The 57,671-nt window shown below is 38.0% G+C and carries 47 protein-coding genes, 8 tRNA genes, 3 rRNA genes and 3 pseudogenes (2 of these 61 running past the window's edge); 48 read left to right on the top strand and 13 right to left on the bottom strand.

All coding sequences use genetic code 11. The features are described 5' to 3' along the window. Positions 1-573, top strand: the 3' portion of a protein-coding gene (locus KDN24_RS00935; RefSeq protein WP_491348254.1) for an ABC transporter permease. It extends 144 nt beyond the left edge of the window; only the last 573 of its 717 coding nucleotides appear in the window; the start codon falls outside the window, past its left edge; its stop codon occupies positions 571-573. A 114-nt stretch (positions 574-687) separates the two neighbouring features. Here KDN24_RS00935 and KDN24_RS00940 read toward each other — a convergent pair whose 3' ends face one another. The 5 genes from KDN24_RS00940 to KDN24_RS00960 form a co-directional block, all read right to left on the bottom strand. Continuing rightward, positions 688-1,383 carry an ABC transporter permease gene (locus KDN24_RS00940; protein ID WP_409970806.1) on the bottom strand — a complete coding sequence of 232 codons (696 nt, stop codon included), beginning with the start codon at positions 1,381-1,383 and terminating at the stop codon, positions 688-690. Positions 1,384-1,395: 12 nt separating this feature from the next. Continuing rightward, positions 1,396-2,313 (bottom strand): ABC transporter ATP-binding protein, encoded by a 918-nt coding sequence (locus KDN24_RS00945; RefSeq protein WP_409970805.1) that lies wholly within the window; start codon positions 2,311-2,313, stop codon positions 1,396-1,398. A gap of 324 nt (positions 2,314-2,637) precedes the next feature. Further along, positions 2,638-3,573, bottom strand: coding sequence for a sensor histidine kinase (locus tag KDN24_RS00950; protein WP_409970804.1), 936 nt, complete (start codon positions 3,571-3,573; stop codon positions 2,638-2,640). 1 nt (position 3,574) lies between these two features. Next, positions 3,575-4,270: a response regulator transcription factor gene (locus KDN24_RS00955; protein WP_409970803.1), complete on the bottom strand. Its 696-nt coding sequence runs from the start codon at positions 4,268-4,270 to the stop codon at positions 3,575-3,577. Between the two features lie 39 nt (positions 4,271-4,309). Further along, on the bottom strand, positions 4,310-4,429 hold the full coding sequence (locus tag KDN24_RS00960) for an ATP-binding protein (protein WP_491348455.1): 120 nt from the start codon (positions 4,427-4,429) through the stop codon (positions 4,310-4,312). Positions 4,430-5,401: 972 nt separating this feature from the next. Here KDN24_RS00960 and KDN24_RS00965 point away from each other — a divergent pair. Next, positions 5,402-5,943, top strand: a pseudogene (locus KDN24_RS00965) (GNAT family N-acetyltransferase). Positions 5,944-6,413: 470 nt separating this feature from the next. Here the strand turns inward: KDN24_RS00965 and KDN24_RS00970 are convergent. The 4 genes from KDN24_RS00970 to KDN24_RS00985 all read right to left on the bottom strand — a co-directional run bounded on the left by KDN24_RS00970 (position 6,414) and on the right by KDN24_RS00985 (position 9,449). Beyond that, complete coding sequence (locus KDN24_RS00970; protein WP_409970802.1) at positions 6,414-6,602, bottom strand: hypothetical protein; 189 nt, start codon at positions 6,600-6,602, stop codon at positions 6,414-6,416. Continuing rightward, positions 6,595-7,806, bottom strand: a complete 1,212-nt coding sequence (locus KDN24_RS00975) for a DUF4062 domain-containing protein (RefSeq protein ID WP_409970801.1) — start codon at positions 7,804-7,806, stop codon at positions 6,595-6,597. The genes KDN24_RS00970 and KDN24_RS00975 overlap by 8 nt, the downstream gene beginning before the upstream one ends. A gap of 140 nt (positions 7,807-7,946) precedes the next feature. Then, positions 7,947-8,666, bottom strand: a complete 720-nt coding sequence (gene chbG, locus KDN24_RS00980) for a chitin disaccharide deacetylase (RefSeq protein ID WP_409970800.1) — start codon at positions 8,664-8,666, stop codon at positions 7,947-7,949. A gap of 54 nt (positions 8,667-8,720) precedes the next feature. After that, on the bottom strand, positions 8,721-9,449 hold the full coding sequence (locus KDN24_RS00985; RefSeq protein WP_409970799.1) for a GntR family transcriptional regulator: 729 nt from the start codon (positions 9,447-9,449) through the stop codon (positions 8,721-8,723). A 209-nt stretch (positions 9,450-9,658) separates the two neighbouring features. On the opposite strand from KDN24_RS00985, the gene KDN24_RS00990 reads away from it, so the two are divergent. The 9 genes from KDN24_RS00990 to salA all read left to right on the top strand — a co-directional run bounded on the left by KDN24_RS00990 (position 9,659) and on the right by salA (position 16,524). Continuing rightward, positions 9,659-10,963 carry a 6-phospho-beta-glucosidase gene (locus KDN24_RS00990; RefSeq protein ID WP_409970798.1) on the top strand — a complete coding sequence of 435 codons (1,305 nt, stop codon included), beginning with the start codon at positions 9,659-9,661 and terminating at the stop codon, positions 10,961-10,963. 16 nt (positions 10,964-10,979) lie between these two features. After that, positions 10,980-12,284: a PTS sugar transporter subunit IIC gene (locus tag KDN24_RS00995; protein ID WP_409970797.1), complete on the top strand. Its 1,305-nt coding sequence runs from the start codon at positions 10,980-10,982 to the stop codon at positions 12,282-12,284. A 54-nt stretch (positions 12,285-12,338) separates the two neighbouring features. Then, on the top strand, positions 12,339-12,674 hold the full coding sequence (locus KDN24_RS01000) for a PTS lactose/cellobiose transporter subunit IIA (RefSeq protein WP_409970875.1): 336 nt from the start codon (positions 12,339-12,341) through the stop codon (positions 12,672-12,674). Positions 12,675-12,704: 30 nt separating this feature from the next. After that, on the top strand, positions 12,705-12,980 hold the full coding sequence (locus KDN24_RS01005; protein ID WP_491348456.1) for a PTS sugar transporter subunit IIB: 276 nt from the start codon (positions 12,705-12,707) through the stop codon (positions 12,978-12,980). Between the two features lie 252 nt (positions 12,981-13,232). Continuing rightward, positions 13,233-13,445 carry a hypothetical protein gene (locus KDN24_RS01010; protein WP_409970796.1) on the top strand — a complete coding sequence of 71 codons (213 nt, stop codon included), beginning with the start codon at positions 13,233-13,235 and terminating at the stop codon, positions 13,443-13,445. Positions 13,446-13,451: 6 nt separating this feature from the next. Then, positions 13,452-13,895 carry a YbaK family protein gene (locus tag KDN24_RS01015; protein ID WP_409970795.1) on the top strand — a complete coding sequence of 148 codons (444 nt, stop codon included), beginning with the start codon at positions 13,452-13,454 and terminating at the stop codon, positions 13,893-13,895. Between the two features lie 231 nt (positions 13,896-14,126). Next, positions 14,127-14,360, top strand: a complete 234-nt coding sequence (locus KDN24_RS01020) for a DUF3923 family protein (RefSeq protein WP_409970794.1) — start codon at positions 14,127-14,129, stop codon at positions 14,358-14,360. A 124-nt stretch (positions 14,361-14,484) separates the two neighbouring features. Further along, positions 14,485-15,204 carry an N-acetylmuramoyl-L-alanine amidase CwlD gene (cwlD, locus tag KDN24_RS01025; RefSeq protein ID WP_491348255.1) on the top strand — a complete coding sequence of 240 codons (720 nt, stop codon included), beginning with the start codon at positions 14,485-14,487 and terminating at the stop codon, positions 15,202-15,204. Positions 15,205-15,471: 267 nt separating this feature from the next. Next, positions 15,472-16,524: an iron-sulfur carrier protein/transcriptional regulator SalA gene (gene salA, locus KDN24_RS01030; protein WP_409970793.1), complete on the top strand. Its 1,053-nt coding sequence runs from the start codon at positions 15,472-15,474 to the stop codon at positions 16,522-16,524. Positions 16,525-16,570: 46 nt separating this feature from the next. Here the strand turns inward: salA and gerD are convergent, their stop codons facing one another. Further along, the gene (gene gerD, locus KDN24_RS01035; RefSeq protein WP_409970792.1) at positions 16,571-17,206 is read right to left on the bottom strand and encodes a spore germination lipoprotein GerD; all 636 of its coding nucleotides are present in this window, start codon (positions 17,204-17,206) and stop codon (positions 16,571-16,573) included. Positions 17,207-17,693: 487 nt separating this feature from the next. Here gerD and KDN24_RS01040 point away from each other — a divergent pair, with 487 nt between their 5' ends. Then, the gene (locus tag KDN24_RS01040; RefSeq protein ID WP_409970791.1) at positions 17,694-18,338 is read left to right on the top strand and encodes a KinB-signaling pathway activation protein; all 645 of its coding nucleotides are present in this window, start codon (positions 17,694-17,696) and stop codon (positions 18,336-18,338) included. A 41-nt stretch (positions 18,339-18,379) separates the two neighbouring features. Here the strand turns inward: KDN24_RS01040 and pdaB are convergent, their stop codons facing one another. Beyond that, a complete protein-coding gene (pdaB, locus tag KDN24_RS01045) occupies positions 18,380-19,132 on the bottom strand; it encodes a polysaccharide deacetylase family sporulation protein PdaB (protein ID WP_409970790.1) in 753 nt (250 codons plus the stop codon). A 140-nt stretch (positions 19,133-19,272) separates the two neighbouring features. Between pdaB and KDN24_RS01050 the strand changes: the two genes are divergently transcribed. The 4 genes from KDN24_RS01050 (at position 19,273) to KDN24_RS01065 (ending at position 24,098) form a co-directional block, all read left to right on the top strand. Then, positions 19,273-19,503 (top strand): hypothetical protein, encoded by a 231-nt coding sequence (locus KDN24_RS01050; RefSeq protein ID WP_409970789.1) that lies wholly within the window; start codon positions 19,273-19,275, stop codon positions 19,501-19,503. Between the two features lie 140 nt (positions 19,504-19,643). Next, on the top strand, positions 19,644-21,428 hold the full coding sequence (locus KDN24_RS01055) for a LytS/YhcK type 5TM receptor domain-containing protein (RefSeq protein WP_409970788.1): 1,785 nt from the start codon (positions 19,644-19,646) through the stop codon (positions 21,426-21,428). After that, the gene (locus KDN24_RS01060) at positions 21,403-22,143 is read left to right on the top strand and encodes a LytR/AlgR family response regulator transcription factor (RefSeq protein WP_409970787.1); all 741 of its coding nucleotides are present in this window, start codon (positions 21,403-21,405) and stop codon (positions 22,141-22,143) included. Before KDN24_RS01055 ends, KDN24_RS01060 begins: the two co-directional genes overlap by 26 nt. A gap of 149 nt (positions 22,144-22,292) precedes the next feature. Beyond that, complete coding sequence (locus KDN24_RS01065) at positions 22,293-24,098, top strand: carbon starvation CstA family protein (RefSeq protein WP_409970786.1); 1,806 nt, start codon at positions 22,293-22,295, stop codon at positions 24,096-24,098. A gap of 152 nt (positions 24,099-24,250) precedes the next feature. On the opposite strand, the gene KDN24_RS01070 is transcribed toward KDN24_RS01065, so the two are convergent. Then, a complete protein-coding gene (locus KDN24_RS01070) occupies positions 24,251-24,526 on the bottom strand; it encodes a CC/Se motif family (seleno)protein (protein ID WP_409970785.1) in 276 nt (91 codons plus the stop codon). A 628-nt stretch (positions 24,527-25,154) separates the two neighbouring features. Between KDN24_RS01070 and KDN24_RS01075 the strand changes: the two genes are divergently transcribed. From KDN24_RS01075 to glmM, 17 genes are all read left to right on the top strand, one after another. Then, positions 25,155-26,704, top strand: a 16S ribosomal RNA gene (locus tag KDN24_RS01075). Positions 26,705-27,192: 488 nt separating this feature from the next. Next, positions 27,193-30,128, top strand: a 23S ribosomal RNA gene (locus KDN24_RS01080). Positions 30,129-30,321: 193 nt separating this feature from the next. Further along, positions 30,322-30,438: ribosomal RNA gene (gene rrf, locus KDN24_RS01085) — 5S ribosomal RNA — on the top strand. Together the 16S, 23S and 5S rRNA genes with 8 tRNA genes alongside form the textbook arrangement of a ribosomal RNA operon. A 9-nt stretch (positions 30,439-30,447) precedes the next feature. After that, positions 30,448-30,522: transfer RNA gene (locus KDN24_RS01090), tRNA-Asn, on the top strand. Positions 30,523-30,560: 38 nt separating this feature from the next. Continuing rightward, positions 30,561-30,633: transfer RNA gene (locus KDN24_RS01095), tRNA-Thr, on the top strand. A gap of 19 nt (positions 30,634-30,652) precedes the next feature. After that, a tRNA-Glu gene (locus KDN24_RS01100) sits at positions 30,653-30,727 on the top strand. A 67-nt stretch (positions 30,728-30,794) separates the two neighbouring features. Next, positions 30,795-30,867: transfer RNA gene (locus tag KDN24_RS01105), tRNA-Val, on the top strand. 44 nt (positions 30,868-30,911) lie between these two features. After that, positions 30,912-30,984 (top strand) — tRNA-Thr (locus KDN24_RS01110). 13 nt (positions 30,985-30,997) lie between these two features. Then, a tRNA-Tyr gene (locus tag KDN24_RS01115) sits at positions 30,998-31,082 on the top strand. Between the two features lie 84 nt (positions 31,083-31,166). Continuing rightward, a tRNA-Gln gene (locus tag KDN24_RS01120) sits at positions 31,167-31,241 on the top strand. Positions 31,242-31,448: 207 nt separating this feature from the next. Further along, positions 31,449-31,521, top strand: a tRNA-Lys gene (locus KDN24_RS01125). Between the two features lie 275 nt (positions 31,522-31,796). Beyond that, on the top strand, positions 31,797-32,693 hold the full coding sequence (gene rocF, locus KDN24_RS01130) for an arginase (RefSeq protein ID WP_409970651.1): 897 nt from the start codon (positions 31,797-31,799) through the stop codon (positions 32,691-32,693). A 218-nt stretch (positions 32,694-32,911) separates the two neighbouring features. Beyond that, positions 32,912-33,475 (top strand): RNA polymerase sigma factor SigW, encoded by a 564-nt coding sequence (sigW, locus tag KDN24_RS01135; RefSeq protein WP_409970652.1) that lies wholly within the window; start codon positions 32,912-32,914, stop codon positions 33,473-33,475. 200 nt (positions 33,476-33,675) lie between these two features. Continuing rightward, positions 33,676-34,335, top strand: a complete 660-nt coding sequence (locus tag KDN24_RS01140; protein ID WP_409970653.1) for a zf-HC2 domain-containing protein — start codon at positions 33,676-33,678, stop codon at positions 34,333-34,335. A 239-nt stretch (positions 34,336-34,574) separates the two neighbouring features. Further along, positions 34,575-35,402 carry a diadenylate cyclase CdaA gene (cdaA, locus tag KDN24_RS01145; RefSeq protein WP_409970654.1) on the top strand — a complete coding sequence of 276 codons (828 nt, stop codon included), beginning with the start codon at positions 34,575-34,577 and terminating at the stop codon, positions 35,400-35,402. Further along, positions 35,395-36,672 carry a CdaR family protein gene (locus KDN24_RS01150; protein WP_409970655.1) on the top strand — a complete coding sequence of 426 codons (1,278 nt, stop codon included), beginning with the start codon at positions 35,395-35,397 and terminating at the stop codon, positions 36,670-36,672. The genes cdaA and KDN24_RS01150 overlap by 8 nt, the downstream gene beginning before the upstream one ends. 27 nt (positions 36,673-36,699) lie before the next feature. Continuing rightward, complete coding sequence (gene glmM, locus KDN24_RS01155; RefSeq protein WP_409970656.1) at positions 36,700-38,052, top strand: phosphoglucosamine mutase; 1,353 nt, start codon at positions 36,700-36,702, stop codon at positions 38,050-38,052. A 93-nt stretch (positions 38,053-38,145) separates the two neighbouring features. On the opposite strand, the gene KDN24_RS01160 is transcribed toward glmM, so the two are convergent. Continuing rightward, positions 38,146-39,039 carry a DUF2268 domain-containing putative Zn-dependent protease gene (locus tag KDN24_RS01160; RefSeq protein ID WP_409970686.1) on the bottom strand — a complete coding sequence of 298 codons (894 nt, stop codon included), beginning with the start codon at positions 39,037-39,039 and terminating at the stop codon, positions 38,146-38,148. 854 nt (positions 39,040-39,893) lie between these two features. Here KDN24_RS01160 and glmS point away from each other — a divergent pair. The 15 genes and pseudogenes from glmS to KDN24_RS01235 all read left to right on the top strand — a co-directional run. Next, a complete protein-coding gene (gene glmS / locus KDN24_RS01165) occupies positions 39,894-41,696 on the top strand; it encodes a glutamine--fructose-6-phosphate transaminase (isomerizing) (protein ID WP_409970657.1) in 1,803 nt (600 codons plus the stop codon). A 478-nt stretch (positions 41,697-42,174) separates the two neighbouring features. Continuing rightward, entirely contained in the window at positions 42,175-42,459 is a 285-nt protein-coding gene (locus KDN24_RS01170; protein WP_409970658.1) for an ArsR/SmtB family transcription factor, read from the top strand. A gap of 86 nt (positions 42,460-42,545) precedes the next feature. Beyond that, on the top strand, positions 42,546-43,598 hold the full coding sequence (locus tag KDN24_RS01175) for a flavin-containing monooxygenase (RefSeq protein WP_409970659.1): 1,053 nt from the start codon (positions 42,546-42,548) through the stop codon (positions 43,596-43,598). A gap of 211 nt (positions 43,599-43,809) precedes the next feature. Further along, positions 43,810-44,484 (top strand): annotated as a pseudogene (locus tag KDN24_RS01180) (methyltransferase domain-containing protein). 208 nt (positions 44,485-44,692) lie between these two features. Beyond that, positions 44,693-45,194, top strand: a pseudogene (locus KDN24_RS01185) (arsinothricin resistance N-acetyltransferase ArsN1 family A). Positions 45,195-45,240: 46 nt separating this feature from the next. Then, positions 45,241-45,696: a MarR family winged helix-turn-helix transcriptional regulator gene (locus tag KDN24_RS01190; protein ID WP_409970660.1), complete on the top strand. Its 456-nt coding sequence runs from the start codon at positions 45,241-45,243 to the stop codon at positions 45,694-45,696. A 76-nt stretch (positions 45,697-45,772) separates the two neighbouring features. Continuing rightward, positions 45,773-46,576, top strand: coding sequence for an arsenite methyltransferase (locus tag KDN24_RS01195; protein ID WP_409970661.1), 804 nt, complete (start codon positions 45,773-45,775; stop codon positions 46,574-46,576). Positions 46,577-47,663: 1,087 nt separating this feature from the next. Further along, positions 47,664-48,221 (top strand): arsenate reductase (azurin) small subunit, encoded by a 558-nt coding sequence (locus tag KDN24_RS01200; protein ID WP_409970662.1) that lies wholly within the window; start codon positions 47,664-47,666, stop codon positions 48,219-48,221. Between the two features lie 16 nt (positions 48,222-48,237). Beyond that, the gene (locus KDN24_RS01205; RefSeq protein WP_409970663.1) at positions 48,238-50,667 is read left to right on the top strand and encodes a molybdopterin oxidoreductase family protein; all 2,430 of its coding nucleotides are present in this window, start codon (positions 48,238-48,240) and stop codon (positions 50,665-50,667) included. Between the two features lie 454 nt (positions 50,668-51,121). Continuing rightward, entirely contained in the window at positions 51,122-52,030 is a 909-nt protein-coding gene (nrfD, locus tag KDN24_RS01210) for an NrfD/PsrC family molybdoenzyme membrane anchor subunit (RefSeq protein ID WP_409970664.1), read from the top strand. A 28-nt stretch (positions 52,031-52,058) separates the two neighbouring features. Then, positions 52,059-54,596 (top strand): molybdopterin-dependent oxidoreductase, encoded by a 2,538-nt coding sequence (locus KDN24_RS01215; protein ID WP_409970665.1) that lies wholly within the window; start codon positions 52,059-52,061, stop codon positions 54,594-54,596. Positions 54,597-54,616: 20 nt separating this feature from the next. Further along, positions 54,617-55,309 carry a 4Fe-4S dicluster domain-containing protein gene (locus KDN24_RS01220; RefSeq protein WP_409970666.1) on the top strand — a complete coding sequence of 231 codons (693 nt, stop codon included), beginning with the start codon at positions 54,617-54,619 and terminating at the stop codon, positions 55,307-55,309. A gap of 15 nt (positions 55,310-55,324) precedes the next feature. Beyond that, entirely contained in the window at positions 55,325-55,942 is a 618-nt protein-coding gene (locus KDN24_RS01225; protein ID WP_409970667.1) for a TorD/DmsD family molecular chaperone, read from the top strand. A gap of 27 nt (positions 55,943-55,969) precedes the next feature. Continuing rightward, the gene (locus KDN24_RS01230) at positions 55,970-57,067 is read left to right on the top strand and encodes a 4Fe-4S binding protein (protein WP_409970668.1); all 1,098 of its coding nucleotides are present in this window, start codon (positions 55,970-55,972) and stop codon (positions 57,065-57,067) included. A gap of 249 nt (positions 57,068-57,316) precedes the next feature. Further along, a protein-coding gene (locus KDN24_RS01235; RefSeq protein ID WP_409970669.1) for a substrate-binding domain-containing protein crosses the window boundary here: on the top strand, positions 57,317-57,671 show its beginning. It continues 575 nt past the right edge of the window; 355 of the gene's 930 nt are visible here — the first part of the coding sequence; its start codon is at positions 57,317-57,319; the stop codon falls past the right edge of the window.

Consider the following 57,671-nt stretch of genomic DNA (forward strand, 5'->3'; position numbering starts at 1 on the left):
AAGACATTAATTCAATCCATGACCGTATTCGGTGTCACGATGGGAGCAGTTTTAGGTTCACCAATCCCATTAGTAGAGTTGTATGGAAGTGAAATGAAAAAACTATATAAAGTTGGCGGTATCCCTCTTTGGACATCTACAGTTAATAACATTATTTCTGGTTTTATTCATTTGATGATCATGAGCTTGTTCATTTTTTTTATCGCACCAATTGCATTTAATGCCTCCACTCCGAACAACCTAATAACCTATTTTATATCATTAATAATTTTCATTATCGCCTCTCTATCAATAGGTACTATCATAGGGCTGCTTGTAAAAAGCACGGCTAAGCTGACGATGATCGTACAATTTATATTCCTCCCTTCCATTATGTTATCCAGTATTATGTTTTCATCTGATATGCTGCCAACCGTATTGCAACATATTGGTAAAATCTTTCCTGCTACATGGGGATATGTAAGTATGAACACAGAAGAACTAGAATTTATGCCTATCGCACCGTTATTACTAATCATTGCAGGAGCAATACTAGTCAGCATTTTTAGACTTCGCACAATTAGGAAGGAATAAGGTTTTCAAAGGATATTCACTTTTTCTCTACATAAATCCCCCACCTCTTGTTAAAAACCTTTAGGTTGGGGGATGAATGAGATAAATTCCATTTTGCAGCATGACTGCTTTCTTCTACAATACATCCACTTTATTAACATTGCGCACGGTCCAATAAGCGATCAATATACCAAAGACGGCTAGAGCGGCTGGAATGTAAATAATGTTTGCAAGTGAAAAGGCTGGGTTATGTTGTCCCGTAATGACAATTATGAGAAGGGAGGAAACAATGGTTGCCGGCACCGATTGTTTACGCATGCCGAAGTATAATGGTACTAAGCTTGCTCCAGCAGCTGCTATTGCAAATGTGACAATCCGAACAAAATGCAGGGAAAATTGTTGAACTGAAAAGGAATCAGGAATCAACTGAACGTAATGATTGAACATTAAAAAGGCTGCTGCTACGATACTATTTGAAATGACAATCGTAATAAAAGTTAGACTGCTTGCAATAAGTAACTTTACCATCATTATTTTTTTACGTTCGATTGGGTAAGAGTACATGAGCAAAATCGTTTTATTTTTATATTCATCAATGACTAGTTTCGACAATAAGACGGCAGCAAAAACAATGAATGTACTTCTCACGGAAACCCCAATGACAATGAGAGCCTCCTCTAACCCAGTAAAGGGCAAACTACCAGATTCAATTTTTTCTACATATTGAATCCCAACAATTAAGGCAAAGATAAGAATGGTCGCAATAGTAGCCCCATTAAAATACCACCGCAATTTTGCTTTTTTTAATTCCAATCGAATTAAATTGATCATTTTTTCACCTCCCTATATAGACGACTCATGGATTAAGTTCAAAAAATACTCTTCCAGCGAGGCTACTCGTTTATTAATCGAATCAATATCCACGCCATTTTCTATCAATTCCTTCGAAATCCTTGCTTGAGAAGTGTTTGCCGCATATATTCGAATGATATGATCATCAATGGCTTTGTAATTTTTAATATGCAATCGGTTTTCGAGAATAACGCAAGCTTTACGCAGGTGTGGAGTAACAAGTTCAATGTATTCCGTAGTTTCATGTCGAATTTGCTCCATTGAAACTTCCTTTAATAGTCGGCCATTGCTAATTACGCCAATTGTATGAGCAATATGTTCAATTTCACTTAAGAGATGACTAGATATAAGAATCGTAATGCCATACTCTTTATTCAGCATTTGAAATAAATTCCGCATTTCCTTCATTCCAATCGGATCTAAACCATTAATTGGTTCGTCCAAAATCAGCAGCTCAGGCTTCGTTAAGATAGCTCTTGCGATGGCGAGCCTCTGCTTCATGCCAAGGGAGAACTCTTTAACAGGTTTTGTATTTATATTCTTTAATCCAACTAGCTCTAGCGTTTCATTAATCATTTGTTTATTGTAGTAACCCATGTATTCGGAATGAAGCTCTAAGTTCTCATAGCCAGTCATTTTTTCATAAAAAATGGGGACTTCTATGATGCTGCCAATTTTTTTGAGCACTTCAAAGGAGGAATCTGTTAGTCTTTCTCCCAAAATCTCAATTTCCCCAGCTGTTGGCTTTACTAAATTTAAAAGCATTTTCATGATGGAAGTTTTCCCAGCTCCGTTCGGACCGAGAAAGCCATAGATTTCTCCTTTTTTCACCGTCATATTGACGTTCGAGACAATTTCTTTTCCTTGAAAAGCCTTCGTTAAACTCGTTGTTTGAATCGCAATGTCCATGTTTTCTCCTCCTTTCTTAACTCACTTGATTATTAGTTTAGAGGATAAAAATATCTTTCATCTTTCTAAATTCTTACGAAAATCTTACGTTTCACATAAAAGCGGAAACGCCTTGGTCAGCGACGTACGAACTGGACTGACCCCGACGAGATAAAGGAAACACGACGAGTGAAGCGAGTCGATGTTGACTTATCGTAGGAGGGGAGGGAAGTTCGCTAGGCGCTAGGCGTTGGAGCTAGACAGTTCTCTAGATTCAAAAAATTTATCTTTCTTATCTTTTTAGAATAACTTGGCATTTGCCAAAACTTACACTTTCCTATTAGCTTAATAAGTCATCCGCTTAAGCTGGATCGAAAAGACTGTTTTCTCATAAGGCTTGCTTTGTAGCGAAATGACACCACCTATCGCTTCAACAAGTCGTTTCGTAATGGTGAGTCCAAGACCACTTCCTTGAAAAGCTTTGTTGCGGGATTCATCGAGTGTAAAAAGCCTCTCAAATACTCTATTTTGGTGAGTCTCCTCAATGCCTTTTCCTCGATCCCATACGTTTATAACAAGTCTTTGTTCTGTAAAGCGTAATTGGATTCCAATGACTTTTCCCGCATTTCCATAATGAAGCGCATTGGATAGCAAATTATTTAAGATCCTCTCTAATGCCTCTTCATTGGCGAGAGCATAAACGGGTGTATCGGGAATATCAATATCTGCTTCTAAACCTTGTGCTTGCATAACATCGTAAAAGGATAAAATACTTTTTCGGCAAACCTCATTCACGTTTACTCGTTCCATTAGCAGCTGAATATCTCCTGCTTCAAGCTTTGCTAAATCGAAGAAGGAGTTCATAAGCTGAATAATTTCAAGAGTTTTACTGTGAATGTTTTGTAGGATACGTTCACGTTCAGCCTCTGATATTTTCGGATCCTTTTGGATCGTTTCAATATAACCTAAGACAACGGTTAAAGGTGTTTTTAAATCATGTGAAATATTAGCGAGCATTTTTTTGAACGCATCTTCCGTTTTACGAAAGGCTGCCTTTGATCCTTGATAGCTTTCGATAAACATATTAAGTTGAACTAACAAGTGTTGAATTGATTGTTCATTCGTAACGACAAGAATCGGGTCGGTAGAATGCTGTATTTCCATATCTTTAAGTTTATTTGTAATATACAGGAGCTCGTCATTTCTTTGGCGCATTCGTTGAAACTGAAACAAATGAAGCAAGACTAATACAATAACACACCCACATAGCACCCAAACCATCTTAGAATTCTCCTAACCGATAGCCAATGCCCCAAAGTGTTTGGATGTATTTTGGTGAAGAGGGATCATCTTCAATTTTTTCCCTAAGTCTTCTCATATGAACATTAATGATATTTTCATCTCCATAGTAAACATCTTGCCAAACAGCTTGATAGATTTGCTCTTTCGTATATACCCGCTTCGGATTTGTGAAAAATAGTTTCAGAATGGCCCATTCTTTAGACGTCAGCTTAATTTCTTCTCCATTTTTATAGACTTGAAAATTTTCTGGATTCATCGTAATTTCATGAATTTGAATAGGGGTAGGTACACCTTCTATTTTTCCAGAATATTGAGTAGCTCTACGAATAGAAGCACGTATTCGAGCGACTAACTCGATCATAGAAAACGGTTTTGTCATATAATCATCTGCACCGAAGCCAAGTCCGAGTGCTTTATCTACTTCGCTATCCTTTGCTGACAAAATGAGTACTGGAATCGTACTATTCTCACGAAGCAGCTTTAATAATTCAATCCCATTAAGCTTTGGAAGCATAATGTCCAATAAGATAAGATCGAAAACTTCCTGCTGAAGTCGTTGTCTTGCCTCATCTCCATCATAAGCACAATGCACTTGAAATCCTTCTTTTGTTAAATAATTCTCTACCATTTCACTAATTGAATGATCATCTTCCACAAGTAAAATAGAGGCATTCATATCAAAACCACCTTTCATGGGGACAAAGGTTTTGTCCCACTATGCAGATCTTTTAATGTTAAATAAAATAATTTCCATCTGAAAAATATTCTCATCATAGCTAATGTCTAAATGGCCATGATGCTTTTCTATCATAGTGCGAATACTATTTAAACCAATGCCATACGATCTGCTGTCTGTTTTTTTGAAGAACGGATTTTTCCTGTTATATCAGTAAGGATCATCCCATTATACGGATTTTCAATCCGAATAAAGAGACTCTCATTTTGATAGTGCATTTGAAACTTCAATGGCTTTGCAAAAATTCTCTTCTGAATAAAAAATACTTACGACGATTTTTACTTGAAAAAGTTTTGAAGGCTCAGAAGACGGGCTTCAATTTCTTCTGTATGAGATAAATTATCATCACAAATGGCTATATGTATCATATTAACTTCAGTCAGCAGAAGTCCACTCCTTACATTAAATAAAATGATAAATGAAAATAAGCCTCTAGGATAACAGGGCTAAAATGACTTGTCTTCTAAATTATAACACTTGCTATTCGAGTGAAGAGAGTTGAAAAAAACAATAAATACGCCAATTTTGACATTGGAACGTTAGGGAGTCATAAAGGGTGCTACTGTGATGGTGTAAAGTTAATGAAAGGAGTGGATGTTTTGACAGTAAGCGTCTTCGAAGAAAAAAATTTAACAAAGCAATATGGCAATTCCTTTGCACTTGAAAATGTAAATATGACGACTGTTCAGGATTCGGAGAAACGAAAGGCGCCAAACTGAATGCCGTAAGGAAGGACAGCGGCTATTTAATTGAAATGCCAGCACGTTACCCTGATTGATCTTCGGGGCCAGTATCGTTTTGATGCTATGGATGCGGTCTGTCAGTGGAGAATGGAGAATGAACAATTTGTTAGAGCCATTAAACTCGATCGTAACAATTTCAAGAATTTTACTAAAAAATGAGGAGTCAGAAAATGAAAAAGAAAAATATCTTTCCTGTTGTAATAGGTGGAATTTTACTCGCTGTCATTGTATTTGTACTTTTATTTGTAGGGGTAGACTCGATATAAGATGTAGTAAATCATGCTTTTTATGCTAGTATGTTTATAAGATTGTAAAGAGGAGGGAAGCCATGTTTCCTATTTTAGAAACAGAAAGATTATTGCTGCGGGAAATTGTTATGGAAGATGCTGATGCTATCTTTCATTGCTTTTCGAATAACGATGTAACTCGTTTCTATGGACAAGACACATTAACAAGCGTAGAGGAAGCAAAGCAATTTGTAGATTTTTTTGCCAAAAGCTACAAAGAGAAAAGAGGCATTAGGTGGGGAATTGAACTAAAAGGAACGCAAGAAATGATCGGAACAATCGGGTTAATGCTTGGTCCCCTAAACATAAAAGAGCGGAAATTGGCTATGAGCTTCATCCGCAGCATTGGCGGAAGGGATATGCTAAAGAGGCTGTCTCTAAAGTCATTACATATGGGTTTAATGAGCTAGAATTAACTCGGATCGGAGCAGTTGTCTTTATTGAAAATAAAGCATCAAATGAGTTATTAATCAAATTAGGCTTTGAACAAGAAGGTATCTTAAAAAAATATATGTATCAAAATGGGGTTCCTTATGATACGAACGTTTACTCATTAGTAAAAGGGTTGTCTAACAAGTCCTAAATTAATACAGGTGGAGAAAAATGAGCCATTTTTCTCCGTTGTGTGTTCTTATACTAGTATACATCAAGAAATGATCTTTTCGGGAATTGACCGATATATTGGGAAAGGGGCCGATATATCCGGGAATTGACCGATAAAATGGGAAAGAGGCCGATATATTCGGGAATTGACCGATATATTGGGAAAGAGGCCGATATATCCAGAAAGAGACCGATATTTTCAGGAAATGGGTGTTAATGACTCAAAATATGCTTGCACATAAGAACAAATAGCTTCGCCAAGAATAAGTTTTTTCAATCATTTCGGATACCCTCCATCCCTATCGCTTAATGCTTTTTTGTCTGGATGAGTAACAAGGCTGATTGAGAAAAAATATTTGAATCATTATTTGTTGTGATACAGAACTTATCGAAATATAGTAAAAAAACGCTCGAATTTTTTCAATTCTGAGCGTTTTCTACGATTCAAGTTTATGCTTTTTTTATAGCTGCTGAAGGATCAAATGCGGCTTTCCCACGTACATGGGATTTATTCGTATATCCTAACGATTCAAGTAAACGTCGATTGTTTTCTGATTTTCTTCTCATATCTATTTCTTTCGCTATACGAGTTAGATGCTTAGGAGTGGAGCCGATATATACAACAGTATCCTTACTCATTTAACATCCCCCCTAAAAGGTCGATTGCAAAATCAAATGGTTGCCTTTTTTCCATTATAGCACTTACGATATCATTTTCATAGCTGTTCACACGACGGCTTGACCAAAGTTGGGATAATTGAAAATGACATGATAACACGAGTTCTCCAACTTTTTTCGTCATATAAATCATTTGCTTCTCCTCGGAATAAAAAATATGTTCTTGATGTTCCATATCTTTATGATAAGTTTGAGCAACAAATGAATCGGTATCCGTCATTTTGAAATTTTGTGCAGGAGTTTTACATCCATAAGAATCGACTAATAAGAAAAGGTCTTCATTTCGTTTGTATAATGTCATCGCTTTACATTCAGATATATTCACAATCGGTACAGGATGTTCCGCAAAATCACTGTACGAATCGTAAATGGATTGGCTTGGCAAATACTCCGATAAAGTTTTAAAGAACAACGGGAGACTTAGCTTAGCATGGACAATACACTTCATAAAATTATTAACAGATTCCTGATAGATGGATAGCTCATCATATAGCATGAGGTTTTGCGTAATTTCATTTTCATGAAGGTAAAATTTCGTGCTTTTTCTTAAGACTTGACTCAACACCTTCAAGAGGAAGCTACAAAGCTCTGGCGTATCGGCAATGTTGTAATCATATGTCCATCTTGTCATTTTATAGCAATCATGGACAAAGGCCCAAATAAATTCATCAACAGACATATCGGAAACTTTTTTATGTAAGACTGTATTATTTTTTTTATGCTCTTCCAAGAGAGATTTTACGAGTGGGAAAGTAAAGCGAGGTTCATGATCGTATTTTGCTTCATACTTGTGGATCGCTCTATCTAATTCGTCTTTAAGGTGATTTTTATAAAAAGTAAGGATTTGCGTTTCCACTATCGGGATGACAATTTTATCATTTTTGAGAGCGGTCATAAATTCTGCATATGTAATCGTAATATTAGGATTATTCTGAGTTAAGCTCCCCGCTTTATTTGAGATAAATAATACTAGGACATCACTATCCTTCACCTTATTTAAGCAATCTTGGTTTGGGTTATCTGTATACAATCCCATATCCCCATACTCATACATAACCGTTTCATGACCGGCATTTTCTAAAGCTGTTTTTATTCGTTCTCTTAAAGGCTGTAGGATTTGCTGAGAGGAAGAACTAATAAAGATCTTCGTAACATCAATATTCAATGGCGCATCCCCTTTTTCCTAAAATTTCTACTTATAAAAATGATTTTATCATAATTTTCCAATTATATGAATAAAAACAAGCAGTTTCTACTTTAGCAAATTGGTGATAAAAAAAGGATGTAGTCTTGAGATTGAGTAACTTAAGATTCAGATGGCACTTTATTAAATGATTCTACCCAGTCTGGCACTTTCAACAAACAAAGTATATTGAGCTCCTCTGCTCTTTTCTCTACATAAGAGCTAATCTTCATGAGCTCATCATCAATAATTGCGGGATGTGTCATAACTTCAACAGAGCTAGCCTTTAAGTTCTTTAGCTTTTCAAAAATTTGATCATCTACACCATCATGGTAAAAGTTAAGCCAAAGCGCTTCTGTTAAAAGAATTTCAGGGTATTCCCTTAAAGAATCGACATAACGAACAGGAACAGAATATTTTTTCGCTAATTTCACGACAATCTCTTTGAGCGGCTCCCAGCCATGGACATGATGGTGGCTGTCGATATGATGTAAAGATAGTCCAGTTTTTAAAAATGAATGGATTTGAGATTCCCATTCTTTTTCAACTTCGACAAGATTAGGGACATCCATGTTTTGAAAGGAATGATTAAATTTAAATGTGCCATCAGGTTTAATTAAGTCAGGTACTTGTGCAGTTAGAGGCTTCCCCCAAGTTAACACGAGATGAATGCCTACTTTTAAAGTAGGAATTTGCTTTGCTTGGTCAACAGCATAATTTACCGCTTTTCCATTCATCATTAAAGTTGTTGAGTTCACAATCCCCTCCAGATGGGCTTTTATGATGCCATCTGTAACTCCTTTTGTTAAGCCAAAATCATCAGCATTAAATAGAATCTTCATTCGACTTCCCCCAATCGATTTTATTTCAAGCTCCCAAAGGCATTTACGCTTTTCTTATTCTCCTAATGGATAGTTTCTTTCGATCAAAAAGTTTGTTTTGTCTCCTCGAAAGTATGAATGAGAGTACTCAACTTTTCTTCCTGTCTCATCTTCAGCAATTGTTTCGATGAAGAAGCAAGGTAAATCCGGTTCGCATTGTAAGTATTTACATGAACGTTCATCAGCAAGGGTAATTTCAACATGTTCAATCGTTTTCGCAATGTTAACACCAAAGTCGTTTTTTAATGAAGTGTATAGGGAAGTTTCTGCATGCATTTTTGTGATCCCTGGTGCAACATCCCAAGGAATATAGGCAATTTCATATTGGGTAGGTTCGTCATTTGCTTTACGAACTCTTTCAATTCGTTGAATGGGATCGTTAAGAGCAACTTCTAATGATTGTTGCAAAATGTCATTTGCGGGAATGACATTGATGCTAAGTAATGTGATATTTGCTTTTTTTCCTTGGATCGCTACTTGATCACTGTAGCGTTTAACGGTATGTGAAAGGGTTTGGCTTACTTTTGGATCGGCAACATATGTTCCTCTTCCTTGGTGACGGACTAAATAACCTTCCATTGTCAGCTGGTTTAATGCGGTTCTAACGGTTGTTCGACTAACATCAAAATCCTTGCAAAGGTCTAGCTCTGTAGGAATTTGTTCACCTGTTTTATATTTTTTTGATTTTATCCGGTTGAGCAGTTCTTCTTTAATAAAAGCGTGTAATGATTGATTTTTCTCCATTTGTAAACTCCTTAAAGGATTTTATAAATAAAGTTTACAAGATAGTACAAATAATAACAATATCTTTAAATGTAGTAACAAATATTAATACAATTATTATTTGTATGGACAACTAATTAATTGTATGATACATTATTTTGTAATAGTCAGAATATATATATAAAACAAAATATAAGCGTTTACATTATAAAATAAGGAGTCTGACCGAAATGGGATTAAAATTAGTAATTGTTGGTGGAGGTTCTAGCTATACACCTGAAATTATTGAGGGGATTATTCGTCGTCATGATTCTTTTCCTGTAAGTGAAATGGTCTTAGTTGATATTAATGAAGGGAAATACAAGCTTGACATTATTGGCGATTTGGCAAAAAGAATGATTGAGAAATCGAAGAAACCTATTCATGTAACTTGGACATTGGATAGAGAGAAAGCACTTCAAAATGCTGACTTTGTTTCTACCCAAATACGAGTAGGTGGATTAGAGGCGCGTTCGAAGGATGAAAGAATTCCGCTAAGCCACGGCTTTATTGGCCAGGAAACGAATGGGGCAGGGGGAATATTGAAAGCATTTCGAACCATTCCTGTTCTAATCGAGCTAGCGAAGGATGTTCAGAGAATTTGTCCAAATGCATGGATCATTAATTTTACAAATCCGGCGGGAATGGTTACTGAAGCGTTAATCAAGCATTCCCCCCATAAAAAAGTCGTCGGAGTTTGCAATATTCCATTCAATATGCGCTATTCAACAGCTGAAATATTAGGTGTTGCACCAGAAGCTGTACAAATTGAGTTTGTTGGCATGAATCATTTCGTATTTGGCAAAAAGGTGCTTGTAAATGGAATTGATCGCACAGAGGAAGTGTTGAATAAGTTATCGAATGGTTTAGATTATTCTCCTGCAAATATAGTGAGTCTTGGCTGGTCAAAGACATTTATTGAGTCAATGCGGCTCTTACCAAATCCATATCATCAATATTATTTTCAAACGAGAGATACATTGGAAAAGGATTTGCAAGCATTTAAGGAAAATGGAACAAGGGCAGAGATTGTTCAAAAGCTAGAGGAGTCATTATTTAATATATATAAAAATCCTGCATTACAAGAAAAGCCAAAGGAGTTAGAAAAACGGGGAGGTGCTTATTACAGTGATGTAGCGTGCAGCTTGATGGACTCAATTTATAATAATAGGGGGGATGTGCAAACGGTCAACACATTGAATTTAGGAGCTATTCCAGAGCTTCCGAATGATGCCGTTATTGAGGTCAATAGTGTTATAACAAAAGATGGTCCAAAGCCTATTGCTGTTGGTTCCTTGCCAACGTCAATAAAAGGAATTATTTATCAAATGAAAGCGTTCGAAGAACAAGTCATCCATGCGGCGATAACTGGTGACTACAACGATGCGTATACAGCTTTTGTCATGAATCCATTAATTGCAGACGAAAAGCGCAGTAAAGCTTTGCTTGATGAGCTGTTGGAGGCACATAAATTTTATTTACCACAATTTAATTAATAGGGGGAAATAATTTATGCAAAAATTTATTGAAATTGCTGGACGCATTGGAGCACAACGCCATTTAGTTGCTATTCGTGATGGTTTTGTTGCAATCATGCCTTTAATTATTATTGGTTCACTTGCCGTTCTATTTAATAATTTTCCACCATTAGGTGACTTCAAGCTTGTTGAAGTGTTCAATGGTATTTTCGGGGAAGGAAATTGGCAAAAGGTTGGGGGCAGTATTTGGAATGGAACCTTTGCTGCTATCGGACTGCTCATTTCATTTTCAATTGCGTATAATTTAGCAAAATCTTATGAAGTGGATGGTCTATCAGCTGGATTAATATCAGCTGCTTCTTATATTATTCTCGTTCCTGTAACACCAGATTTCGGCTTAAGCTTTGCATGGTTAGGTTCACAGGGCCTTTTTATTGCTATTATTCTATCTTTACTTGTAACCGAATTGTTTAGGCTTTTAGTTCAAGCAAAATTAACGATAAAAATGCCTGAAGGTGTTCCTGATGGAGTCGCGAGATCCTTTACTGCTCTTATTCCAGGTATGATTATTTTATTGCTTGTCGGACTCTTCCAAGCGCTTATGGCTGTTTTTGCAGAAACGAGTATTTTTGAAGTCATTTTCAAAGTAATTCAAGAACCGTTACAAGGTTTAGGTAATACATTACCGGCTGCTATGATCGTTGCGTTTCTTAATCACTTACTATGGTTCTTTGGTTTGCATGGTTCAAACATTATTGGCGCCGTTATCGAGCCATTATATTTACCTTTACTCGAAAAGAATTTAAGCTTATTCCAAGACGGTATGTCTGCATTTGATGTACCAAATATTGTAACAAAACCGTTCTTTGATACGTTTGTTTATATGGGTGGTTCAGGAACAACAATTGCTTTATTCATTGCCATCCTTATTGTCGTGAGAAAAGCGCAAAAGCACCCATACCGGGAGGTCACGAAATTAGCAGCACCTGCAGGATTATTCAATATTAACGAGCCTGTGATTTTTGGTTTGCCAATTGTTTTAAACCCAGCTATGTTAATTCCGTTTATTCTCGTTCCTGTCTTATTAACGATCATTTCTTATTTTGCGCTTGCAGTAGGCCTTGTCCCAAAAACAGTTGCCATGGTGCCATGGTCGACACCACCGATACTAAGCGGCTACTTAGTGACGGGAGGCAGCTGGAGAGGAATCGTTTTGCAATTATTCAATCTTGCGGTCGCAACCATTATTTATATTCCTTTCGTTATGATTGGCGCACGTACTTTTAATTTGAAGTCGAAAGAAACAGTTGCAGTAGAAGAAAATACAAAGGATGTTTAATAACTTGTTGCTAAACTTAACAGATACTAATGGATAAAGGGAGCCAATTTTATGATGGAGACGACCGAAGAAATTCAAATGCTATCTTTTACGATTATTTTGCATGCAGGGAATGCACGTTCATATGCAATGGAAGCTATCGGTTTAGCGAAAGAATATGATTTCAAAGCAGCACGTGAAAAAATCGAAGCAGCCAACAATGAATTTGTTGAGGCACATCAGGTTCAAACAAAGCTTATCCAATCGGAAGCGAGTGGACAGAAGAATGATGTGACCGTTATCCTCGTTCATGCACAAGACCATTTAATGACTGCCATGACTGTGAAAGATCTGGCAAATGAAATGATCGACATGTATGAAAGAATGAAGGCGATTGAGGAGGGGAAATAATTGAAAATCATCCTTGTTTGTTCTGCAGGCATGTCTACTTCTATGCTCGTAAAGAAAATGATTGAATCCTCACAAGAACGTAATATCGAAGCAGACATAACGGCAGTTAGTGAAGCACAGCTAAAAAATCATTTAGACAACCTTGATGTTGTCTTAATTGGCCCACAAGTACGCTATTTAGAAAAAAATATAAGACAACAGTTAGAGCCGAAAGGAATTAAAGTAGATATTATTAATCAGATGGCATATGGGATGCTGCAAGGAAATAAAGTATTAGATCAAGCAATCGCGTTAAAAAATAGTTGAGATAAAAGGGCTTGCACAGAAAATGTAATGTGCAAGCCCTTTTATTCTCTTTGCAAGAGTTGCGGCACATTTGCGGCGTGAAACAAGAAAACAAAGAAAATCGAAAGCGAAATTTAGCGGTGATATTGTGATTGATTACGGAGAGCGGGTTGTATATTACAAAAATACGCAAATTTCATTTAAAAAAAAGAATTTGAAATCATCGAATTTTTATCAATAAATACAGGTCAAGTTTTGATAAGGAACGTATTTATGAGTCGATATGGGCCTTCGATAGTGATGCACGAAATAGTAGATGAATGGCCGACTTGGGGACAGGTTCTTGTCCAACGCTTTGTGATGATAATTCGAATATTGGATGATCATGCAGAATCCATCATTTTCGATAAAAATTGGCAGCCGAAAGCAACACCGTTTTTTGTATTTCTCTCTTACTGTCGATATAGACTATCTTACAAGAGGTGAAATGCAATGAATGTAATAACAACCTTTACAGAAAAGAGAAGAGAAAAGCAAATTAATTATGAGCGATCCGTTTTAAGAGACATTTCGATAAAAGGTTTAAAAGAGAAAGTGCAGCACTATTTTGGCTCATCGCGTTTAGTACATGGGTTGTTGATGAATGCAGGAGTTGAGGAAGCTTGTTATGATGTTGCGATTGAAGCGTATTTATTAGGGGCGCATTTTAGTCGTTTTGGTCGTTATGGAGAGTCAATCGATGATGTTCGATATCGCTGTAGAAATGAGGAACGACATCTCATCGATACTCTATATCATTTTTTCTTGTACTGGTGTAATGGTGAAGAAGGTGTTATGAGTGAATCGCTTTATTACGCATGTGAGGAATTTGTTTTGAGCTTATTTATGGAAGGGTACCAAAATGGGCAGCGAAGGCATAGATTAAAGCTGCACTAAGAGGGTACATTTCTAAACGTATTCTATCCACATAAGAAACTTGCGCATTCACCAAAGGAATTTGGCGAACGCCAAGTTCTTTTTAAAGAAGGGTATTATTTTTTGAAGTAAGAGAACAGCCACGCTCGTACATGTTGCAGATAACAAGAGGAAACAAATGAGCTCTTTGAAACTTTTTCATTGTAGTAAACGTTATTAAAAGTTGATGACTATGATTAAAGGGGCTTATGTATGAAAAAGAAAATATGGTGGCTATTAAATGTTGTGTGGCTTGTCATTTTTGCAGGGGGCGCACTTTTTATTACTATGCGCGGAGTTGACGCAGCTGGCATCACGCAAACGCCTGAATTAAAAATGATATCATCTATCATTTGGGGCATTTTATTTATATTTATCGTTCTTGTCCAACTTATTTTATTTTTTGCCGTAGTACGTAAAAATACAAACAGAAGCGAAAGACTTTAAAATGCAAATGTGAAAGAAGTGAAGCACCTAATTTTAATCAAGGTTCTTCACTTCTTTTTTTGTTCTACAACGCCAACTTGTCCCATATATTAAAGTGAGACGAGCGGGAGGAATGAAGAGCAGTATGAAAAAGAAACTTAAAACTTGGGGATTTGCTATTGGACTAATCGTTTTATTTTTCATTTTACAATACGACTTTACTGATAATGATTCATGGGAGTCATGGAACTTGCCATTAACAGGAAAGATCATTTTGCTTGACCCAGGTCATGGTGGACCTGATGGCGGAGCCGGTGATAAGAATGCTCTTGAGAAAGAAATTGCTCTGGAAGTTTCATTGAAAGTGCGTGATTATCTACAACAGCAGGGTGCGCTTGTCCTTATGACGAGGGAAGATGATCGAGATTTAGCTCCAGATGGTACGCGGGGCTATAGCCGCAGAAAAGTGGAGGATTTGAAAAAAAGGCTAGAAATGATTAACACTTCAGGGGCTGAGTTTTTTATTAGTATTCATTTAAATGCCATACCGTCTCCAAGATGGAGCGGGGCGCAAACCTTTTATACAACTCGTCTCGATGAAAATGGAAGAGCGGCGAAATTTATTCAAGATGAGCTGAGACGAAATTTAGAAAATACGACTCGCAAGGCAAAGATCTTAAATGAAGTTTATATATTGAAAAATGCAGATATTCCCGGCTCATTAGTTGAGATAGGCTTTTTATCAAATCCAGCCGAACGTGCAAACTTGAAGAAGGAAGACTATCAGGATAAAGTTGCTGCTTCAATTTATACAGGGATATTACGTTATTTTTCAAGTGAAAAAGATTTAGTTGAAGAGGAATGAAAGATGCTAGATAGGCATCTTTTTTTGTAGGAAGATTTTAATGCTTTGAAGTTAGAGAAATGTCTAGCTCCAGCCTCCAGCGCCTAGTGAACTTCCTCCCCTCGTCGTGTTTCCTTTATCTCAGTTGAGGTCAGTCCGGTCCATACGTCGCTAAGCGGAGCGCTTCCGCTTTTCTAATAAGGTGTGATAGAATTAACAGTAGCGTACAAACATTGTGCTATACTTAATTTTGAAAACGAATTCATTCAAAAGGGCAGGTGGTTATTTATGTTAAATGAACAAAATATTAGAGACATTTTAAATGGAATCGAAGAACCATTTATACATAAAACGTTAGGTGAGCTTAATGCAGTTGAAGAAGTAAAGGTTAAAGCGGAAAAAGATCATGTTAGTGTAAAAATATTAGTGGCAAAAACAGGGACAGCTGAACAACTTCAGCTTCAAACAAAGATCGTCACTCTCTTAAAAGAAGCGGGAGCAGCAACTGTTGGCATTCGTTTTGCTGAACTACCTGAATCTGTATTAGAGGAGCATCGTCCTGCTGCTCAAGAAGATAATGGTTTGCTTTCTCCTAACAGCAAAACTTCCTTTATTGCGATTGCGAGCGGTAAAGGGGGAGTTGGAAAATCAACGGTTTCTGTTAACTTAGCTGTATCTTTAGCAAGACTAGGTAAAAAAGTCGGCTTGATCGATGCGGATATTTATGGATTTAGTGTGCCTGATATGATGGGAATTACAACTCGTCCAGTTGTAAGAGGTGAAAGGATTATTCCGGTTGAGCGTTTTGGGGTGAAGGTTATTTCAATGGGCTTTTTCGTTGAAGATAATGCTCCAATTATTTGGAGAGGCCCAATGCTTGGAAAAATGCTGAATAGCTTCTTTAGTGAAGTCGAGTGGGGCGAATTAGATTATTTATTACTAGATTTGCCTCCAGGAACTGGGGATGTTGCGTTAGATGTTCATACAATGCTTCCTGCTTGTAAGGAAATTATCGTGACAACCCCACATCCTACAGCGGCATTCGTTGCTGCACGTGCAGGGGCAATGGCTTTAAAAACTGATCATGAAATTCTCGGCGTAATCGAAAATATGGCCTATTTTGAAAGCAAATTAACTGGCGAGAAAGAGTATGTATTCGGTCAAGGCGGAGGAGATAAATTGGCTGATGAGCTGCGGACAAACGTCTTAGGCCAATTACCGCTTGGACAACCAGATTGGGATGAAGATGATTTTGCTCCATCTGTATACCAAGATGATCATAAGCTCGGAAAAATCTATGGCGAAATTGCTGAAAAAGTTGTTCGTGCATTAGAAGGATAAATAAAAGGAAAACCTCTTCTTAAAAATGAGAAGAGGTTTTCCTTTTTTAGGAGGTACCAGCCTGTTGCTCGCCGCCTTTTCCACCGCCTGACTCCCCTTCACCACCTTCTTTTCCACCGCCACCCTTTTCTCCCGACTTCACTTCTTCTGCAGCTTTAAGAAGAATATCTTGAATCTTCGCTTTGTAGAGAGGACTTTCGAATGTGTCGGTAATCGCTTTCTGCAAATGTTCTTTATACTTTTTGCCTTTTAATATTTTTATTACTTCTTTTTCTAGCTCAGGATCTTGTAATACATCGACCATCATACCTTGATATTCAGGATCCTTCATTAATTCTTTAAGTAGCTGTTTATTTTCCTTTTGCATGCTTTTGGCAACACTTTTGGCAAACTTCGGATCCTCAAATGATTTTTTCCAAAAATCCGTACCTTTTTCTGATGTTAATGTTTTTTCAATTGTGTCAGCAACAATCGCGTGGTCCATGACAAGATGTTCTTTTATTTTGTCATCAGCCATTAGTTCCTTTATCGCTTTTTTTCCATCATCTGTTTTGAGAATATCGACAACCATTTTCTTTGTTTGCTCGTAATCCATTTGGTTGCTTGATTCACTTCGACCAGCACAGCCAGTAACAAGAAATATTAGCAATAATGGCAGGAGCAAAAAGGGCTTTTTAAGCATATTGAAGCTCCTTTCAGAGATCCTTAGGAATAAGAATATTAGTTCTTAAAGTTTGAGAACTGTCTAGCTACAGTGCCTAGCGACTAGTGAACTTCCCTCCCTCTCCCTACGATAAGTCAACATCGCGACGCACAGGATGTGCTAGCGCAGGCGTTGCCACAGGACGTGGCGTTATTAGCCTGTGAATCCTATCACTCGTCGTGTTTCCTTTATCTCAGTCGAGGTCAGTCCAGTCCATACGTCGCTTAACAAGGCACTTCCGCTTTTCTTATTAGAATGAAGAAAACAAGCAAATATTATGCACTTGAAATACAATACCTAGATTTTTCAAACTTAGGTTGGTACAATCATAAAGGAATGATTGTTAATCTTTATTCAAGCCTCCGGCGAAGGAACCAGATTTTATTCGGATATGATTAAGGAAGTTAAGTAAAATCTGGGTGTAAATACGTCAAGGCGAATTTGAACACTATGGAGGAAAAGTAAATTGACTAGCCGTAATTGGGTAAAGTTATTTTTTTCTACTTTGTTAGTTGGCGGTATTACTACTGGAATTGTTGGATTTTTAGTTCGCTGGAAAGAGTACCAGTCATTATTTGCAAATGTTGAATTGCTGCAAATTTTATCGGTTTTATTTTGGTTGTTTGGTGTTGGTTTAATCTTTAGTGTCATTAGCCAAATGGGCTTTTTTGCATACTTAACGATTCATCGTTTCGGGCTTGGGATTTTTAAATCATTATGGAATTCTGTGCAAGTGATTTTAATTTTATTTGTATTATTTGACTTAGTTTATTTTCGTTACAAAGTATTTGCCGAAAAAGGAGACAGTCTTCTGTCCTATATTTTAATTGCTAGTTTTATTTTAGTAGTGGGAATTGTTAGTGCGGCAATGAAGGCAAAGCTTACGAACAAGCAGGCATTTATACCAGCTATCTTTTTTATGGTTGTTGTTACGACGATAGAGTGGATGCCAGCATTAAGAGTGAATGAGGAAAGTTGGCTTTATTTAATGATTTATCCATTAGTAATATGTAACGCATATCAACTACTTATTCTTCAAAAACTGAATGTAAGCTCACAAAAACAACGAGAATTAAGACTACAAAGAGTTGAAAACAAGCCGGCCAAATAATTGGTCGGCTTGTTTTTTTAGAACAAAGCTTACAATAAAGATCACTTAATTTCAGTCGTTTTTGCTTCCGCATTTGCAATCATTTCTGAAACGGTAACGAGCTTTAATCCACTCTTCCTTATGTCCTGAACAATTTCAGGTAAGGCTTTTGCTGTTTGCTTTGCAGAGTCAGAAGCATGGAGCAGAACAATATCCCCTTTCTTCGCTTTGGCAATATTACGTGTAATCACTTCAACCCCAGGATTGGTCCAGTCTTTAGAATCAATACTCCAATGGACGACGGTTAGCCCTAATCTTTCCGCAATTTTTAATGTTTTTTGGTCAAAGTGTCCTGTAGGTGCACGAACGAGCTTAATCTCTTTTACATTTAACTTATGAAAGACTACTTGTGCTTTTGCTAAATCTTGTCTAATTTTTGCCTCTTCCAGCTCTGAATAATCAACATAATTGTAGCCGAGCATTCCGATTTCATAGCCATCTTTTACGATTCGTGCAACAAGATCAGGGTGACGCTCCGCCCATGATCCAGCAAGGAAGAAGGTAGCTGTTTTAATCTTTTCCTTTTTTAAAATATCAAGAATGGGTTCTGCTTTTTCATCTCCCCAACCGATATTAAAGGTAAGCGCTAAGTCTTTCTCCCCTTTATAGATCGCTTTAGGTTTGTCCTTTGCAGAAAAAACAGGTATATAACTGAAATTTCCAATGTACAAAACCCACGCTGCGAAAAAAGCAGCTGTGACAATTAATGCAAACTGTTTGATTGACTTGCCATTTAAAATTAAAAAGAAATTCATCTTTATTTCACCTCGTCCAAATCACTCCTTGTCTTAATCTTATGCTGAATTTTTCTATTCATGATTTAAATAACACATTCATAAAACATTTTCAAATGGAAAATACTACAAAAATGATAAAAAAATAAAGGAGTTATCTCATGTTAGGACTATTGATTAATCAAAAAGAAACGAAGGAAATGCAATATTTAATAAAGAGAGAAATGGATGAAATCTTATTTGACTTAAAAGACGGTCGTATTGATCATATTGTCAAAAGAGCGATGGAAGAGAGATATAAAATCTTATTTTCCTTGTTTAAACGTGTAGCTCCACCTCGAGAATGTCATCATTACATCCTTAATAGTCGGTCGGGGAAGGAGAAGAATTGATTTATTCGGGGAAAAATAATATATTTTTGCATATAGTCTATTGTAAATTCGCAATTTTCTTTATAATTAAATGAAAATAGAAGGCTTTGTCTACGTCAAAAAGTTAAGGTTCAAATGATGAAGTTAAAGGATAGATGAGAATGTTACACTTGCTTCCGATGATGTTGGAAAAGGTCGGTATTATCGTAATTGTCGCCTATTTACTTTCGCATATGAAATCATTTCGCCAAATTGTACAAAATGAGCATACGATGAGTGAGAAAATTAAGCTCATTCTACTGTTTGGGACCTTTGGTATTATTAGTAATTATACAGGTGTAGAAATTAGTCAAACAAACATTCACCAAGTTGGCTGGGTTTCCGAAATAGGTGCTGATAGTGCATTAGCCAATACAAGAGTAATGGGCATTATTATTGGCGGATTATTAGGTGGCCCCGTAGTCGGCATCGGTGCTGGGCTTCTTGCGAGTGTGCACCGTTTTCTACTCGGTGGTTTTACAGCCTTTTCTTGTTCCATTTCTACTATTCTAGCTGGTATTGTTGCTGGATATTTAGGGAGAAAGCGCAAACAGGTTGGCAAAAAGATTACAGTTTCTTTTGCTGTTGTCATTGGGATGACGCTAGAAGCGATTCAGATGCTCATTATTCTTGTGGCCGCAAAACCGTTTGAACAAGCATGGGCGCTTGTTCAAGTTATTGGTCTCCCGATGATTTTTCTCAATGGTTTTGGAACACTACTTTTTATGTTTATGATTCAATCTATTAAACTCGATGAGGAACGCACACGCGCAAATCAGACGAACCAAGCTTTCTATATTGCCGACCAAACATTGCCTTTCTTCCGACAAGGTTTAAACAGTCATTCATGTAAAGAAATATCAGAGATTATGTTGAAGCTGTCGAATGCTGATGCAGTTGCCATTACAAATGATCATCAAATTCTTGCTCATATAGGGGCTGCTTCAGAGCACCATCTTCCTTCAACAAAGCCTGTGACTGGTTTAACAATGAAGGTACTTGAACGAGGTGAGATTGTCGTTGCAAAGACAAAGAAGGAAATTTCTTGCTATCATCGCAATTGCCCTTTAGAAGCGGCAATCGTTCTCCCTTTAAGGGTGAAAAGTGAAATAGTAGGAACATTAAAAATGTACTATACCGATGCTGAAAAGTTAGATCAAGTACAGCAGCAATTGGCAGAAGGCCTTGCTAATTTATTTTCTACCCAGCTTGAACTTGCAGAGGCGGAACGGCAAGCGAAGCTATTAAAGGATGCAGAAATTAAAGCCTTACAAGTGCAAATTCATCCACATTTTTTATTTAACAGTCTTAATACCATTTTAGCCTTATGCCGCACAGATGCCGAAAAAGCCCGCACTTTATTGCTAGAGCTAAGTTCCTTTTTCCGGAGCAACCTGCAGGGAGCGAGACAAATGCTCATCCCTTTGGAGAAGGAATTAGAAAATGTTAAGGCATATCTCTCTTTAGAGCAAACACGGTTTCCAAATAAATTCTTCATTGTTTTCCAAATTGAACCAATTGGCGATAAAGTACTCATCCCTCCATTTACATTGCAGCCATTAGTCGAAAATGCGGTTAATTATGGTTTACCGAGAAGAGGTGTCAAAGGGAAAATTCTTATTCGAATTTATAGTGAGAACAATAAGCTGCACATCATTGTTGCAGATAATGGCAAAGGCATTTCGAAGGATAAGATTGAGCAACTTGGTAAGCAAGTCGTGAATTCTGCAAAGGGAAACGGTACGGCAATTTATAATATTAGCGAGCGTTTAAAAGGAATATATAGTGGTCAAGCAAGCTTTACAATAAAAAGTCAAATGGACAATGGGACAACTGTAACAATTTCCATCCCGCTCGACAATAAAGGAGTTTATGAACGAGATGTTGAAAGCGTATATAGTCGATGATGAACCTTTAGCAAGAGATGAGCTGAAATATTTACTAAATCGAAATAAACAAGTAGACATAATCGGCGAGAGTGATAATGTCGAGGATGCATTTGCCAATATTCCTCTACTTAAACCTGACCTTGTTTTCCTTGATATTGAACTTGCTGAAGATAACGGATTAAGTCTAGCTAACCAATTACAAACGCTTGATCCTGCACCAGCCATTATTTTTGCCACTGCTTATGATGAGTACGCTCTGCAAGCATTTGAATCAAACGCATTAGATTATTTATTGAAGCCGATTGATGAAGATCGAATTGAAAAATTGCTCAATAAAATAAATACGATAAAGAAAATTGGCACTGAGAATGAGCGAACTTATCCTACTTTTTATAAATATGAAAGAAATGGAAAAATTGCGGTCCATGTAGAGGAAAGAATTATCCTATTAACATATGATGACATTCTGTATTTGGAGTATGTGAATGGAAAATGCATGATAAAAACGATGGAGCACGAATATAAAGTGAGCGAGGCTCTTGTTGTTATGGAAAAAAAGTTGAATGCACTACAATTTTTACGCATTCACCGCAGTTTTATTGTCAATTTAGACCATGTCATCGAAATTGAACCGTGGTTTAATGCTACACATAATTTAACGATGAAGGATGGTTCAAAAGTTCCAGTCAGTCGTACTTATGTAAAGCAGTTAAAACAAGTTTTAAATTTCTGAATTATCCGATTAGTTTATCATTTTTGCATTTCATGATTCGTTTTTTGTAATTCACCCCCAATTTAGTGTGCTTTATCCTAGAAATGGGATGTATACCCTTTCATTTTTGTATGATAGTAAAGTAATCATTAAATACAGGGGGAAGGAAAATGAATGCAATTACAATTGTTGTTGGCTCTATTTGTATTCTATTAATTGCTTATCGTTTGTACGGAACATTTATAGCAGCGAAGGTTTTGAAACTAGATGACTCAAAACCGACTCCGGCTCATAAATTGGGGGACGGTAAAGATTATGTGCCCACGAATAAATGGGTTGCATTTGGTCACCATTTTGCGGCAATTGCTGCGGCGGGGCCGTTAGTTGGACCAATTTTAGCAGCACAATTCGGGTATTTACCTGGTTTGCTTTGGCTTTTAATTGGTGCTGTTATCGGAGGAGCCGTCCACGATTTGGTCGTTCTCTTTGCCTCTATGCGTAGAGATGGGAAATCATTATCAGAAGTTGCGAAAGAAGAGCTTGGTCCTGTTGCAGGGTTTTGTGCAGGCTTAGCAATGCTGTTCATTATTACGATAACAATGGCAGGATTGTCGCTCGTTGTATTAAGTGCACTAGAAAGAAATCCATGGGGCACCTTTGCAGTAGGTATTACCATTCCGATCGCAATGGGTGTTGGGTTGTATCATAAAAAGACCGGAAACTTAAAGATTGCGACAATTGTTGGCTTTTCTTTAATTATGCTCGCGATTTTATTAGGGCCAAATATTCAAGGTACAGCATTTGGCGACTTTTTAACTTTAGAAAAAAGCACTCTTGCACTTTTATTACCAATTTACGCTTTTTTTGCAGCAGCACTGCCAGTGTGGCTATTGCTAGCTCCTCGTGATTATTTAAGTACATTTATGAAGATCGGTGTATTCGTAGCGTTAATTATAGGGGTATTTATTGTAAATCCTTCTGTTCAGTTTCCAGCGTTTACAGAGTTCATTAATGGCGGTGGCCCAATTATTGCTGGCCCAGTCTGGCCATTCGTTTCCATTACAATCGCGTGTGGTGCCATTTCTGGTTTCCATGCATTTGTTGGATCAGGTACAACTCCGAAGCTAATTAATCGTTGGAGCGATGCAAAAGGGGTAGCTTTCGGAGCTATGCTTGTAGAGTGCTTAGTTGCAGTAATGGCATTAATTGCAGCGGTATCTCTTCAGCCAGGAGATTATTTTGCTATTAATTCAACGCCTGAGAAATTTGAAGCTTTAGGTATGGAAACCGTCAATTTAGCAAAGCTTAGCGAAGAAATTGGCATGGACCTTGAAGGAAGAACTGGTGGGGCAGTTACACTTGCAGTAGGAATGACATACATTTTTACCGAGATTCCAATTTTCGAAAAAATGGCATCGTATTTCTATCAATTTGTCATCCTCTTTGAGGCAGTCTTTATATTGACTGCGATAGATTCTGGAACAAGGGTTTCCCGTTATCTCATCCAGGATTTCTTGGGAGATTTTATAAAACCATTAAAACGAACAGATTCGATGGGTGCGAATATTGTTGCCAGTGCTTTAGCCTGCTTTGTTTGGGGATACCTTCTCTATTCGGGGGACATAAGCTCCGTCTGGGCATTATTTGGCGTATCCAATCAATTAATGGCTTCAATTGGACTCATCATCGGAGCGACGGTAGTACTAAAAATTGCGGATAAACGCTGGTACATGCTGACATGTCTAATCCCACTTGCTTATCTTTATGTGACTGTAAATGTAGCAGGTATTTGGATGGTTAGAAATGTTTACTTAAATGCAGACAGCGCTGGTTTCAACGTATTAAATGGAATTCTTTCAATTATCATGCTTGCACTTGGTGTAGTCATTATTGTAACGGCTATCATTAAATGGACGAATTTATGGAAGATTCCACAAGCAGAATTAGTGGAACGTTCAAAAGCTGAGGTAGCTTAAAAGATAAATATATATCTAAAAGAGAGTGAATATTTGGGTTCAATAAAAATGGGCATCTTGCATCGGGAAATCGACCGATAAGATGCCCATTTTTCTTATCAATTAGGAATGTTTAAGTTTGTTCATGTAAACCTTGAGTATCAGAGTACGAATTACTGAAGCTTTGCTGAAATCGATTTTAGAAAACTAAAGCCAGATAACGTAAGAGAAAGTTTTTTATGTTCGTAAAGAGTTTTCTGTATATAGATGGATAAATTGTCGATCATTAGCTCGTTAAATTGATGTAAGGTTTTTGGTCTGCCTGGTACAGCAACCACCTCTTGAACACTAGGAGCACAGCAAGAGCTTACCTCTAATATTTTTACGGTTAGTTGCCGGCCTTTTGATTCAATCCACATTTTTGATGCGGAATCCATTTCAACTTGCAATTTTCAGCACTCCTATCATCAATAGATTAATTACCACTATAGTATGTATATTCTAAAAATTCAATTGCCATCAATAAAAATAAGAGGGCAGTAAATAATAGAACAAACAGGTGATTTTTTATAAGAAGAAAAATAAACTTAAAAACATATTGACTAGAAATTAATAAGTTGGTATATTGTTAAAAGTCGCTGCTGACACGTTAAATATTTTTTAAAAAAGTGTTGACGTCAAATGCGAAAGATGATATATTAAGAAAGTCGCTTCTGGGCGATAGAGTAAACACAACTTACTAAAATTGATTGCAGATTGAATAGTTTCATTGCTCCTGCGCCGTAGATTACTCGAGGGTGTAACTCCTTAGCTCGTCGCAAGGCTGCACGAAGTAGATTCGAAGAAGGTTATTCATGATGTGATTGAAGTTAGTTGCCTTGTTCTTTGAAAACTGAACGAACAAAAACGTCAACGTTATTCTTTAGTCTTTTTTGAAAAGACAATTTATGAGCTAATCAACTCACTCTTTATCGCGTATTAACGCGCAGTAATATCCTTGCGGATAACTGCCCGTAAATACCCGATTGATTCGACTAACCATCTCGGGGAAAAACATCCCGCGAAGGAAGTCTCATCTTATTGGAGAGTTTGATCCTGGCTCAGGACGAACGCTGGCGGCGTGCCTAATACATGCAAGTCGAGCGAACTTTTGGGAGCTTGCTCCCAAAAGTTAGCGGCGGACGGGTGAGTAACACGTGGGCAACCTGCCTGTAAGACGGGGATAACTTCGGGAAACCGGAGCTAATACCGGATAACTCTTTTCCTCCCATGAGGAAAAGCTGAAAGATGGCTTTAGCTATCACTTACAGATGGGCCCGCGGCGCATTAGCTAGTTGGTGAGGTAACGGCTCACCAAGGCCACGATGCGTAGCCGACCTGAGAGGGTGATCGGCCACACTGGGACTGAGACACGGCCCAGACTCCTACGGGAGGCAGCAGTAGGGAATCTTCCGCAATGGACGAAAGTCTGACGGAGCAACGCCGCGTGAGTGATGAAGGTTTTCGGATCGTAAAACTCTGTTGTTAGGGAAGAACAAGTATCGGAGTAACTGCCGGTACCTTGACGGTACCTAACCAGAAAGCCACGGCTAACTACGTGCCAGCAGCCGCGGTAATACGTAGGTGGCAAGCGTTGTCCGGAATTATTGGGCGTAAAGCGCGCGCAGGTGGTTCCTTAAGTCTGATGTGAAAGCCCCCGGCTCAACCGGGGAGGGTCATTGGAAACTGGGGAACTTGAGTGCAGAAGAGGAAAGTGGAATTCCACGTGTAGCGGTGAAATGCGTAGAGATGTGGAGGAACACCAGTGGCGAAGGCGACTTTCTGGTCTGTAACTGACACTGAGGCGCGAAAGCGTGGGGAGCGAACAGGATTAGATACCCTGGTAGTCCACGCCGTAAACGATGAGTGCTAAGTGTTAGGGGGTTTCCGCCCCTTAGTGCTGCAGCAAACGCATTAAGCACTCCGCCTGGGGAGTACGGCCGCAAGGCTGAAACTCAAAGGAATTGACGGGGGCCCGCACAAGCGGTGGAGCATGTGGTTTAATTCGAAGCAACGCGAAGAACCTTACCAGGTCTTGACATCCTCTGTCAACCCTAGAGATAGGGCTTTCCCCTTCGGGGGACAGAGTGACAGGTGGTGCATGGTTGTCGTCAGCTCGTGTCGTGAGATGTTGGGTTAAGTCCCGCAACGAGCGCAACCCTTGATCTTAGTTGCCAGCATTCAGTTGGGCACTCTAAGGTGACTGCCGGTGACAAACCGGAGGAAGGTGGGGATGACGTCAAATCATCATGCCCCTTATGACCTGGGCTACACACGTGCTACAATGGATGGAACAAAGGGCTGCGAGACCGCGAGGTTAAGCCAATCCCATAAAACCATTCTCAGTTCGGATTGCAGGCTGCAACTCGCCTGCATGAAGCCGGAATCGCTAGTAATCGCGGATCAGCATGCCGCGGTGAATACGTTCCCGGGCCTTGTACACACCGCCCGTCACACCACGAGAGTTTGTAACACCCGAAGTCGGTGGGGTAACCTTTTGGAGCCAGCCGCCTAAGGTGGGACAGATGATTGGGGTGAAGTCGTAACAAGGTAGCCGTATCGGAAGGTGCGGCTGGATCACCTCCTTTCTAAGGAAAATGAAGTAGAAACTTCATAAAAAGACGTCATTTGTTCGTTCAGTTTTGAGAGAACAATCTCTCTTAATTATCTTGCGTAAGTAAGATGAAATAGCTGCTTAACTTTATATTGATTCGTGAATGTAAAGAGTATTTGCTCCTGCGCCACAGCCTATTCGAGGAAGTAATTCTTCAGCTCGTCGCAAGGCAGCACGAAGCTTTATCTAAGAAGCTTATTCACGATGTGATTGAAGTCAGTAGCCTCGTTCCTTGAAAACTAGATAATGAAAGAAGAAGAAAAACCGAGTAATCGCCATTTTAGTATTTCTCTCTATTATTTAATAGAGTAAAAACCAATCACGATAAAAATCGTGAGGGCAATGAGAAGCGAACAGGTCGAGGAAGCGACAGAACGAGCACCGGAACGTACGTAGTTTGTACGTGAGGAGCACAGTGACGGAGCTGACGAAGAGATGTGAAGCTTATCATTGACCGAACAAGGTTAAGTTAGAAAGGGCGCACGGTGAATGCCTAGGCACTAGGAGCCGATGAAGGACGGGACTAACACCGATATGCTTCGGGGAGCTGTAAGTAAGCTTTGATCCGGAGATTTCCGAATGGGGGAACCCGCTGTTCGTAATGGAACAGTATCTTTACCTGAATACATAGGGTAGAGAAGGCAGACCCGGGGAACTGAAACATCTAAGTACCCGGAGGAAGAGAAAGCAAACGCGATTCCCTGAGTAGCGGCGAGCGAAACGGGATTAGCCCAAACCAAGAGGCTTGCCTCTTGGGGTTGTAGGACACTCTACACGGAGTTACAAAGGAATGAGGTAAATGAACAGGTCTGGAAAGGCCGGCCAGAGAAGGTAAAAGCCCTGTAGTTGAAACTTCGTTCCCTCCAGAGTGGATCCTGAGTACGGCGGGACACGTGAAATCCCGTCGGAAGCAGGGAGGACCATCTCCCAAGGCTAAATACTCCCTAGTGACCGATAGTGAACCAGTACCGTGAGGGAAAGGTGAAAAGCACCCCGGAAGGGGAGTGAAATAGTTCCTGAAACCGTGTGCCTACAAGTAGTCAGAGCCCATTAACGGGTGATGGCGTGCCTTTTGTAGAATGAACCGGCGAGTTACGATTACATGCGAGGTTAAGTTGAGAAGACGGAGCCGCAGCGAAAGCGAGTCTGAATAGGGCGAATGTAGTATGTGGTCGTAGACCCGAAACCAGGTGACCTACCCATGTCCAGGTTGAAGTCCAGGTAACACTGGATGGAGGACCGAACCCACGCACGTTGAAAAGTGCGGGGATGAGGTGTGGGTAGCGGAGAAATTCCAATCGAACTTGGAGATAGCTGGTTCTCTCCGAAATAGCTTTAGGGCTAGCCTCATGTAGTAAGAGTCTTGGAGGTAGAGCACTGTTTGGACTAGGGGCCCCCATCGGGTTACCGAATTCAGACAAACTCCGAATGCCAAAGACTTATCCATGGGAGTCAGACTGCGAGTGATAAGATCCGTAGTCAAGAGGGAAACAGCCCAGACCACCAGTTAAGGTCCCAAAGTATACGTTAAGTGGAAAAGGATGTGGAGTTGCTTAGACAACCAGGATGTTGGCTTAGAAGCAGCCACCATTTAAAGAGTGCGTAATAGCTCACTGGTCGAGTGACTCTGCGCCGAAAATGTACCGGGGCTAAACGTATCACCGAAACTGTGGATGGACACCGTATGGTGTCCGTGGTAGGAGAGCGTTCTAAGGGCGTTGAAGCTAGACCGTAAGGACTAGTGGAGCGCTTAGAAGTGAGAATGCCGGTATGAGTAGCGAAAGATGGGTGAGAATCCCATCCACCGAATGCCTAAGGTTTCCTGAGGAAGGCTCGTCCGCTCAGGGTTAGTCGGGACCTAAGCCGAGGCTGAAAAGCGTAGGCGATGGACAACAGGTTGATATTCCTGTACCACCAAATTACCGTTTGAGCAATGGGGGGACGCAGGAGGATAGGGTAAGCGCGCTGCTGGAATAGCGCGTCCAAGCAGTTAGGCTGATAATGAGGCAAATCCCATTATCGTGAAGGCTGAGCTGTGACGGCGAGGGAAATAGAGTACCGAAGTTCCTGAATCCACACTGCCAAGAAAAGCCTCTAGCGAGGTAACAGGTGCCCGTACCGCAAACCGACACAGGTAGGCGAGGAGAGAATCCTAAGGTGAGCGAGAGAACTCTCGTTAAGGAACTCGGCAAAATCACCCCGTAACTTCGGGAGAAGGGGTGCTCATTTGGGTGAATAGCCCGGATGAGCCGCAGTGAATAGGCCCAGGCGACTGTTTAGCAAAAACACAGGTCTCTGCGAAGCCGCAAGGCGAAGTATAGGGGCTGACGCCTGCCCGGTGCTGGAAGGTTAAGAGGAGGGGTTAGCGTAAGCGAAGCTCTGAATTGAAGCCCCAGTAAACGGCGGCCGTAACTATAACGGTCCTAAGGTAGCGAAATTCCTTGTCGGGTAAGTTCCGACCCGCACGAAAGGCGTAACGATCTGGGCACTGTCTCAACGAGAGACTCGGTGAAATTATAGTACCTGTGAAGATGCAGGTTACCCGCGACAGGACGGAAAGACCCCGTGGAGCTTTACTGTAGCCTGATATTGAATTTCGGTACAGCTTGTACAGGATAGGTAGGAGCCTAGGAAGCCGGAGCGCCAGCTTCGGTGGAGGCATCGGTGGGATACTACCCTGGCTGTATTGAAATTCTAACCCGCGCCCCTTATCGGGGCGGGAGACAGTGTCAGGTGGGCAGTTTGACTGGGGCGGTCGCCTCCTAAAGAGTAACGGAGGCGCCCAAAGGTTCCCTCAGAATGGTTGGAAATCATTCGTAGAGTGTAAAGGCACAAGGGAGCTTGACTGCGAGACCTACAAGTCGAGCAGGGACGAAAGTCGGGCTTAGTGATCCGGTGGTTCCGCATGGAAGGGCCATCGCTCAACGGATAAAAGCTACCCCGGGGATAACAGGCTTATCTCCCCCAAGAGTCCACATCGACGGGGAGGTTTGGCACCTCGATGTCGGCTCATCGCATCCTGGGGCTGTAGTCGGTCCCAAGGGTTGGGCTGTTCGCCCATTAAAGCGGTACGCGAGCTGGGTTCAGAACGTCGTGAGACAGTTCGGTCCCTATCCGTCGTGGGCGCAGGAAATTTGAGAGGAGCTGTCCTTAGTACGAGAGGACCGGGATGGACGCACCGCTGGTGTACCAGTTGTCTTGCCAAAGGCATAGCTGGGTAGCTATGTGCGGACGGGATAAGTGCTGAAAGCATCTAAGCATGAAGCCCCCCTCGAGATGAGATTTCCCATAGCGCAAGCTAGTAAGACCCCTGAAAGATGATCAGGTTGATAGGTTTGAGGTGGAAGCGTGGTGACACGTGGAGCTGACAAATACTAATCGGTCGAGGACTTAACCAAAATAATTATGATTACTCTATTTCTTCTTCTTATTATCTAGTTTTGAGGGAATGAAACCTCAACATAATTTGTTTATTAATAAATTATGCAATACATAGCACATTGAATGTTTGCTCCTGCGCCGCAGCATAATTGGAGAAGTAACTCCTCAGCTCGTCGCAAGCCAGCAAGGAAGATGATTCAATGATGTAGGCTTAGTGGCGATAGCGAGAAGGTCACACCCGTTCCCATCCCGAACACGGAAGTTAAGCTTCTCAGCGCCGATGGTAGTTGGGGGCTCTCCCCCTGTGAGAGTAGGACGCCGCTAAGCTTTTATTATTCCGCAGTAGCTCAGTGGTAGAGCATTCGGCTGTTAACCGAACGGTCGTAGGTTCGAATCCTACCTGCGGAGCCATTTTTTCGGTTTTATCTATATGAGCAGGTAGTTTTTATGCTTCCATAGCTCAGCAGGTAGAGCACTTCCATGGTAAGGAAGAGGTCAGCGGTTCGAGCCCGCTTGGAAGCTTACCATAATATTTATAAATGGCCCCTTGGTCAAGCGGTTAAGACACCGCCCTTTCACGGCGGTAACACGGGTTCGAATCCCGTAGGGGTCACCATTTTTGGAAGGCATGCTAAGTGTGCGACATCCTGTCGCAGCGCATACACTAGCACGTTCTGTGCTTCGGAGGATTAGCTCAGCTGGGAGAGCATCTGCCTTACAAGCAGAGGGTCGGCGGTTCGATCCCGTCATCCTCCATTATTGTTTCAGCAGTATTAAAATAGGAAGTACATAATTTATATGCCGGCCTAGCTCAATTGGTAGAGCAACTGACTTGTAATCAGTAGGTTGGGGGTTCAAGTCCTCTGGCCGGCACTGTTCTTTATGCGGTGGGGTAGCGAAGTGGCTAAACGCGGCGGACTGTAAATCCGCTCCCTTTGGGTTCGGCGGTTCGAATCCGTCCCCCACCACCATTTTTTTTAATAAAAACATAAAAAATGGACAAGTTATAATTAGTCCTTTTTATTTTGTAGTTGATTTTTTAGTATCTTACATATTGGGCTATAGCCAAGCGGTAAGGCATCGCACTTTGACTGCGACATGCGTTGGTTCGAATCCAGCTAGCCCAGCCATTTTTTTTTTGCAATTTGCAACAAACACAATTTAGGAAACTATACTTAATACGAGCCATTAGCTCAGTTGGTAGAGGATTTTAAAGGATTACAGCTACGAAGCAAATCTTCCGTGAATGGTAAGTTTTTAAAATCTGCAACAAATCACGCAGGGATTTGGCGCATATTTATCACTGCAAATAAATTTTAGGAAACTATATTTAATACGAGCCATTAGCTCAGTTGGTAGAGCATCTGACTTTTAATCAGAGGGTCGCAGGTTCGAATCCTGCATGGCTCACTTCTATTAGGAAGAAAAGAGGGTGGGGAGAGAAAAACATTTGTTTTTCTCTCCCCACCTTTTGTTTTGGTTAGTAAGAAAGTGTAAAGCAAAATTAAATTCAAATCATATGACTGCTCATGACATTGCATAAGATAAGGAGAAACAAGCTGCCTTATTGCAAAGGTAAATTATGCTAGAAACGTATATATATACACGTTTTTGTTGAGTTGAGTCATTTCTTTATTTAGGGTTAAAATATTAGAAAGTAACAGCGGTTGAAGGGAGTTTTTTTCATGAAGAAGTTGGCCATTATCGGGATGCCTATGGATTTAGGGCAAACGAGGCGCGGTGTTGATATGGGGCCAAGTGCTATCCGTTATGCAGGGGTAAACGAGCGTCTGAAGAAACTATTTGATGATGTGCAAGATTATGGAGATATTCCGATTGGTAGACCTGAAGTTGAAATTGATACCGAATCTAATTTGAGAAACTTACATTTGATTGCTGAAAAAACAGAGCTTCTAGCGATAAAAGTCGATAAAGCGATTAAAGCAAACTCATTTCCTCTCGTTTTTGGCGGGGATCATAGTATTGCGATTGGAACATTGGCAGGAGTAGCTAAGCATTATCAAAACTTAGGTGTGATCTGGTATGATGCCCATGGTGATTTAAATACGGCTGAAACATCCCCAACAGGCAATATACATGGGATGCCCCTAGCAGTAAACCTAGGTATAGGCCACCCGTTATTAACGAATGTCGGTGGGTATGCTCCGAAAATTAAACCAGAGAACATTGTTATAATTGGTGCGCGTTCATTAGATGAAGGTGAACGTGAGCTTATTAAAGAAAAAGGAATTAAAGTTTACACGATGCATGAAATCGATCGTTTAGGCATGACGAAAGTGATGGAAGAAACGATCGACTATTTAAAGAATAAGACAGACGGCGTTCATTTGTCATTAGATTTAGACGGGTTGGATCCACATGATGCACCAGGTGTAGGCACACCAGTCATTGGAGGAATCAGCTATCGTGAAAGCCATTTGGCGATGGAAATGCTCGCTGAAGCACAAATCATTACTTCAGCTGAATTTGTTGAAGTTAACCCAATTTTAGATGACAAAAATAAAACAGCAACCGTTGCTGTTGCTCTAATGGGTTCATTATTCGGAGAAAAACTATTATAATCTTGGCTAATCAGCAGGGACTTTTTATGAAGTTCCTGTTTTTTGTATTCATTTTTACTAAAATAGTTACTTTTTCTACTGGAAAAAGTAAAAAAGGTCAACTATGCTAGTAAATATTTGTTAAAATAGAACTATGTAAATTTTTTTATAAAAAATGAAACCTTTTCCGCTATCGATCGTAATATCGATTAGCCGCACCAGGGCGGAGGTAAGAATAAATGGAGACAATCGTAAAGAAAAGGATTAGGCAGGTTTTAAAAGGCGATCAAGATGCTTATGCAGAAATAATTGAAATATATAAAGATAAAATATTTCAAATTTGCTATAGAATGCTTGGGAATAGACATGAAGCAGAGGATATCGCACAAGAAGCTTTCCTCCGAGCGTATACTAACATAAACAGCTTTAATATAAATTTAAAGTTTTCTTCATGGCTGTACCGAATAGCCACTAATCTTTGTATTGATAGAATCAGAAAGAAAAAGCCGGACTATTACCTGGATGCTGAAGTAGCAGGAACAGATGGATTAACGATGTATTCCCAAATCCCTGCCGAAACAAGGCTTCCTGAAGAGGATGTCGAAAGTCTTGAGCTGAGAGAGACAATTCAAAGAGAAATATCGAAGCTACCGGAGAAATATCGAACGGTTATCGTCTTAAAGTATATAGAGGAATTGTCATTAAATGAAATTAGTCAGATGTTGGATCTACCGTTAGGAACGGTGAAAACAAGAATACATCGTGGAAGAGAAGCATTAAGAAACCAATTGCGATATGTTTAGCTTCAATTGGTTAGAGGTACTATTAAAGGTGAGATAATTGCAAATGTGGATTCAAATCAGTTAAGGTTAAACTTTAGCTGAATAAAATAAATAAGCCTCCGACAGATGTCTCCGATTTTTAAGCTGATTTTCAAATCAGCTCGCAAAAATCTCGGTACATATGTGTGGCAAGGCGAATTTGATTAAAGAGGGTGAGAACTTTGAAGTGTCCAGCAGAAATAATTCTTTATATGCATGAATATTTAGATGAAGAGATCTCAGCCGAAAATGAAAGAGAATTACGGGCGCACTTGCAAAGCTGTAGGGAATGTCAAATTCACTTTCAAGAGTTAAGAAAGACGATTGCTTTTGTTCAAAGTACTTCACATATACAAGCCCCATCGAATTTTACTGCTAATGTGATGGCCAGATTGCCTAAAGAGAAGCGAAAGGTTGGATTCCAACGCTGGTTTAGACAGCATCCACTATTAACAGCAGCTTCTTTATTCTTCGTTCTTATGGCAGGAAGCTTAGTTTCAACATGGGATCAAAACCATGAGTTTGCTGTTTCTAAGCAACCGAACTTAATTGTTCAAAACGATACGGTTATTGTTCCAGAAGGGGAAGTTATTAAAGGCGATGTAATTGTCAAAAACGGAAAATTGAAGATTGAAGGGCAAGTTGAAGGAAATGTAACAGTTATCAATGGCGAGGTTTTGAATGGAGATAAATATTTAGCTTCAGCTGGCCAAGTAACAGGCAATATTGAAGAAGTGAATGCCATCTTCGATTGGTTGTGGTACCAAATTAAAAAAACTGCTAAAAGCGTCGTGAATATATTTGACGAAAATCAATCAGATGAGGCTATTGTTTCTAAGTAAATGTGGAGACCCTATTTATAGGGCTCTTTTTTTTGCAAAAATTTCTTTTTAGATACAGCTTATACAATGGGATTGGTAAAGACATCATTTATGATATAATATTAAGGCTAACTATAGGCGAATGTTTTAGATTTTTTCTGAAAATTTACGGCATAAAATAAATAAAGAATCTGGGTGACACTCGCCAAGGTGAATTTGATTTCAACTTGTTTTTCAATATAATTTTGGGGGAAGGGATAATGTCGTTTGCAGATTTTTCTATACTAAAATTTTTGGCTAATGCTGTTGACATTCTCCTTGTATGGTTCGTCATCTACAAGCTCATTATGGTTGCGCGTGGAACGAAAGCCGTCCAATTATTAAAGGGGATTTTTGTCATCATCCTTGTGAAAGTTATCAGTGATAAATTCCATTTGCAAACATTGGGATGGATGATGCAACAAGTTCTACTTTGGGGATTTTTAGCGATCGCAATCATTTTCCAGCCTGAGTTACGAAGGGCGCTTGAGCAATTAGGGCGTGGTCGACTCTTTTCCAGAAGCAGTAATCAAGAAGGTGAAGAGGAGGAGAAGCTTGTTGAAGCTATTGCAAAAGCAGTGGATTATATGGCGAAACGCCGGATAGGAGCGTTAATCTCTGTTGAACGGGAAACCGGGATGGGAGATTATATTGAAACAGGCATTCAACTAGATGGGAAGGTTTCATCTGAGTTATTGATTAATATTTTTATCCCGAATACCCCATTACATGACGGGGCCGTTATCATCCAGAAAAACACGGTAGCCGCTGCCGCCTGTTATTTGCCATTATCTGAAAGTCCATTTATATCAAAAGAGCTCGGGACTAGGCATAGAGCGGCATTAGGAATTAGTGAAGTAACAGATAGTATTACGGTCATCGTTTCGGAGGAGACGGGCAGTATTTCTTTAACAAAAAACGGTGAACTCCATCGAGATTTAAAACTAGATGCTTTTAAAGAAATGCTAGCTAAGGAATTATTGACACAAAGTAGAATAAAGCAGACTTCTTCAGCACGCTGGAACTGGAGGGGGAAGAAAAATGGATAAATGGATTGACAAACTAGTGAATACCCGCTGGTTTATGAAAGTAGTAGCCTTAATCCTAGCCTTGTTTCTTTTTGATGCCGTCTATATTCCAGACAAAGACGTATCAAATATTAATGTACCCGGTTTACAGGATACGGAGGTTTTATCAGATGTTCCTGTAAAAAGTTATTATGATACCGATAACCTTGTTGTTTCTGGCATTCCTGAGACTGTTACGCTAACGATAAAAGGGCCAAAAAACCTTCTTCAGCCAGCAAAAGTACAAAGAAACTTTGAAGTGTATGTTGATTTATCAAATGCAGAAATTGGTACAAAAAGAGTGCCTATCCAAATCCGCAATATTTCGGATAAGCTTAAGGTAACAATTGAGCCAGCCTATGTTAATGTCAGCATTCAAGAAAAAATTACCGATAATTATAAAGTCGATGTAGAGTTTAATAAGTCTTTACTTGAGGAAGGCTTTATTTCGGAGTCGCCTGATATTGCGCCGGGTACAGTGAAGATTACCGGAGCAAAAGATGTCATGGAAAGAATTAGCTATGTGAAAGCGACAGTAGATTTAAAAGGCCCTATTAATACGACCGTTAGAAGGGCAGCACAAGTACTCATATTCGATAGAGACATGAATAAACTAGATGTTGTCGTCGAACCAAGCACGGTCGAAGTGGTCATTCCTGTCAAAAGCTTAAGTAAAACAGTGCCAATCGAAATAAAAGAAAAAGGAACATTACCGAGCAATGTTGTGATAAATTCCATCTCCTTAAATTTAGATGAGGTTAAAATATTTGGCCCGCAAGATGTTTTAGACAAAACAGATAATGTAAGGGTGGAAATAGATTTAAGCAAAATTAATGGGAATTCGGAGTTTTCGCTCCCGATAATTATTCCAAATGGAGTAACCGAAGTAAATCCAACAATCGTAAAAGCAACGATAGATGCAAGTATTGTTAACGAAGGCACTGAGGATGAAGAAGCAACGAATGAAAACAGAACCTTTTCTAGTCTTCCGATTCATCTAACAGGTTTGGCTAACCAATATGAGGCGAACCTCCTTTCTCCAGCAAAAGGGACTGTCGACTTAACAGTTAATGGAAAAAGTGATATTATTCATCAAATGAGTGCTAGTGATTTTAATCTATTTCTTGACCTATCACAATTAAGTGAAGGTGATCATGAAGTAAAAATTAATGTCAATGGTCCGGCTAATGTAAATTGGAAACTAGCAACAGAAACAGCGAAAATTACAATTACTGAAAAAGAAGCTTTATAGAGAACGAAGAAGGAGCGGATTTATTAAATGGGTAAATATTTCGGTACAGATGGAGTACGCGGGGTTGCTAATAGTGAATTGACACCTGAATTAGCTTTTAAATTAGGTCGATGTGGTGGATATGTGTTAACAAAAGATAAAAGTCGTCCAAAAGTATTGATTGGTCGAGACACTCGAGTTTCTGGTCATATGCTTGAAGGTGCACTAGTAGCTGGCCTTTTATCCATTGGAGCTGAAGTTATGCGTCTAGGCGTGATCTCCACGCCTGGTGTTGCTTATTTAACAAAGGCACTTGGTGCAGAAGCTGGTGTAATGATTTCGGCATCCCATAATCCAGTTGCAGATAACGGAATTAAATTTTTCGGGCCAGATGGCTTTAAACTTTCTGACGAACAAGAAGAACAGATTGAAGTATTAATGGATGAAGATGTGGATTCTCTACCAAGACCAGTTGGTGCTGACCTTGGTCAAGTGATGGATTATTTTGAAGGAGGACAGAAATATCTTCAATACTTAAAACAAACGGTTGATGAAGATTTTTCTGGCATACATATAGCATTAGATTGCGCGCATGGTGCAACATCAAGCTTAGCTTCTCATCTGTTTGCAGATTTAGATGCGGATCTATCAGTTATCGGTGCCTCTCCTAACGGTATAAATATTAATGAAGGTGTTGGCTCTACACATCCTGAAAGCTTAGCAGCTTTTCTAAAAGAAAAGGGTGCAGATATCGGATTAGCCTTTGATGGTGACGGCGATCGCTTAATTGCAATTGATGAGAACGGTGAAATCATTGATGGCGATCAAATCATGTACATTTGCGGAAAATATTTAAAGGAACACGGAAGATTAAAGCATAGCACGGTTGTTTCAACGGTCATGAGTAATCTTGGCTTTTATAAAGGATTAGAAGCTAATGGCATTAAGAGCATTCCAACTGCTGTCGGTGACAGATATGTTGTTGAAGAAATGAAGAAGAATGGCTTTAATCTTGGTGGCGAGCAATCAGGCCATATTATTTTCCTTGATTATAATACAACAGGGGATGGCCTCCTAACAGGCTTGCAGCTCGCCAATATTATGAAAGCTACGAAGAAGCCTTTATCAGAGCTGGCAAAGGAAATGCAGAAATTTCCGCAAAAGCTTGTAAATATTCGTGTTACTGATAAACATCATGTTACAGATAATGAAAAGGTAAGTGCTGTTATTTCAGAAGTTGAGAAAGAAATGAATGAAGATGGCCGCATTCTTGTACGTCCTTCCGGAACAGAGCCGCTTGTTCGTGTCATGGCCGAAGCGCCAACAGAAGAGCTATGCAATGAGTATGTCGAGCGAATTGCGGCTGTCGTTAAAGAGGAAATGGGTTTAAAGGAAGAATAGAATTAATATTGAAATGGTTTTAATTATCATTCATGAAAACACCGTCTACATATCTAGACGGTGTTTTCATGAAATTAATTAAACTCTCTTATTTTAAAAAACATGAGATCCCTTAATGATTTCTTCCGCACCTAGCAAAGTGGCTTCTTGAATCGTAACATGATTATGTTTCATAAAAGACTGGACGACATGATAACCTACAGCATAACCTGCACCGGTAGATAAGCCAACTGGTTGATAACCTTCCTTTTTTGCAAATTCATCTCCAAACATATAGCTGCTTACTTCCGCAAAACCTTTAACTTTAAGACCTTCTTTCATTACGTAAATAGAGTATTCAAGATCCTCATGGTCGATTGAAGTAACCCATGGTCCTAAAGATTCTTCACCATATAATGCAGTAGCAAATGAATCTGCAAGACCTTCAATAATGATATAATCACCTACGGTTACGTCCCCATGATTCCATTCAAAATAAGAGAATCGTAAATTATGATGAAATTCATGTGCAATAAGTGCTGGAAATCTTGGGATGTTATAGCTATTTGGATTGATTATTGTCATAACATAGCCAGGTACACCACCAAAACCAGTATAACCGTTTTGATTTTTAAGTTTTTGGGGATCTGCAATATACATACCGAATTTCAGTTCGTCTGCACTTATTTTTAAATTGTACTTGGAAGAAAAATCAATGCAGTCTGTCAAGGTGTTTTCTGCAATTTTTAATGCGTTCATCTTTTTTAAATCATTTAATGCTTCTTCAGCTAATCTTGTTTCGTTAATGTCTAAATACCCTAGCATTTGTGTTGCCATCATGACATCATAGCCTTTTGGCTCCTTCGCTTTCAGTGGTACATGAATGGCATTCCACATGCCCTCGAAAGGCCTCATCATTGTATACCTGAAAAAATGTTCTCTTTCATCAGATGGCAATGAAAGTACCGTATCATACTGATTAATTGTATCTTCAATCATAAGTTTCATCATTATCTCTGACCTCCTAAGAACAAACTTAATCTATGACGCTACGTAAAAGTCAAGCTATGTTTGGTAAATAAATTGCTATATGTAAGGGAACGACTAAGCTTTTTTAAGCATAGTCTATTTATAAGCAGACATTTTTCAATCGGATGTTGTCATACGTCTAACTTCCTTAAGTTATTAGTTGACGAAGACCTTTACGTATTGTATGATCAATCTGCTTTCTGGAACATTAACTTCGCGTAGCGAGGGTCTTTATTTTTTAAAAAAAGTGGGATGGAAATCGTTTCAGGAAACAAACGCTCAAATATGAATGAGGAGGGTTGAGAGTCTTTTACAAGGAAATCATTATAAAAGCGCCTGGACTAATCTGTGAGCGGAAAAAAAGGATTAGTTGACGAGGAGGAGGCTTATCGAAGTTTTCGGCGGATACCTCCCGGTTATAAGCTAACCGTTAGCTCTTCTTTAAATCATTAAGGCAACTTAATGGACAAAGGGAAGAGAAAGCTTAACTTTATTTAGCGAAAGCAAGCCTTCAGCGAATGCCTCAGACTTTTATCAATTAAGTTGGATAAAGTTTGAGTTATGACACTATGGCAAATTTGATGATGAGATAAGGGGCAAGACTGTCCCAAAAGGCTTCTTGCCTCTTTCAAAAAAAAATAAAGCGTCTTTGAAGTTGATGAATGTCTAGCTTCAGCGCCCAGCGACTAGTGGACTTCCCTCCCCCTCCTTACGATAAGTCAACATCGACTCACTAACGTTTGTCGTGTTTCCTTTATCTCATACGGGGTCAGTCCAGTCCATACGTCGCTAAACGGGGCACTTACGCTTTTCTAATTGGAGGAAGAAGAAACATGTGCGGAATTGTTGGTTATATTGGATTACAAGATACGAAGGAAATTTTACTCAAAGGCTTAGAAAAGCTTGAATATAGAGGTTATGATTCAGCAGGTATTGCTGTTTTGAATGAAACAGGTGTGCAAACTTTTAAAGGGAAAGGCCGGATTGCTGATTTACGAAGCATTGTAAATTTCGATGAGGCTGCAACAATTGGGATTGGTCATACCCGTTGGGCTACACATGGTGTGCCAAATACAACGAATGCCCATCCTCATGTAAGTGCTTCAGGGCGCTTCACACTCGTTCATAACGGGGTCATTGAAAATTATGAAATCTTAAAGAGAGACTATTTACAAGGGATATCTTTTACAAGCGACACAGATACAGAGGTCATCGTTCAGCTTATTGAATTATTCGCTAACGAAGGATTGACGACTGAGGAAGCGTTCCGTAGAACACTTCAGCTTGTAGAAGGGTCATATGCCCTTGCCCTTTTAGATGAACAGAATAAAGAAACAATCTTTGTTGCAAAAAATAAAAGCCCACTTCTAGTAGGATTAGGTGACAGCTTCAATGTTGTCGCTTCAGATGCGATGGCAATGCTGCAGGTTACCGACCAATATGTTGAGCTTATGGATAAAGAAATGGTTTTCGTGAAGAAGGACGAGGTCATCATTAAAAACTTGGCTGGTCATATGATAAGCCGTGCTCCATATAAAGCCGAACTTGATATGAGCGATATTGAAAAAGGCACATATCCTCACTATATGCTGAAGGAAATTGATGAACAGCCATTAGTAATACGCAAAATCATTCAAAAGTATCAAAGTGAACAAGGAAATTTAACGATCGATCACGAGATCATTAGCGCAATGAATGGGGCAGACCGTATTTATGTTATTGCTGCAGGTACATCTTATCATGCAGGTTTAGTCGGAAAGCAATTCATTGAAAAACTGGCTAAAATCCCAGTTGAAGTACACATATCAAGTGAATTCGGCTACAATATGCCAATGCTTTCAGAAAAGCCGTTATTTATCTTTATTTCACAGAGCGGCGAAACAGCAGACAGCCGTGCCGTTCTTGTCCAAGTAAAGGAAATGGGCTACCCAGCTATCACGATTACCAATGTACAGGGCTCGACATTATCAAGAGAAGCCGATTACACATTATTGCTTCATGCTGGTCCTGAAATTGCAGTTGCATCAACTAAGGCCTATACGGCACAGCTAGCTGTATTAGCCATTTTAGCAGAGGTGACAGCGAAGAGTCGTGGAAAGCAGTTCGACTTCAGTCTTGTACATGAGCTAGGAATTGCTGCAAATGCCATGGAAGTCCTTTGTAATGAAAAAGAAAAATTTGAAACGATTGCTCGTGAATTTCTAACAGTAACACGCAATGCGTTCTTCATAGGCCGTGGAATGGACTATTATGTGGGACTTGAAGGAGCATTGAAACTAAAGGAAATTTCATATATTCAAGCAGAAGGCTTTGCCGGTGGCGAATTAAAGCATGGCACAATCGCCTTAATTGAGGAAGGCACACCCGTCATCGCCTTAGCCACACAAGCACACGTAAATTTAAATATCCGCGGCAACATTCAAGAAGTAGCTGCCCGTGGAGCCAACACATGTATCATTTCGATGAGCGGTTTAGAATCTGATGAAGACACCTTCATCATTCCACACGTTCATGAACTAGTAACACCACTTATCTCTGTCATCCCGTTACAACTCATTTCTTACTATGCTGCACTACACCGTGATTGTGATGTCGATAAGCCGAGGAACTTGGCGAAGTCGGTTACAGTGGAGTAGGGGTATGTTGAAATTTTTCTCTGCTGTATAGTTAAAAAAATGTTGGAAACGCTGAAAAAAAGTTGGAAATATGAAAATAAAGATGGAAATACGAAATTAAAGATGGAAACAGCTAAAAAAGTTAGAAACTTCGATACCATGATAATTAATATTTTTTTAAATACTAAATTTACTAATATGAGATAAGTAATTATGTGGTTTGAAATAAAGTGTATATTTAAAACTAAGTTTTTGCTAATAGTTTTAAAAAATTTAATTGATTTAAAAAGAACCTGATTAGTCCAAAACTAACCGGGTTCTTTTTTAGTTTCTTTAAAAGAATTATATTTCAATATACCGTCTTTTGTAGAACAGTCATCCTAATTTCAAACCGATAGAATTTGAACAATTACTATTGACAAATTTTTTTGATAAGAGTAAGATAAATTTCAACATATCGTTTTATTCCGATATGTTGAAAGGAGGCTTTATATCCGATTTGATTAACGAGGAAATTCAACTATTTTTAAAAGCGTTAGCTAACGAAAAACGACAGGAAATTATGTTTCTATTCCTTGACCAAACTGAAGTAACAGTAAATCAAGTAGCTGAACTTGTAGGAATTGGTCAATCAACAGCTTCTGAACAATTATCTAAACTTAAAAAAGCAGGTTTATTACATTCCCGAAGAGAAGGAAAAGAAGTTTATTACTTTCCGAACAAAAGTAGCATTATGAATATTTTACAAAACTTAAATACAATTCTAATAAATTGTTGTAAGTAAACTAACTGAACATATAGAAAAATCTCTATATGTTTTATTTTAAATTAAACATATCGTAAAAATACGATATGAAAGGGGATTATTTTTTGGAAACTATATTCGATTCTATTGTGATTGGTGCTGGGCAGGCTGGGTTAGCAACCGCGTATTACCTAAAAAATAAGGGTTTACAATATCTCGTTTTAGATGAAAGTGAACAAACTGCTGGTTCATGGCCAAATTATTATGACAGCCTCACTTTATTTTCTCCGGTGAAGTATTCTTCACTACCAGGGTTAAAATTTCCAGGGGGCTCTAACCATTATCCTACAAAAGTTGAGGTTATTAATTACCTAACTGATTATGCTAAACAATTTGAATTAAATATTAAAACAGAAACAAAAGTTATCGATGTTTTAAAGAATAACAATTTATTTTTAGTCAAAACAGTTAATGGCTCTGTATACAAAGCAAAAACCATTATCTCAGCAACTGGATCATTTTCGTCACCTTATATTCCTAATATTAATGGGATGGAACTTTTCAATGGACACATTATACACTCTAGTCAATACAAAAATTCTAAAGAGTTCAAAGATCAAAGAGTTATTGTGGTTGGAGCAGGGAATTCTGCAATTCAAATCGCCTACGAATTAGCAGGTAAATCTAAAGTTACACTAGCTACACGCAATTTAATAAAATTTATTCCTCAAACTTTATTAGGAAAGGATATTCATTATTGGTTTAATCTCTCTGGCTTGGATTATTACCCTTTTGCCAAAAGTCTTTCTCTGACTAATTCAGTATTGGATACAGGAATATATAAAAAAGCAATATTAAGAAATAAACCCGATAGAAGACAGATGTTTACATCAATAACAAAAGACGGAGTTCTTTGGATAAATGGGGAAGAAAAAGTTAATTCGATTATTTTTGCTACAGGCTATCGACCTAAGGTGATGTATTTGAAATCCCTAAATGGAGCGATAGACGAACAGGGCCTCCCGATACATGATAAGGGAATCAGTAAATCAATAAAGGGCCTATTTTATATTGGACTATCAGGACAACGCTCATTTTCATCAGCAACTTTGAGAGGCGTAGGAAAAGATGCAAAATTCATCGTGAATAAAGTGAATGCTATTTTAGCTAATATTTAGAACTGAAAATATATGCTATTAACTATTAAGCAAGTTTTCGTGGAAATTATAAAAATATTAATGACGGAAGAAGAGGAATAATGATGAAGAGAAATGGAATTCATAAACCAACTATCGAGGATGCAGTTGAAATTAGTGGAATTGAAACATTGCATCCAGGTGCTTCGAATTATCTAAACATACAGCAGAAATCGCTGGTCTAAAGCAAGGGCTGCAAGTTTTAGATGTATCCAGTGGGAGAGGAACACAAGCAATATTTTATGCAGAGAAATACGGCGTTCAAGTAACAGGAATAGATATATCTGAAAAAATGATTAATTCAGCTACTGAAATTGCTAAATTATCAAGTGTATCCCAAAATATATCCTTTAAACTAGGAGATTCCTAAGCGTTACCCTTTGCTGATAATAGCTTTGATGTGATTATAAACGAATGTGCAGTAGGAATTCCAGATGACTCACAACAGGTTCTTAATGAAATGGTACGGGTAGTGAGACCTAGAGGCTCTGTTGTTATCCATGAATCAATATGGATGAAAAAAATGAGTAGGCACGAAAAGGATGAGTTATCTGAAAGATACGGTACGACTCCATTAGAACGTGAGGAATGGAATACAATGTTGAGGAAAGCAGGTGTAGTTAATATTATCGAGGAGTATGAAGAGTGGTCAAAACCAGAAAAATTCTGGAAGGTCAGAAAAAATCGTGATGTTCCACATTACACAAAAATTCTCACTGTAGCAGAAAGGTTAATAACTTTAAAACGGATTCTAAGGCATAAGGGAATAAAAGGTGTTTATAAAATTATCGAAAACGAAAAGATCTTCTTTAAGGCAATATTGGATGGCAAGATAGGATATGGATTGTATAAAGGAGTTAAAGGTTAAGAGATTTTTCTCTTGATTTTATTAATATAGCTACAAGGTGCACTTTATGTATATACCTTAGCTGCCATTCTTCCACATGCTACTGTAGGAAAACTACAAAACCTATAAAATTTTATAGAACAAGGATTATTTTATTGAAAAATAATTGCAAGTTGCAAGTTATTGTTTTATATTAATAAATATAATATATCGATAAATTTTAGGGGAGTTGCAATTGGTATTAGTTCGGGAAGCAAATAATAGTGATTTAATAGCAATTATGGATATCTATAATCAAGGAATCGAAGATAGAATTGCAACATTAGAAACTGAAAAAAAGGATTTTCAGGATATGAAAGAATGGTTTAAGCTGCATGAGGGACGTTATAAAGTCATAGTTGCAGAACAGACCGGGAAAATTCTAGGTTGGGTTTCATTAAATCACTATAATAACAGGTGCGCATATTTAGGAGTTGCTGATTTATCCATATATATAGATAGGTTGTACAGAGGTCAAGGTATTGGCAAGACACTTTTAACAGCAATAGAGAAATCTGCTAAGGAAAATGGGTTTTATAAAATAGTGCTCTTTACATTTTCCATTCAACGCATTTGGGCAAGGATTGTATCGTAATAAAGGCTATCGTGAAGTTGGAGTTTTTAAAAATCAAGGAATACTCGATGGGAAATTCATTGATGTAATGGCAATGGAGAAGGTTTTTTTTGATTAATACTTGTGCTTTACAAGTTTATTTTATAAGACAGGGGTGATAAAGGATGGAGAATGATAATTTAAGAGGACTTTTTCAATTGCTCACTAGACGTTTCGGATTATTAAACAAAAACTGTTGTAGCACTGGTGATTTAGAGATTTCTTTAGTACAAAGTCATATAATATATGAAATTTGTCGGCAGCATCAACCTGCTATCCAACAAGTAGCTGATACATTGGGAACGGATATTACAACATTTAGCAGACAAATTCAATCACTAATAAAAATGGGTTTAGTTATGAAAACACCTGCTGCTGAAGACCGTCGTATTTCTATCCTTTCCTTAACGGAGAAAGGAAAAGAAGTTAATGAATTAGTTGATACACAGATGAACAATTATATTCAAGAGATTTTTTCTCATATGAATGAATTTGAAAAGGATATTGTCATTCGTTCATTAAAATTGCTAAATGATCGGATGTTAAAATCATCCGTTTGTTGTACATCACCTTGGGGTTAGTATGTGGTAAAAAATAATTAATTACTTTCTTGGGAATACGAAATGACAAATAAAATTTAAAAGGTGGTTTAATATTATGAGTGAAGTAAAAAATGATCAAATTCGAAATGAAGTTAGGGAGAATTATAAAAAAGTTGCTTTAAAAGTAGTGACAGATAATAATTGTTGTGCACCAAGTTGTTGTGCACCAGGGGACAATCAAAATATCTCTATTGAAGAAATTTCGAAAAAAATGGGGTACTCTACTGAGGAGTTACGGAGTATCCCAAACGGAGCAAACATGGGTTTAGGTTGTGGAAATCCTCAAGCAATCGCAGATTTAAAAACAGGAGAATATGTTCTTGACCTCGGTAGTGGTGGGGGCTTTGATTGTTTTCTAGCTTCTCCAAAAGTTGGAGATGATGGTAAGGTTATAGGAGTTGATATGACTCCAGAGATGGTAAGTAAAGCTCGCAATAATGTTGAGAAAAATCGTTTTAATAATGTTGAATTTCGTTTAGGAGAAATTGAAAATTTACCGGTCGCCGATAGTAGTATTGACGTAATAATTTCGAACTGTGTGATTAATTTATCCCCTAACAAACCAAGGGTTTTCGAGGAAGCATACCGTGTGTTAAAAGAAGGTGGACGCTTAGCAATATCTGATATTGTCATGACAGCTACTCTACCAGAAAAACTTCAATCAGATATTCAGTTATATTCAGGCTGTATTTCAGGAGCATCCACTATTGAAAGCTTAACGAAAATAATGGAGCAAGCTGGTTTTAAAAATATTTCTATCAATCCGAAAGATGAGTCCAAAGAGTTAATAAAAGAATGGGCGCCTAAGTATAAGGTGGAAGAATATATCGTGTCTGCCATCATTCAAGCTGTAAAATAACTGTTTATGATTATATGATGCAGCTTTGAAGTAAAGTTCAATTACACACTAATATCATATTACTTTTAAGAAAGAGTAACATTAAAATCGTGATATGATTATGAATCAAAATACGCTTTTAATATTTGTAAATTGAAATCGTACACTATTGAATGATGTTTGTTTATTCCCATAGTTCTTTTTCAACTAAACTATAAAATAAAAATTACTGTTACCTAAAGCATAAGTTTGCCACTTTGGCAAACTTATGCTTTAAAAAATTGGTTAAGTTCATAAATAAAAAAATGAAAATCCCAATAATTAACTTCTACAATTATTGTTAATCAACATTAAAGTCGGTTATTTATTCAACAAAAATATATCTTAAACATTATCATCCATTCCTCATGTTTCGATGGCGTCGTTCCATATCTTTCAGATGATTCATCCTTTTCAACTGCTTTCATTTTTTCTTCCAAATTGATACATGGATAGCAACTGATCCCCTTGGTTTCACCACTTTTATCACTTCATTAAAAACTTGTTGAGAATCTTCTGAAACTCCTTTCTGCACATTCGTTAATGTCCATATCAAAGGGTAAAGCTTATGAATTTCTTAATTTGAAGGTATAAGTATTTGATTATATTAAAGAAAGGAGGACAAAGGATAGATAGTATGGAGCGTATGAAGAATTAATTAATGAGATTCCAATCGTTTAAAACTATTAGCTTATATATAAAGCAAAGGGAGTTGCAGCTGTGCCTCGGCGGAAGTCTTACAGATTTCATACCAGGCGTCAGTGAACAATTGAAAAACTTAAAGAAGCAGATATTATTCTTGAACGAAAAAAGAGTTACCTTAAAGTTAATAAGTATAGAAATCCATAATAAATATCTATATAATCTAAATAATTGAAATATTAATTATTTTTTTGTTTTAAATATAACTAAATAAGAATATACTTATGTTTAATATCTCTTAGTATTAAATCCTTAAAGAATTTAATTCCTATGGATAAATACCGATAGGGTAAAGCTAATTATTGTTTTTCTTTTAGTTTTTGAAAAGGAAAATAAGAACACAGATATTAAAAAAGGAGGAAATGATGTGGAGGAACAAAAAGCCAAAGAAGAGGAGAGGTTTATTACCCGAAGAAATGCAATAAAAGTGTTTGGAGGGAGTATAGCACTTTGTACCATCTACTTAACTGGATGTACGGATGAAAAAACCGAGAAGATCGAGGAACCTAAGTTAGTACCAGAAGATGGTTATCCGTATATAAAGATTGCTAATTTAAAAGATATCAAGTTAAACGAACCAATTGAATTTGACTATCCATTAAAAACACAAGCAAACTACTTAATAGATTTAGGAGAAGAGGTTCCTGGAGGTGTTGGTCCAAACAAAAGTATTGTAGCATTTAATCGAGCCTGTCAGCATATGGGGTGTCCATCAACCTATGATGGAACTAGAAAAACATTCTTTTGTCCATGCCACCAGACGGTGTATGATCCTTCTTTTCATGGAAGCGTTGTTATAGGTCAAGGAAAGGCGTCATTACCAAGAATTCAGTTACAAATTGAAAATGATGAGATTTTTGCAGTTGGTGTAGATGGGTTGATATATGGTTATAGGCATAATCTATTAGATGGAGAAATGGTTTAGAGAAAGGAGGATTACTGTGGAAATTTTTAATAAGAGCTTGACTAGAAGGCAAGCGATTAAAACAATTGGAGTAGCAACTTTAGCTGGGAGTGCGTCTTCATTTTTACTAAATAAAGATGTAATGGCAGAAGAGATTAACCGGAATGGACTGAGGGATCCCCAATCCCTTCCTATACCACCAGAAACAGCTAAGAAATTTACTACGGTCTGTCAATATTGCTGTGTCGGTTGCGGATATAACGTAACAGTTTGGCCAGTTAGCGAATCTACCTCAGAGGGGGGGGCTTGGCCTAAACCAGCTATGGGGGAGCCTTGGTCTAGCCCTGAAACAATATCAGTTACAACGATTGAAGGAGTAGAGAGTTACGTTTCAATTGTGCCAGATAGAGAGTGTATCGTAAATAAAGGTGATCACTCTATTCGTGGCGGAACTAATGCATTAGCGATTTATTCCGATAGCAAACAACCATTAACAGATACTACGAATCGTGTTAAAATGCCAAAGATTAAAAAAAATGGCGTGTTTACTGAGGTGAGTTGGGATGAAGCTCTTGACTTAATTGCAGATAAAATAGCTGAAACGGTAAGATCGCATGGTCCTGGAGGTGTTGGTATTTGGCAAGCAGATCATGAGAACCCAGAAAACAACTATGTAGGATGCAAATTTGCGTTTTCACCAAAACCAGTTGGTCTTTACGATCCAATATTAGGACCGGAAAAAGGAATACCACATAGGGCAATTCACAATCGTCCTAAATTCGCTTCTGAAGTCCCTTCATACGGAGATATTTTTGGTTCAACTGAATTTATGCTTTATTCCTATGAAGATGCAGAAATTGCAGAGGTTGTATTATTAGCAGGAGCGAATACATATGAAACAGGCTCTGTTTTATATGATCGTATTTATTCTTCTAGAAGAGATGGAAAAAAGATAATTGTTGTGGATCCACGTAAAACATTGGCTGCTCGAAATGCTGAGCAAAACGGTTATCATTTACAGCTAGTACCGGGAACAGATGTTGTATTAGTAAATTCAATCATGCATTATATTTTAACAAACGGTTTAGAAAATAAACAATATATTAAAGATAGAGTTGATGAGGCATCGTTTAATGCATTAAAAGCTGTTGTAATTCAAGAAAAATATAAACCTGAAAATGTTCAAAGTGTTACGGGAGTTTCAGCAAGTTTAATTAGGGAGTCAGCAGAACTTATCGCAAAGGCAAAAGGAGTTCTAACTATATTTGAAAAAGGTGTTATTTGGCAAGGTTCTCAAAATGACGAAGTTGTGGGTGTATATGCAAATTTAAACTTGATCACCGGTAATATTGGGATTGAAGGTGGTTCCATTGGAAGGCAAGGTGGCCATCAAGAAGCCATATTAAATGGAGTACCTCATCCGATTGCAGATTCAAAAGAGCGCCCAGATGTTTGGGATTCAGTTGTTGATAACAAAGTAAAACTACTTTGGGTTATTGACTCGAATCCTATGTCAACAACACAAAATGTAAATGAATTCCGAAAAGGTTTAGAGAAATTAGATTTTATGATTATAAATGAAATCTATGAAAATGAAACATCAGAGTTTGCTGATGTTATTCTACCTTCAGCTGCATGGGGAGAATGGGATTATTTAAGAGTGAATCTTGAAAGACGATTAAGAATGTACTCTAAATTTATGGATGCACCTGGAGAAGCAATGCCTGACTGGAAAATTATTGCGATGGTAGCCCAAAGGTTAGGTCAAAAACATGGCCTAATTGACGATAGCGAATATCAATGGAAAGATAGCTCAGAAGTTTTTGAAGAATATAAGATTACAGATGACGGAAAATATTTGGGTCTTGATTTAGTTGATTACGAATGGATTCGTGGCCTTGGAACGAGTGGAATTCAAATTCCGTTAGTTAAACAAGGTAGTGAATTAATCGGTACACCGAGACTTTATACAGAACAATTTGAAACAGGAGATAGAAAAGCTAGGTTGCAGCCCTACGATCAAGATTGGGAAGGAGATCACCCAACATTTCTACCAGCAGAAATTCTTCCAAATGGTGAGTATCCATATTACCTTACAACCATACGGCATAATGTAATATGGCAATGTGGCTATTCGTTCAGATGGATTCCGCATCTTGTTAATCAACTACCTGAAGTAGAACTCCAAATTCATCCTGATGATGCTAGTAAAGAAGGCATTCAATCAGGAGATTGGTTAAGGCTTTATAATGAGTTAGGAGAACTAGAGGTTATTGCAGATGTCACTGATGTTGCTTCAAAGGGTGTACTTGCAGTTGTATTTGCTTATCCATTTAAATACATTAATCAACTACAATCAAGTGTGCGTTCTAAACGTAATGGTGCCCATTATAAAAACACTCATGCTGGAATTATGAAAATTGAAAAAGAACCTTTTAAAAACAAAACAATGGTTGAAAGATATTAAGGAATAGAATGGTATCTTCATGGTTACTAATATTGGAGTATCGGGATAAACTTTAATCTTGGTTATTGTTTTAATATTTTTTGAACTGAAGGAAATCCTAAAAAAATAGAAAATTAGGTTAAATAAACTGAATAAAAAGAAATAAAAAAGGTTGCTCGGAAGAGGACCTTTTTTATTTGTGAATTTTTTCAGTATTTTATGTGCTTTTTTATATCCATAGTAATCCCTATTTATATATTTATAAAACCATTCAAAATTGGGGAAGGAGAGGATTTTAAAAGTGAAAATTCATTTGTTTTTCACAAATGGAAAAGGGTATATTCCCTAATAAATGTGATACGTATGCACTTTATTTGATGTAAGATTATTCCCTACAAATAAAAAGCAATTTACTGACAGTAATTTATTTAGTTTTACATGAAAATAAAATCAAACAAGAAAAGGAGGTTTTTTTATGGAAACTCATTTGCTTTGGGATTTCAGAATAGCAATTGACTTATTCCTTGGAGGAATCGGGGTAGGCGCGTTTTTGTACTCTCTCTATCTCTTATTTGTTCATAAGGGTAAGTATATGAAACAAGTTCTAACAGGTTTTATTTTAGGTCCGTGCTTTGTCGGACTAGGAGTTTTAGTACTACTTACCGAGTTAGGAAGACCGCTTAGAATGTTATCCACATTTATAAATGTTAACCCAACATCTGTTACGAGTTGGGGAGGGTTTTTACAATTCATTTTTATTGTCATAGGGTTAATCGCAGCTTTTCTTACAATCAAATACGGTAGACAATCTTTGGAAAATACAAGTTATTCAATAGTTGTACTAACTGGCGGAGTATTCGCGATTGCAGTTGGTTTTTATCATGGCTTGTTATTAACATCTGTAGGTAACCCTATGTGGATGAATGGATTATTGCCAATTCTGTTCTTCATTTCGTCTCTCATATGCGGAAGTGTCTTTGTATCACTAATAGGGAATCTCGTTGGGAATTTAGTTGGGAAAGTTATTGGTGGTTCGGCTTATGCAGAAGTTGCTGCTGCAAACGATGAGGCTCCGTTGAATCCTATTAAGGTTGTAATGGGCTTGTTATTTATTGAATTAATCATATTCGGATTATGGATCATTTCAACAAACTATATTGGCTTAGATGGAAAAGAAGCTTTTGCAAATATGATTAGTGAGTATGGAATATACTGGTGGACGTTAGTATTAGGAGTAGGAATCATCCTACCAATCATTATTTCATTCTTTGTTACAAAATGTGAAAAGGTGAGCAAGACTATCATTTTTGCTTTACTATGTTTCATCCTAATCGGTAGCTATTCGATGAAACATATCATCCTATATGCAGGTCAAATTTTATAATAACTAATAGATTCGGAGGTGTAGTTAAATGAACATTACACGTAGAACATTTATAAAAGCCACTTCCATTACTGGTGTTGCGGCTGCAGGATTTGGGGCTCAAAAGCCAATCTTAAATGCTTTCTCTGAAAGTACAGAGTCAAGTAAGGTGGAAACTGGAAAATGGCTTTCGTCGACATGTCAAGGATGTACATCATGGTGTCCGGTAAAAGTATATGTAGAAAACGATCGGGTAATTAAGATTAGAGGGAATGAAAATTGTAAAGGAAATAATGGGAATATTTGTCCTCGCCCTCACCTTGCGATTCAACAAATGTACGATCCAGATAGAGTAAAGGTACCAATGAAGCGTACGAATCCGAAAAAGGGAAGGCACGAAGATCCTCGATTTGTTCCAATTTCATGGGATGAAGCACTCGATACAGTCGCTGATAAGTTAATGGAGCTTAGAAAAAATAATGAAACTCATAAATATGTTTTAATGCGGGGTAGATATACGGGGCAAGCCGATCTTTTCTACAAGCATTTTACAAGTATTTTTGGTTCTCCAAATAATATTTCGCACAGTTCTATTTGTGCAGAGGCAGAGAAAGTCGGTCCTGGCTTTACAGAAAATTATTTTGATTACCGAGATTATGATCTTAAAAATACACGTTATGTGATTATGTGGAGTACGGATCCAGTTGCTTCCAATAGGCAAGTACCGAATATAATGAATAAATTTGGAAATTTATTAGATTATGCAAAAGTAGCAGTAATCGATCCAAGACTTTCAACTACTGCAGCTAAATCACATGAATGGTTACCTGTTGTTCCAGGTGAGGATGGTGCACTTGTTTCAGCAATGGCCCATGTAATTTTATCTGAGGAACTATGGAATAAAGATTTTGTTGGTGATTTCAAGGATGGAGTTAACCAATTTATAAAGGGTAAACAAGTTGATGAAGCTTTATTTGTAGAAAACAGAACGAACGGCTTAGTAAAATGGTGGAATCTCGAATTGAATGATAAAACACCAGAGTGGGCCTCAGAGATTGCAGGGGTTCCATCAGAACAAATATATAGAGTAGCGAGAGAGTTTGCTGCAGCCGCGCCTAGAGCAATCTCTTGGGTTTCTCCTGGAACTGCAATGCAAATTAGAGGTGCATATGCATGTATGGGAGCACATGCTCTAAATGGTTTGGTTGGATCGGTGGAGAATATTGGTGGGACAAATCGTTCGAATAAGGTACCACTTAATTCAGCTCCTGATAGTGAGGAGTATATGGATGAAATAGCAAAGAATGGAAAAAAACAAAAGAAAATCGATCAACGTGGTACTTTACAATTCCCTGCTATAAACAAAGACGGACTCGGGAAAGGTGTTATCACAAATAATGTTGCTGATGCAATCTTGAATGAAGATCCTTATGATGTCAAAATGGCTATTGGTTACTGGAACAACTGGGCGTTTTCTTGTACAGGAGCTCAACGATGGGAGAAAGCAATGGCGAAGCTACCGTTCTTTGTTCACATAACAACGAACGCAGCTGAAATGACTCAATTTGCTGATATTGTTCTTCCAGCAGCATTCCATTTATTCGAGCGATGGTCAAATGTGAACTCTAAGCAAAATATGTATAGCTTCGTGTCTATTCAGCAACCTGTAGTAAAACGTATTTGGGATGTAAAAGCTGATGAAACAGAAGTAGCATGGCTACTGGCTGAGAAGCTAGCTGATAGAGGCTTCCCAAATATATTAAATTACTATAAGAATGAATTTGCTGATCCTGAAACAGGTAAGAAACCAACTACTCCAGAGGAATTTGCTTTGTATAATGTAAAACAAGCTACTCATCCAGTATGGGATCCAAAAGCCGAGAAAAAAGGCGATAAGATGTCAAGTTGGGAAGAATTTGTTGATGTTGGTGTGTGGAATACAACAAGACTAGGTTATAAGAAGAATTGGGACGATTTCGGTACAAAAACTGGGAAATTTGAATTCTATAGCGAAACATTGAAAGATTTCCTTTCAGAACATGCTGAAAAACATGAGGTTAGCATTGATAAGGTAATGGAAGCTGTTAAGTATAAAGCACGTGGGGATTTAAGCTTTGTACCACATTACGAGGAGCCATATCGTCATGGTGATGAAAAAGAATTCCCACTCATTTTTTCTGAGCATCGTTCCCGATTAAATCGTGAAGGTCGTTCTGCAAATACAACTTGGTATCAAGAGTTTAAAGATGCAGATCCAGGGGATGAGCCTTGGGATGATGTATTGAAAATGAACCCTAAGGATTGCCAAAAATATGGAGTGAAAAATGGTGACAAAATTAATGTAACATCTGTTCAAGGTACAATTACTGTTACCGTAAAGGAATGGGAAGGTACGCGTCCAGGTGTGGCAATAAAATGCTATGGACAAGGACACTGGGCATATGGCTCTATTGCTGCAGCAGATTATAAAAAGCGTCAGCCACGCGGAGGAAATAATAATGAAATTCTACCATGTGACTATGAACGTATTAGTTCTGCAACTGCAAGACATGGTGGGCTTGCCAGAATAAAAGTTGAAAAAATATAGAAAAAGGGAGGTAGTATTTTATGGCTAAATACGGCATGGTTATAGATTTGCATAAATGTGTTGGATGCTCAGCATGTCAAATCGCATGTAAAAATGAGAATAATGTAGATACAGGGATATTTTGGAGCTGGCATATAACTAAGACAGAAGGTACATTCCCTGATATAAGGCATGAGTATATACCTACTTTATGCAATCATTGTGAAGATGCTGCATGTGTGAGAGTTTGTCCTACCCAAGCTATGTATAAAGATGAAAATGGTCTTACCTTACATGATCCGGAAAAATGTATTGGATGTAAAAGCTGTGCGATGGCTTGTCCATATGGAGTTATAAGCTTTAATAAGAATGAACCACATCGAAGATGGGACGAGACAACTGCTATTATTGAAGGTGGAACAAGCTCTCCAAAAGATGTTGTCAATGCAACAGGAGCTCCAATTCCTTACTATAATACCGACCGTGAAAAAACTTATGAAGGTATTAGATCAAAGGGCATTGTTGAAAAGTGTACAATGTGTGATCACCGTGTTAATGACGGAAAGGATCCTTACTGCGTAGTATCTTGTCCAGCAGATGCAAGGATTTTCGGAGATTTAGATGATCCGAATAGTCAAATTAGCAAGGTGCTGGCAAAATATGGAGGAAATCAACTCCTTCCACATAAAGGAACAAAGCCAAAGGTTTACTATGTGAGAGGATATACAGTCTGAGGAGGTTAATATGTCATGGAAATGGTAATAGATAATGTCAACTATTATAAATTGCGTGCGACTTCCTACAAATTGTTTGCAAATTTATTTCAAATTCCTCAAGAAGGTGTTATACGCGATTTAGAAACCCTTCGAGAGGTTTTACTAGAGTATTCAGAAGAGTTTTCAGATAAAGACTTTCGATTTTTGCGTAAAGCCAAATATTATAATAAAAATTTGGATTTGTTAAAGCTTGACTACGCAAAGTTATTTGTTGGACCATTTGAAATGTTTGCACCTCCCTATTCGACTATTTATTTGGAGAATACCCAGGAAGTAATGGGGAGAACATCTATGAGAATACTAAACTATTATAAAAATGCGGGTCTTAGCATTGGTGATGACTGTAAAGTCCCAACCGATCATATTACCTTACAGTTAGAATTTTTGTATTATCTTTCATTCAAATATGTTCAAACAGAACTTGAATTTTACGAACAACAATATTTGAGTTTTTTAAATGAAATTTTATCTGTTTGGCTTCCGAAGTTTACAGAGAACATAATCACCTATGCTCAAACACCTATTTATAAAGAACTTGCTTATCTGTTATCAAAGTTTGTATTAACTGAATGGAATAACCATTTTGGATAAAACTGTACAATAGTGGGAGTGATGGACGTGCTTCTTAATATGTTGTTGACTAGATACTTAGACAGCACTAAATTGGATATCCGAGTTGAAAGATGTGTTCTTTCTAGAAATCGTTTTTCGTCCTGTAGAAACTGCATGGAACACTGTCCATCCTCCGCAATAACCTTTGATAAAGAAATCAAAGTTAATACTGAAAACTGTACTGAATGTATGAAATGTACTCGAATTTGTCCAACAGAGGTCTTTTCTGATAAAAAATATTCAAGCAAATTAAGTCTAATTAGTAAACAAGATTCAATTATTTTTTCGTGTAATAAGCATGAGACGAAGAGTAGAAGTATTCAATTAAATTGTATAGCTGATATTGACTTGCAGATGTTATTAATGTGTCATATCTCTCGTAAAAAAGTATTTATCTTAATAGATGATGAGCGCTGTACAAAATGTAAAGAAAATAAAGATTGTGATGTACAAAAAACTGTAACTAAAACACTCATCAAATATAATGACTTAGTAGCTAATGGTGTTGAAATCAACTACATTAATAAAGATATACAACAGGATGCCATTTATACTAGGCGAGAGTTAATTCAGTCATTTACAAAGAAAATATCAGATGATTATGTTATGCCACTAATACCTGAGTTAACAGAAAAGGAAAGATTGTTAAATAAACAAACTATAGGGTTAAAACATAATTTAAGAAATAATCTAATAAAGCAAATTATGAAAGAATGTAATCATGAAATACATCAATCAACTTTAGGTATATTGATGTTACAAAACAATAGCTCTTGTAATGGGTGTAAGAAATGTGAAGCAGTATGTCCTACAGCTTCTCTATATGTGGAAGAAGCAGGGAATCGATTTATTATGAAGCAAATTGCATCAAAATGTGTTGGCTGTCAGGCATGTATAGAAATATGTCCGACCAAATCTCTTTCTACTAATAAAAAGTACTTACTTTCCATAGGGGAATATGTGAGTAATCAACCAAGAAGTATATTGGAATTAGAAGTGGGTATTTGCAATGGGTGTGGAGAGCAAACTTTTGGAACTATTCCTATGTGTGAAGCCTGTAAGTCAAAAGAGTATTTTATTTCTGAGGATAACTTGTGGAATTAAAAAGTTTTCTAGATGAATGTATCACCTTATAAAAAATTAGTTGTCTTGCAGTGATAGAACAAAAATAATTTGTAAGATTAGTTAGTATGTATTGAACTGTTAATTAGTTTCTGAGCACCAGCTTTTGGTGCTTATTTTCAACTATTTTTGTCTTTATTATGTTGTTTCTAGGAATTATCCAAATGTAAAGTAAAAGAGCGTTATAATGTGGTTAACTACTTTGATTGAATGATGATTGGGTGAGATAAAATGAGAAATAGAACGATTATCGTTTTAATACTAATGTCCCTGATCTTAAATGGTTGTCAGATGAGCAGTCAATCTTCACAGGTAATTGTTCTTTACACGTCTAAAGTAGAAAAAGAACTCAAAATTAAAGATAACAATGATTCCGAAAATAAGATTAGAGTTGCGCTTTCCTCCGTAATATCCCCTAGGGCTTCCTTATCTAAATACAATTATTTATTGGACTATATTGGGAAAGAAATGGATGTCTCAATTGAAATAATTCAGAAGCAAACTTACGAAGAAGTTGACAAAATGTTAGAAAGTGGAGAAGTCGATATAGCTTTTATTTGTTCACTTTCTTATGCCATTGGGACAA

Source organism: Cytobacillus sp. Bva_UNVM-123, from assembly GCF_046351715.2.
Lineage (GTDB): Bacteria > Bacillota > Bacilli > Bacillales > Cytobacillaceae > Cytobacillus.

What these genes read in the sequence shown, in the direction of transcription:
- KDN24_RS00940 (WP_409970806.1), bottom strand. Translation starts at nt 1,383, where the DNA reads ATGATCAATTTAATTCGATTGGAATTAAAAAAAGCAAAATTGCGGTGG.
- KDN24_RS00945 (WP_409970805.1), bottom strand. Translation starts at nt 2,313, where the DNA reads ATGGACATTGCGATTCAAACAACGAGTTTAACGAAGGCTTTTCAAGGA.
- KDN24_RS00950 (WP_409970804.1), bottom strand. Translation starts at nt 3,573, where the DNA reads ATGGTTTGGGTGCTATGTGGGTGTGTTATTGTATTAGTCTTGCTTCAT.
- KDN24_RS00955 (WP_409970803.1), bottom strand. Translation starts at nt 4,270, where the DNA reads ATGAATGCCTCTATTTTACTTGTGGAAGATGATCATTCAATTAGTGAA.
- KDN24_RS00970 (WP_409970802.1), bottom strand. Translation starts at nt 6,602, where the DNA reads ATGAGTAAGGATACTGTTGTATATATCGGCTCCACTCCTAAGCATCTA.
- chbG (WP_409970800.1), bottom strand. Translation starts at nt 8,666, where the DNA reads ATGAAGATTCTATTTAATGCTGATGATTTTGGCTTAACAAAAGGAGTT.
- KDN24_RS00985 (WP_409970799.1), bottom strand. Translation starts at nt 9,449, where the DNA reads ATGGAGAAAAATCAATCATTACACGCTTTTATTAAAGAAGAACTGCTC.
- KDN24_RS00990 (WP_409970798.1), top strand. Translation starts at nt 9,659, where the DNA reads ATGGGATTAAAATTAGTAATTGTTGGTGGAGGTTCTAGCTATACACCT.
- KDN24_RS00995 (WP_409970797.1), top strand. Translation starts at nt 10,980, where the DNA reads ATGCAAAAATTTATTGAAATTGCTGGACGCATTGGAGCACAACGCCAT.
- KDN24_RS01000 (WP_409970875.1), top strand. Translation starts at nt 12,339, where the DNA reads ATGGAGACGACCGAAGAAATTCAAATGCTATCTTTTACGATTATTTTG.
- KDN24_RS01005 (WP_491348456.1), top strand. Translation starts at nt 12,705, where the DNA reads ATGTCTACTTCTATGCTCGTAAAGAAAATGATTGAATCCTCACAAGAA.
- KDN24_RS01010 (WP_409970796.1), top strand. Translation starts at nt 13,233, where the DNA reads ATGAGTCGATATGGGCCTTCGATAGTGATGCACGAAATAGTAGATGAA.
- KDN24_RS01015 (WP_409970795.1), top strand. Translation starts at nt 13,452, where the DNA reads ATGAATGTAATAACAACCTTTACAGAAAAGAGAAGAGAAAAGCAAATT.
- KDN24_RS01020 (WP_409970794.1), top strand. Translation starts at nt 14,127, where the DNA reads ATGAAAAAGAAAATATGGTGGCTATTAAATGTTGTGTGGCTTGTCATT.
- cwlD (WP_491348255.1), top strand. Translation starts at nt 14,485, where the DNA reads ATGAAAAAGAAACTTAAAACTTGGGGATTTGCTATTGGACTAATCGTT.
- salA (WP_409970793.1), top strand. Translation starts at nt 15,472, where the DNA reads ATGTTAAATGAACAAAATATTAGAGACATTTTAAATGGAATCGAAGAA.
- gerD (WP_409970792.1), bottom strand. Translation starts at nt 17,206, where the DNA reads ATGCTTAAAAAGCCCTTTTTGCTCCTGCCATTATTGCTAATATTTCTT.
- pdaB (WP_409970790.1), bottom strand. Translation starts at nt 19,132, where the DNA reads ATGAATTTCTTTTTAATTTTAAATGGCAAGTCAATCAAACAGTTTGCA.
- KDN24_RS01050 (WP_409970789.1), top strand. Translation starts at nt 19,273, where the DNA reads ATGTTAGGACTATTGATTAATCAAAAAGAAACGAAGGAAATGCAATAT.
- KDN24_RS01055 (WP_409970788.1), top strand. Translation starts at nt 19,644, where the DNA reads ATGTTACACTTGCTTCCGATGATGTTGGAAAAGGTCGGTATTATCGTA.
- KDN24_RS01060 (WP_409970787.1), top strand. Translation starts at nt 21,403, where the DNA reads ATGTTGAAAGCGTATATAGTCGATGATGAACCTTTAGCAAGAGATGAG.
- KDN24_RS01065 (WP_409970786.1), top strand. Translation starts at nt 22,293, where the DNA reads ATGAATGCAATTACAATTGTTGTTGGCTCTATTTGTATTCTATTAATT.
- rocF (WP_409970651.1), top strand. Translation starts at nt 31,797, where the DNA reads ATGAAGAAGTTGGCCATTATCGGGATGCCTATGGATTTAGGGCAAACG.
- sigW (WP_409970652.1), top strand. Translation starts at nt 32,912, where the DNA reads ATGGAGACAATCGTAAAGAAAAGGATTAGGCAGGTTTTAAAAGGCGAT.
- cdaA (WP_409970654.1), top strand. Translation starts at nt 34,575, where the DNA reads ATGTCGTTTGCAGATTTTTCTATACTAAAATTTTTGGCTAATGCTGTT.
- KDN24_RS01150 (WP_409970655.1), top strand. Translation starts at nt 35,395, where the DNA reads ATGGATAAATGGATTGACAAACTAGTGAATACCCGCTGGTTTATGAAA.
- glmM (WP_409970656.1), top strand. Translation starts at nt 36,700, where the DNA reads ATGGGTAAATATTTCGGTACAGATGGAGTACGCGGGGTTGCTAATAGT.
- KDN24_RS01160 (WP_409970686.1), bottom strand. Translation starts at nt 39,039, where the DNA reads ATGAAACTTATGATTGAAGATACAATTAATCAGTATGATACGGTACTT.
- glmS (WP_409970657.1), top strand. Translation starts at nt 39,894, where the DNA reads ATGTGCGGAATTGTTGGTTATATTGGATTACAAGATACGAAGGAAATT.
- KDN24_RS01190 (WP_409970660.1), top strand. Translation starts at nt 45,241, where the DNA reads ATGGAGAATGATAATTTAAGAGGACTTTTTCAATTGCTCACTAGACGT.
- KDN24_RS01195 (WP_409970661.1), top strand. Translation starts at nt 45,773, where the DNA reads ATGAGTGAAGTAAAAAATGATCAAATTCGAAATGAAGTTAGGGAGAAT.
- nrfD (WP_409970664.1), top strand. Translation starts at nt 51,122, where the DNA reads ATGGAAACTCATTTGCTTTGGGATTTCAGAATAGCAATTGACTTATTC.
- KDN24_RS01215 (WP_409970665.1), top strand. Translation starts at nt 52,059, where the DNA reads ATGAACATTACACGTAGAACATTTATAAAAGCCACTTCCATTACTGGT.
- KDN24_RS01220 (WP_409970666.1), top strand. Translation starts at nt 54,617, where the DNA reads ATGGCTAAATACGGCATGGTTATAGATTTGCATAAATGTGTTGGATGC.
- KDN24_RS01225 (WP_409970667.1), top strand. Translation starts at nt 55,325, where the DNA reads ATGGAAATGGTAATAGATAATGTCAACTATTATAAATTGCGTGCGACT.